We start from the raw sequence: 57,671 nt of genomic DNA on the forward strand, positions 1-57,671 counted from the left end.
TTCGACGCGCTGGTCGTCGGCATATGCTTTTTCCAGACGGTCCCATGCCTCTTCACGGCGGGCCATCTCGCGCGAGATGACGGCTTCGCCACGGGCGTTTTCTGCGGCGCGCAGGTAGACTTCGACCTCGTCGCCAACAGCGATTTCAGGGGCTTCGCCGGGATTTGCGAATTCTTTCAGATCAACGCGGCCTTCCATTTTGTAGCCTACGTCGATGATGGCTTGGCCGGCTTCGATTGCCAGAACCTTGCCTTTGACAACAGAACCCTCTTCGGGTGTGTCCATTTCGAAGCTTTCGTTCAGGAGGGCTTCGAATTCCTCCATGGATGCGTTAGCCATGTGGCGTTGTTTTCCTTTACATAACGTTTTTGCTGGCCGAGCGGTTGTCTCCGCCGGTCTTGTTTCATGGTGCCTTCAGGCGTGATCCGGGGCGCATCTGACTACACAAACACAAAGGGCCGAGGTAACCCGGCCCTGCTCAGATACGTCATCCGGACGTTGACCGCCCTTGTTCAGACAGCGCGCGTATAGGCTGATTTCCAACAATGTGCAAGCACAAAGCCTGACAATAAAGGCGTATCACCGCTTCATTGGGTCCGACTTGCTTACCAGCGCCGCCAAACTGTTTACCTACTCCACTGGTCTGCATAGAAATGCTTGCCGCGCCGAACGCGGCAAATTTCTAGAATAGCTGCAAATCCTTGGAACCACTCTGGATTTCCGCAAAGTTCGGCATGTTCTGAATAGCCGCGGGGGCAGGTGCCGCTCCGGGAAGCGGTACAGTCGGTTTGGCCGCCGCCTTTCCAAAGGCCGGTTTCTCCAGCTCTCCACGTATGTCGCGCAGGAGCGTTTTGTGATCCGGCATTGATTTGAGTATCTGGGCAAGGTCCACCTTCGCGCCCTTCCACCATTGGAACCAAATCGGCTTTTTCAAAGGCCGCACCCGATCACGAATTCCAGTGCCATAGCCTGTATCGTAAACCTGTTTGCTCAACAGAACCGTCTGATAAACGCGGTGATCAAAGAGCGTGGCAAACTCCACATCGTGCTGCATGGGCAGGCGATGCTGCCACAACTCCAGGTTCTCGGCCAGCCGATCCGGAATCTTCATCTCAGTCCGCGCGTCGATCCAATACTGGTCATCTGTACGGTTACCCAATCGATAATGCAGACAGATGAAATCCAGAACCTCGCTGTATAGCTTGTCCATCTGCCGATTGTATCTGTCTCGCAGCGCGGGCTCGATGTCGCGGGTGGGCAAATGCTCGGCAAACCAGCGCACAGCGTGGTCTATCATGTGGATCGCTGTACTCTCCAAGGGTTCGATAAACCCGCCCGACAGACCGATCGCGACGCAGTTCTTGACCCAAGCGTTACGAACACGCCCGACGCGCATCGGGATAACGCGCGGCGTCAAACCTTTGCCGCTATCCCCCAACCATTCCAGGTATTCGTCCGCCGCCTGATCATCCGTCCGATGCGCCGAGGAATAGACATAGCCAGTGCCCACACGGTTGAACAATGGCACCCTCCATGTCCAACCCGCACCCAGAGCGGTGGACCGTGTCAGGCTTTCGATCTTTTCCGGGTTCGGATGCTCGACCTGCAGCGCCATGGCGCGGTCGTTGGGCAGGTAGTCCGAATAATCCATAAACGGCTCACCCAGAGCCTGATTGATGATCAACCCACGGAATCCGGTGCAGTCCACGACCATCTCAATGTCATGACGGCCTTTACGCTCGAGCATCAGATGGCTGACATTGCCCTGCTCATCCAGCTCGACCGACTGAACTTCATCCTGAATATGTTCTACACCGCGCTTTGTGCAGACCTTGGTCAGCATCCCGGCAAATTTCACCGCGTCCAGATGATACGCATAGCCAAACCGCTGTTCAAACTCCGGAGCCCCCAACGGCCGCGCGCCTTTACACAGGCGGCCCAGATCGTCATGCGGCGAAATCGATTGGGTGAAATCCCGGTCCCCGTTGCCAAAACGCAGGAAATACTCGGCGGCCTCCAACCCTTCGAGCATCTGGCCGTGCGCAAAGGGGTTCACATAGTCAATGCGTTTGCCCTTGGCATCCTTGTTCCAGTTGCAGAATTTCACACCAAGCTTGAAAGATGCGTTGGTTTCACGGAAAAAATCCCGCTCGGAAATGCCTGCTTGACGAAGTGTAACCGGCATACGCGGCACGGTCGCCTCTCCGACACCCACCGTCGAGATATTCGGGCTTTCGATCAGGCAGATATGCGGCCGATCCTTTGGCGCAGAAGTGCGCGAAAACACCATCTCAAGGATCAGCGCGGTCATCCAACCAGCGGTACCGCCGCCCACGATAGTGATTTTTCGCAAACGATTGTTCATGAAGCTCTCCCCCTCAATATTGCAGGGGACTATACCAGCATTGCGACACCTAGCTAGACCCTATGCCCTAGTGGTTTTCAGACCAACCGGACCATGAGCCGAAGTGCAACACACTCCACAACCTATGCGCGAAATCGCAGGGGGATTGCGGATTTATCGGGCCTAAGGCAGCTTCTTTTGGATGTGTTCAACCGCCTGAGCCAGAGCGTCTTCGATGCTTAGATCTGAGGTATCCAGCAATACTGCGTCGTCTGCTGGCTTCATGGGCGCGGTGCTGCGTTCGGCATCCCGCGCATCCCGTTCGCGGACATCGGCCAGCACCTGCTCAGGCGAGACATCCGAGCCTTTGTCGCGTAGCTCCAGAAAGCGGCGCTCGGCCCGAACTTCGGGGCTGGCGGTTACAAACAACTTCACATCGGCATCAGGGCAAATGACCGTCCCAATGTCGCGCCCGTCCAAAACCGCACCGCCAGTACGCCGCGCGAAGTTGCGCTGAAAGTCCACAAGGGCGGCACGCACCTCGGGAATAACTGCAACCTTGGAGGCGGCGTGGGCGATCTCAGCCGTGCGTAAATCACCCTGCTGCAGTTCCTCGGGCGTCAAAGCCAATGCAGCGGCCACCGGCTCTGCCCCTTCCAGTGTCCGACGACCGACAGCGCGATACAAAAGCCCTGTATCCAGATGCGCGAAACCGAAATGGGCAGAGACCCCTTTCGAGATCGTACCCTTTCCCGCAGCAGCAGGGCCGTCAATCGCGACTATGAACCTCATGTACGTGCGACCTTGGCGCCCAACGCAGCCATCAACGGCTCAAAAATTGGGAAGGAGGTTGCGATCGGGCTTCCGTCGTCGACAGATACCGGAGTTTTCGCGCCCATTCCCATCACCATGAAAGACATTGCAATCCGGTGATCCAAAAAGCTCTCGCAGGTGCCACCACCGGGGACGTTGCCGATGCCCAGCCCGTCGACCGACCACCAATCCTCGCCCTCGTCCACCGTCACACCGTTTGCGCGTAGACCACGGGCCATTGCGTCGATCCGGTCGCTTTCCTTAACCCGCAGCTCTTTCACGCCGCCCATCATCGTGGTGCCGGTGGCGTTGGCTGCGACCACGGACAGCACCGGATATTCGTCAATCATCGAGGCCGCACGTTCCGGCGGCACGTTGATGCCCTTCATGTCGGGCGAGTATTTCGCGCGCAGGTCAGCAACCGGCTCGCCGCCCTCTTCGCGTTCGTTTTCATATGTCAGGTCCGCGCCCATCTCGCGCAGCGTGGTGAACAGCCCTGCGCGGGTCGGGTTCAGGCCGATGCCGGGCACCAGCACATCCGATCCCGGCGTGATCAGCGCCGCGCAGACCGGAAAGGCCGCACTGGACGGGTCGCGCGGCACAGCAATCACCTGCGGTTTCAGCTCGGGCCGACCGGTCAGAGTGATCACCCGGCCTTCATCCGTATCCTCAACGGCGATCTCAGCCCCGAACCCGGCCAGCATCCGTTCAGAATGGTCGCGCGTGGCTTCTTTCTCGATCACAACAGTTTTGCCGGGTGCATTCAGACCGGCCAACAGAACGGCGGATTTCACCTGCGCTGACGGAACGGGAACCCCATACCGCACGGGCACGGGTTCTGCCGCACCTACAATCGTCATCGGCAGACGACCACCAGACCGCCCAACCGCTTGCGCGCCAAACAGCGCCAGCGGGTCCGTCACTCGTGCCATTGGTCGTTTGTTCAGACTCGCGTCGCCGGTAAATGTCGCCGAGATCGGAGAGGTCGCCATCGCGCCCATGATCAAGCGCACCCCGGTCCCCGAGTTGCCGCAGTCGATCACCTGATCGGGTTCGGCAAAGCCACCGACACCTACGCCATGTACAGTCCATTCGCCGTTACCGTGATCCTTAACCTCAGCACCAAAAGCGCGCATGGCCTTGGCGGTGTCCAAAACGTCCTCGCCTTCCAGAAGGCCCGAAATCTTCGTCTCTCCCAACGCCATAGCGCCAAGGATCAGCGACCGGTGCGAGATCGACTTGTCGCCGGGCACCTCTGCAGTGCCGGTCAGCGGGCCGCAGGGATGCGAGGTCATCGGGATGGGCGTGCCGTGTCCGGACATGGGGGCTCCTGTTTTCGCTATCAGTGCCCAAGCCGATTAGCGAATTGGGGCCAGTTGGTCCAGCCGCAATCAGTCTTTGCGTCGGAAGGTCAGATAGTGTGGCGTCCGGCCTTCACGCAATGCTTTCTGTTCATAGCGTGTCGAGATCCAGTCACCCCAAGGTTCGCGCCAATCTGCAGGACGCTCTGCCAGCCACTCAAACCCCGCGCGCGGAACCTCCTCGAGCGTTTGACGAACATAGTCGGGAATATCCGTTGCCACACGGAAGATTGAACCCGGTTTAAGCACACGCGCCAACGGTTCGAGATGTTCCTGAGTCACAAAGCGACGACGGTGGTGCCGTGTTTTAGGCCACGGGTCGGGGTACAGCAGGAACGCGCGCGAGATACTGGCCTCGGGCAGCACATCGAACAGATCACGGGCATCGCCTGGATGAACGGCAAGGTTTTCCACGCCAGCCTTGCGAATCTTGCCCAACAGCATCGCAACGCCGTTTATGTAAGGCTCTGCCCCGATAATCCCGATATCCGGGTTGTTAGCGGCCTGATGCACCAGATGTTCGCCCCCGCCAAATCCAACTTCAAGCCAGACATCCCGCCCACCAAACAGCGCCTGCAAGTCCAACGGGTGGCGTTCGGGGTTGCTTTCCCAGTCAACCGCACCGGGGGACAACGCATCGAGGTCTTCGCTCAGATACGTCTTTTGACTGGGCTTCAGGGTCTTGCCCTTGAAACGGCCATAAAAGTTCCTGCGGGGGCGTTGGGGTGTCTCGGTGCTCATGGGCGGAGCCCATACTGCGCGAAGCATGTTGTTGCAAGAGGCAGGAGTGGGGGCCAGCCCCCACACCCCCGAAGTATTTTCAAACAGAAGAAGAGCGCGCCCGTCAGGGCGCACCTTTGGATTATGGTCACACAGCCGACTTCAGGGCGTCCGCCAGATCGGTGCGTTCCCAGCTGAAACCGCCATCGGCATCGGGCTCGCGGCCAAAGTGTCCGTAAGCCGCCGTGCGCTGGTAGATCGGCTTGTTCAACTGCAGATGCTGGCGAATGCCGCGCGGGGTGAGGTCCATGACCTGCCCGACGGCCTTCTCGATCTCGGCATCCGCGATCTGGCCGGTGCCGTGGGTATCGGCGTAGATCGATAGCGGTTTTGAGACACCAATCGCATAGCTCAACTGGATGGTGCAGCGGTCCGCCATGCCAGCGGCCACCACGTTCTTGGCCAGATACCGCGCGGCGTAGGCGGCTGAGCGGTCAACTTTGGTTGGGTCTTTGCCCGAAAACGCACCGCCACCGTGTGGCGCGGCACCGCCGTAGGTGTCCACGATAATCTTACGGCCCGTCAAACCCGCGTCACCGTCAGGCCCGCCGATCACGAACTTGCCGGTTGGGTTTACGTGCCATTCTGTCTCAGCCGACAGCCAGCCTTCGGGCAGGGTTTCAGTAATGTAGGGCTCAACAATCGCGCGGATATCGTCCGAGCTCAGGGACTCATCCAGATGTTGCGTGGACAAGACGATCGAGCTGACGCCCACAGGCTTGCCATCGCGGTACACCACGGAAAGTTGCGATTTCGCGTCCGGGCCCAGCGCGGGTTCCGAGCCGTTCTTACGCACCTCGGCCAGACGGCGCAGGATCGCGTGGGAATACTGGATCGGAGCGGGCATCAACGCAGGCGTCTCAGTCGTGGCGTAGCCGAACATGATACCCTGATCACCGGCACCTTCGTCCTTGTTGTCCGAGGCGTCAACGCCCTGTGCGATATGGGCGGATTGTTCGTGCAGCAGGTTCGTCACTTCGACGGTTTCGTGGTGGAACTTGTCCTGCTCGTAACCGATATCCTTAATGCAGGCGCGCGCAATCTCGTCGATGCGGCCCATATAGTCATGCAGCTTGTCCTGATCAGACAGACCTACTTCGCCACCGATGACGACGCGGTCGGTCGTGGCAAACGTCTCGCACGCGACGCGCGCTTCGGGTTCTTCGTTCAAAAAGGCGTCTAGGACGGCATCCGAAATCCGGTCGCAGACCTTATCCGGGTGCCCTTCGGATACGGATTCCGAAGTGAAAGTGTAGTTCTGTCGGGACATGAATGTGCTCCATTAAGATTTCCCCATCACGCCAGGAAGCCGTTGTGACGGGCACCCAAGGGGATACGCCCGCAAAAAGACAGGGTCAATCGGTATTTAAACGTTGCGATAGCGGGCGTTGCGCCAAAGCAGCGCGAAAGAAACAACCAGCAGCAAGAATACCGGAACGTCCCCCATCCTTGAATAAACTGTGGGTGCCAGAGGGCTGGGCAGCTTCGCATCAATGAACCCGGCCTCTCCCAGCGGGATCGATTTGGTAACACGTCCCAGAGGGTCAATCATCGCCGACACTCCGGTATTGGCGGACCGCATCATGGGCAGACCTTGCTCAACGGCGCGCATCTGCGCTTGCGCGAGATGTTGATAGGGACCGGACCGCGTTCCAAACCAGGCATCGTTGGTTATCTGTAGCAGAAAATCAGCCCTACCCGGAGCGGACAGCACATCCTGTGTGAAGACAGCTTCGTAGCAGATCAAGGGCAAGGCTTTACCCAGTGCTCCTGCATCCATAAGCGCAGCCCCCGGCCCAGCGCTGAACCCGTTTCCAGTGGTCGCCGCCATTCCATAAATGCCGAACCGCGCCATGAGATTACCAAGGGGCACGTATTCCCCGAACGGGGCCAGATGATGCTTGTCGTACAGCCCTTGCTGCTGGCCATCCTCATTCAGGTAAATCATCGAGTTGTAGATACGCGGACCATCGCCCCGCTGAATTCCCAGAAACACCGGAGTTCCCTGTGCCGCATCCGCGACAATATCCAGATAGGGCTGCGCACTGCCCAACCATGCAGGCACCGAGGTCTCGGGCCAGACAATCAGGTCTGGTCTCGGCGGCGCGGCCGTGAATTCGATCTGACGCGCGAAAAACAGAGGCGCGTAGTCCGGGTCCCATTTCTGGTGCTGCGGCGCATTCGGCTGCACAAGGCGCACAACGTGATCCGTTTCGATGACTTCTGGCCGAAGCGCAGCGTAGCCGAGGGCGAGGCCGACCGATCCTGCGGTTAGGCACACAGGCACCGCAAATGACCCCCGTTGCGCCAACGCAGCCCCCATAGGAAGTGTCGCCAACAGCGTCAGCACCCCCAGCCCGTAAGGTCCGACAAGTGACAATACCTGAATAAACGGCGTATCGACCCAAACCTGCGCCAACCCAGCCCAGGGAAATCCAGTCAGAACATAGCCACGGGCGAATTCCGCAAGAGATATCGCAATGGCCAGAAAGATGGTCTGACCAATTGCGCCCTGCCCCGAACGGCGCGTCAGCCAAAAGGCCAGCGCCCAAAACAGCGCGAGCCCTCCCGCCATGAATACAAGCGCGAACGGGGCCATCCAGCCGTGTCGTTCGGCGTCTACGAAGAATGGCTCAGTGATCCAGCTTAGGGCATGGGCGAAGTATCCGGTCGCAAAAGCCCAACCCAGCCAAGCCGCCCGCGCCCGTGTTTCCGTTGCCAAAAACAGTGAGCCCAGAGCAAGCAACGCAGCGATGGGCGCGATCCAAACCCCGTAAGGAGCAAGCCCAAACGCCGCGATCGCGCCCAATACAGCCGCTGATGACAACCTCAACAAATTGGGCAAACCCTGTGCAGGGTTCATGCAACGAGGTCCGGCAACATGACACGCAGGCGTTTGATCCTGCGCGGATCGGCATCAATAACCTCGAACTCGGGTCCTTCGGGGTGCAAGACGACTTCTCCACGCGCGGGAACACGGCCGGACAGCATAAAGACCAGCCCGCCCAACGTGTCGATATCTTCTTCGTCCACATCCTCGTGACTGGTCAGCGAGCGCCCGATCTCGGCTTCAAATTCTTCAAGCGGGACGCGGGCCTGAACCACATAACAACCGGGCTTTTCCTGAACCCAAAGCTGGCTTTCGTCGGCGTCATGCTCGTCAGCGATCTCACCGACCACCTGTTCGATCAGGTCCTCAATCGTCAGCAATCCGTCAACGCCGCCATATTCATCGATCACCAGCGCCATGTGACGCCGTTCCGTCTGCATCTTGGTCAGCAGAACGCCAATGGGCATAGACGGGGGCACGAACAACAACGTTCGCAGCATCGACACCAGATCAAAGTCAGAGGACGTTCCGTTGAACCCGTGTGTCAACGCAAAATCCTTGAGATGCACAAACCCAAGCGGGGTATCCAGTGTGCCCTCATAAACCGGAATGCGCGACAGGCCGCTTTCGCGAAAAACCTGCGCCAGTTCGTCTTTGGTTATGGTCGAGGATACCGAAATGATCTCGGCGGTAGGGATGGCCACGTCTTCGACGCGCATGCGCCGCAGGTTGATCATGCCACGCGGTTGGCTCTTGTCGGTTTCGTGCCCATTGGCCGCAGCCGCTTCTTCGACGTTCTGTGTCGAGAACGCGTCCACTATTCGAGAAAAGAAACCCGTTTTCTCTTTTATGTCATTGTCGCCGTCCTTTGGTTGCGCGCCCTGCGCCGCCATAGAACTGCCGTCTGTATCGCCCATTTTCCCATTCCAAATGATCGGCCCAAATTGGCCCGTATTAAACTATATATGGGTTATCAATACCCAGTTTGCCAAGTATCTCGACCTCGACACCCTCCATCAAAGTGGCGTCGGGGTCACGAATGTGATCGTATCCCAGCAAATGCAATGTTCCGTGAACCAGCAAATGTGTCACGTGATCGTCCATATTTTTACCCGCTTCGGCAGCTTCACGTGCGCAGGTATCATAGGATATCGCGATGTCGCCCAGCGCTATTTCGCCAGTGAAATCCGGGCTTGGAAACGCCGGTTCCTGCCCGGCGATCTCAGCGGCCAGGTCATCGGCTGGCCAGCTTAGAACATTGGTCGGCGTCGGTTTCTCGCGAAATCCGGCGTTCAACTCGGCGATGCGGGCGTCGTCACAGGCCAGCACACTGACCTCGCACAGCTCAGCATCCAGCTTGAAATGGTCCAGCACCGCCTTGATTATGCGCATGGCCAAGGGTTCCAGCCCCTGCCATCGGGCATCTTCAACCGATAGTTCAAGATTCATTCTGTCACTTCCAAAGTCCCTGAGGCCGGGCCTCAGAAACTATCCGGTTTCACGGCCCGAGTCCGCCTCATACGCTTCGATGATCGCAGCGACAAGCGGGTGCCGCACAACGTCCTTCGAGGTGAAATAGTTGAAGCTGATGTTAGGGATCGTCTTCAGCAAACGCTCGGCATCGGCCAGACCAGACTGGACCCCGCGCGGTAGATCAACCTGCGAGCGGTCCCCCGTGATCACCATCCGGCTGCCTTCACCCAGTCGGGTCAGGAACATTTTCATCTGCATGGTCGTGGCATTCTGCGCCTCGTCCAGAACAACGAAAGCATTCGCCAGCGTTCGGCCACGCATAAAGGCAAGAGGCGCAATTTCGATTCGCTTTTCTTCGATCAACTTGGCCAGTTGCTTGCCGGGAAGAAAGTCGTTCAGCGCATCGTAAAGCGGCTGCATGTACGGATCGACCTTGTCTTTCATGTCGCCGGGCAGGTAGCCCAGTTTCTCACCCGCCTCGACCGCAGGTCGGCTGAGTATGATGCGATCAACGTGGCCGCCAATGAACATCGACACGCCGACGGCGACGGCCAAATAGGTCTTACCTGTCCCTGCCGGGCCGATTCCAAAAGCCAGCTCGTTGTTGAACAGGGATTGCACATAAGCCTTTTGCGCATCCGTACGCGGCTCAACCAGCTTTTTGCGGGTCTTGATCTCAACCGTGCCACCTTTGAACATTTCAAGCTGGTCACCATCGCGACTACCGGTGCCTTTTTCAGAACCACCCATGCGGAGTTCGCGGTCAACGTCGGCCGCTTCGACCTCACGACCACCCTCCAGACGGGTGTAGAGGGCTTGAAGAACCTCAATCGCCTGTTTCTGGGCATCTTCCTCACCCATCACGACCAACTGGTTTCCGCGGCGCACGATCTGAACCGATAATTTATGCTCAATATCGGTCAGGTTGCGGTCATATTCGCCGCATAAATCAATCAGCAACCGGTTGTCTGGAAATTCAACAAACGCCTCACGCTGGGGCATTTCATTTTGCGGTGGGGTAAGGGCACCGATGGCCAATCCGTTCTCCTGTCTTGGCGTTTCATCCTGAGCGTAGACAACATTTCTTGGTGGGTGCAAGCCACAGTTTCAAATTTTCCTAAACTGTTGGCAAAACCGCCGATCGACCACTGAACCAGATCGGATTTCAAACTTGGCAAAACAGGCTGTGAAGCGACCTTAGAAACGGTAATTCAATCCGAATCTCAATCCGCGATACCGCGGCGTCGACCGCGTCGAAAACCCGTTGTCAAACACAACATCCTTTGCATCAAACTGAACATACTCATACTCTCCGGTAATCGACCAGTTTTCGTTCAGATTGTGTTCGGCACCGATGCTTGCCGAAAAGCCATTGCGCGAGTCGTTGTTCTCGAAGAATTGTGGAGTTGTGCCCACGGACAAGCTGTTGGTGGTTTTGACGTTGCCGTTCACATACCCGACCGACAGGAAATACAGCACCGTGCCACTTTTATTCGTCAGGCCATTGCGAAACCGAATCGAAAACACGTCCGAAATCTCTGACCCTCCGGTGACAGTGACGCCGCTTACCTGTGTCGCGACATCGTCACCCAAAGAACCAAGGTCAAACCCAAGTTCAAAACCGTAGACATAATCCCGACCCTGCTTGGCAGGCAGAACGCCCCGCCAACCGGCCCGAATGCCGCCATACGAACCGCTCAGGTCCAGCTCACCAATGGCAAAAGTATCGGACGGAGTAGTAAGTCCGAACCTGTCGGTTCCGCCGGTCGCAAATCCGCCGGTCACGCCCAGATAAAACGCGCTGACATCGCTGCCAAATCGCTTGGGGCTGACGATGGCAGGGTCCGAAACCCCCGCGTCCAGATTGCCTGCAACCGTGGCGCTGGAAAATGCGAACATGGAACCCATGAAGACAAGAACCAGCTTTATGTTCGACTTGAATACTTGCGTCAGGACTTTCACTCGCACACTCCATAGCCCCACGCCCGATCTGCGGGGCGATACAAAAAAAGTATTTGGGGCCGCCAGAGCCGTAGCCCCCTAATAAGTATGACTTTTCTCGGAACATAGTTCCAAGTGATAAATCAAGGGTAAATTTAGGAGCGCGATTCAACTATGACGCAACGGCGTTTGTGAAACCCTATTAAAGCAACTCGCCCGCAAGCGAGTTGGAACCGGAATCGGTGATACGCACGTCCCGTAGTTCTCCGACTTCAACATCGGCATCAGAGACGTGAACCGAATGAAGATACTCGGATTTTCCGACCATCTGGCCTGGTAGTCGGCCCGCCTTTTCAAACAAAACGCTGACTTTACGACCCACCATCGAATCCTGGATTTCGCGCTGGTGCCGCGTGATCATGGCCTGAAGGCGCTGTAGGCGGTCATCCGCCACCTCAGGATCAACCTGAGACCGCTCGGCCGCAGGCGTTCCGGGGCGCGTGGAATACTTGAACGAATACGCATAGCCGTATTTGACCTGTTCAACCAAATCCAGCGTGGCCTGAAAATCCTCGTCCGTCTCCTCTGGGAAGCCGACGATGAAGTCGCCAGACATCATGATATCGGGCCGCGCTTCGCGGATACGCTCGATCAGGCGCAGGTAACTTTCCGCCGTATGGCTGCGGTTCATCCGTTTGAGGATACGGTCCGAACCTGACTGAACCGGAAGGTGCAAATACGGCATCAGCTTGTCACAGGTTCCATGTGCCTCAATCAGATCATCGGCCATGTCGTTTGGATGCGATGTGGTGAAGCGGATGCGCTCCAGCCCGTCGACCTTGTTCAGTTCCCAGATCAAACCCGCCAGTGTCATATCGCCATTCGGCCCGGCCCCGTGATAGGCGTTCACGTTCTGGCCCAGCAGCGTGATCTCGCGCACGCCGCGCTCAACCAGATCCTGCGCCTCGCGAATGATGCGATCGGCAGGGCGACTGACCTCGGCCCCACGCGTGTAAGGCACCACGCAGAACGCACAGAACTTGTCGCAGCCCTCCTGTACGGTCAGAAACGCTGTTGGGCCGCGCTTGGCCTTGGGGCGGTTCTTGAGTTTCTCGAACTTGTCTTCCTCGGGAAAATCCGTGTCCAGCGCTTTGACGCCTTCGCGGGTCTTGGCCTCCATCTCGGGCAGGCGGTGATAGCTTTGCGGACCGACAACCAGATCGACCAAAGGCTGACGGCGGATAATCTCCTCGCCCTCGGCCTGCGCCACACAGCCAGCCACACCAATCTTGAGGTCCGGTTTTTCGGCCTTCAAACCCTTGAACCTGCCCAGTTCGGAATAGACCTTTTCCGCAGCTTTTTCCCGGATGTGGCAGGTATTCAGCAGAATCATATCCGCGTCTTCAGGTGTCTTTGTTTCGACATAGCCCTGACCGCCCATCGTCTCGGCCATACGCTCGCTGTCGTAGACGTTCATCTGACAACCATAGGTCTTGATGTACAGCTTTTTAGGTTCCGACATGGGCCTGGCCTTTGCGTTCGCGGGATCGGCGTCATCTATACCCAACGAACGCCGCTTGCAATGCCCGCGCGATTACCCGATTTTGGCCGGAAATTCCAGCAATGCGAAACCAGGCAGGCAATGCAGTACGACACTCTCTCCTCTTTCCTGCGAACCGGTACGGCAGCCTTGGCAAAGGGACCCGTCGCGCTGATTTTTGCCGAAGACACCGCCGAGATTGACGGCACCATCCGCCACCACCTGAACTTGGGCTTCAAATCCTTGATCGCCTTCATGCCGCAGGAATTCAAAGTGGACCCGGACCTTGAGGACCGCATCCACCGCGTCACCCTGACCTGTGCGCCCCGCGCCGCGGTATTTGAAACGATTAACAGGATAATCGAGGCAGCCCCCGGCGTCTGGATGTATTACTGCTACAACGCCGAGTACCTGTTTTTTCCGTTCTGTGAAACGCGGACGATCGGTGAATTGCTGGCCTTTCACTCGGAAGAACGCAGGAACTCCATGCTGACCCATGTTGTCGACCTGTATGCGGAAGACCTGACAGCCTCTCCTCACGGTGTTTGCCCAGAACGCGCGTTGCTGGACAGCACCGGATACTACGCCCACACCCGTCACGATGCCGAGGGCCAGCCACTGGAGCGTCAGCTTGATATGTCCGGCGGTCTGCGCTGGAGGTTTGAAGATCATATCCCCTACGAGCGGCGCCGTATCGACCGGATCGCACTGTTCCGCGCGCAAAAGGGGCTTGAACTTCGGCCTGACCACACGTTCAACGAACCGGAATACAACACCTATTCGTGCCCTTGGCACCACAACCTGACTGCGGCTGTTTGTTCGTTTCGCGCGGCTAAGGCTTTGAAGAAAAACTCTGGCTCCACCTTTGATATTCGCTGTTTTCGTTGGCAGAACTCTGTCCCGTTCCAGTGGTCGTCCCGTCAACTTCTGGACTTGGGGCTGATGGAGACCGGACAGTGGTTCTGATCAACCCCGAACCGGCCGCTCAAGCAGCATGGGAAACCAGTCTTCTCTAAGCCGCTGACCTTCCATCATGTCATGCCCCGGAAACGGAGGCGAGGTTCGTCCGGCCCGCTCGACATACCGCGCGTCATCGCCGACCAGACGCAGCGAGAACGCACGGCGGCGGCTGTCCGACTGATTTCCGCGCGCGCCATGCAGCGTGCGAAAATTGAACGCCACCGCGTCCCCGGGCTGCATCTCATATTCTACGACGTTCATACCTTCGGCATCCGGGTCCGGGACCGGGATGTATTGACCTTCATCCGGGAAAAACCCCTCCTCAGACACCCAGCGGGTCGGCAAAACCTCTTTCTTCCACCGATGCGACCCCGCCACGCAGCGCAGCGTCGCCCGAGACACCGGGTCCAGCGGAGACCAGAAGCTGATCGTTTGCTGCCCATCAACAAAGTAATACGGCCCGTCCTGATGCCACGGTGTTGCCATCGACGTACCGGGCTCTTTGACCAGAACGTGATCGTGGAACATTTGCACGGATTGCGACTGCATCAGGTCAGCCGCGACCTCGGCCGCTGGTGAGTTTTGGACCACGTCCTGAAACTGTTCGATCCGGGACCAGTTGCAATAGTCGTCAAAGAAAAGGCCGGTCTCACCTTTCTTTTTGTTGTTAGACGCATATGGGCCGGGATCGGCCATATTCGCTTCGACGCCTTGGCGTAGGGTATCAACAAAATCTGCAAACAGCCCTTTGATCAGAACAACGCCGTCCTGCTGATAGGTGTCGATCATTTCCTGCGTAACCAAAGGGTGTGACATGGCGGTCTCCGTGAGGGTGATGCGCTGATCTGCACATGGCTCGCCCCTCTGTTCAAATCATATCTTTCAAAGATAGACTTAACTTCATGTTATATATCTCTTTGCGCCAATACGAATATGTCTGCGCCATCGGCAGACACGGCAGCCTGTCGGCTGCCGCCCAACACTTGAACGTTTCGCAACCTGCCCTTTCGAACGCATTGACTCGGGTCGAGGAACAGTTGGGGTACCCGCTATTCAGCCGCAAACGCGGTGCAGCTATGGCCCTGACCCCTCAGGGGCGCAGCTTTATTGAAGATGCCGAAGCACTGTTGGCCGGGGCCGCTCGACTCGAAAACGCACGTGGCACTGATTCTGCAAAAGGACGGCTTTGCCTGGGTTGCTTCGGTGATCTTGCCCCGTTTTTGCTGGCAAAGGCTCTGCGTCACCTGCGGAACGGCCTGCCAGAAATTTCCGTAAGCTATCTGGTGGATGATTTTGAGGGGCTGATTTCAGGACTCGTCAGCGGACAGATCGATCTGGCGCTGACGTATGGGCTGACGCTGGACGCCTCTTTTACTGCGACGACCTTGTTCACACGCACCCCAAACGCTGTGATGTCACCGGCTCACCCCTTGTCGGGGCGCAAGAAAGTGTCACTGCAAGATGTGGCGGCCTTCCCTCTGATCCTATCGGACGAGGGGCTTTCGGCGCAGCATTTCTTGGGCCTGTTTCAGCGGATCGGTCAACGGCCAACAATCGCGCACCGAGCAGCCTCACTTGAAATCCAACGCAGCTTCGCAGCCAACAACGAAGGGATAGCCCTCAGCTACGCAAACATTCCCGCCCTGACCAGTTATGACGGCATGCCGCTGGTCAGCCTGCCCGTATCCGATCAGATCGCGGCGGAACCCGTCGTACTGGCAAGACATGGCACTGGGCCGATGGACCCTCACACGGAAAAGGCCGAGCGTTTGCTGACTGAGCCAATAACGTAAGGTTATTTCTTCCGAAGGCGGATCACCACGTCAACGGACGCGATTTCAACCCCTTCGGGTGCTTCGGGCAGGCGATGAATCACCAATTCTTCTGATGGCGCATCGCTCAACCGACCCTCATCCTCCCAGAAAAAGTGAGGATGGTCATGCGTATTGGTATCGAAATAGCTTTTCGAGCCGTCCACCGTGATTTCCTGCAAAACCCCCGCATCGCAGAACGCGCGCAGTGTGTTGTAAACCGTCGCCAAGGAAACGGCGTCACCGTTCTTTTTGGCCGATTCAAAAAGGCTTTCCGCCGTCACATGCCGATGACGGCCATCCCCCACCAGCAATTCGGCCAAAGCCACACGCTGACGCGTCGGGCGCAGTCCGGCGTGAACCAACCAATTCGTAGCGATGCTTTGGCTTTCAGGTGTCATGAATCCGATACCATTTCGTTGCTGAGGTATATATAAGTGCGCTGGTCAGGTAATTTCAAATGAAATTCATTCGCAAAGAATAGTCTGAACACAACATGATATGGGCCACCGCTCTTGCAGGACCTTGCATGCGGGTGCTAGACGAGGCCAGATTAAACGAACAGACCCCTGGCAGGAGAGGCGGCAGAATGGCCCAATTCCCGAGCAGCTTTGATAAGGACGATCTGCTGAAATGCGCCCGTGGCGAACTATTTGGCCCCGGTAACGCGCAGTTGCCTGCACCACCGATGCTGATGATGGATCGGATCACCGACATCTCGGCCGATGGCGGCGCGCATGGCAAGGGCCACGTTCTGGCCGAATTCGATATCACTCCGGATTTGTGGTTCTTTGACTGCCACTTCCCCGGAAACCCGATCATGCCCGGATGTCTGGGCTTGGACGGTCTGTGGCAGCTGACCGGCTTCAACCTCGGTTGGCGCGGCTGGCAGGGGCGCGGCATGGCTGTGGGCGTGGGCGAGGTCAAACTGACCGGCATGGTACGCCCGGACCGCAAGATGCTGACCTATAAAATTGACTTCAAGAAAGCGATCCAGACTCGTCGCCTGACAATGGGCGTGGCGGATGGAATCGTCGAAGCGGACGGTGAAATGATCTACGACGTCAAAGATATGAAAGTCGTATTGTCTGAAGCCTAAGCCTGACCGGGCCGAAATAAGGAGCACGCACATGCGTCGAGTAGTTGTCACCGGTTTGGGGGTCGTGTCCTCCATCGGGAACAATGCCCAAGAGGTTCTGGCCTCTCTCAAAGCTGGCAAGTCCGGCATCGAGGCCAATGACCAGATGGTTGAACACGGCTTTCGCAGCCAGATCGCCGGGTCACTCAAAATCGACGTGTCCGAGCACGTCGACAAGCGCACGCTGCGCTTCATGGGCCCAGGTGCGGCCTATGCCCATATCGCCATGAATCAGGCGATCGCCGATTCCGGTCTGACCGAAGAACAGGTCGTTAACCCGCGCACAGGTCTTGTCGCAGGCTCAGGCGGGCCATCGACCAGCGCAATGCTGACTGCGCATCAGACAGTGCTGAAAAACGGCGCGACCAAGCGGATCGGGCCGTTCGCCGTACCCAAATGCATGTGCTCGACCATTTCAGCCAACCTTGCGACGGCGTTCAAGATCAAGGGAATCAACTACTCGATCACGTCGGCCTGTTCGACCTCTTTGCATTGCATCGGGAACGCGGCAGAACAGATCATGCTGGCCAAGCAGGACGTCATGTTCGCAGGCGGCGGCGAAGAACTGGACTGGACCCTTTCCTGCCTGTTCGACGCGATGGGCGCGATGTCGTCGAAATACAACGACACGCCCGAGAAAGCCTCGCGCGCGTTCGATCAGAATCGCGATGGTTTCGTGATCTCGGGCGGCGGCGGTATCGTCGTGCTGGAAGATCTGGATCACGCTCTGGCCCGTGGCGCAAAGATTTACGCCGAGGTCACAGGCTATGCTGCAACGTCTGATGGTCACGATATGGTTGCCCCGTCTGGCGAAGGCGGTGAACGCGCCATGCGTCTGGCCTTGGGCACCCTGCCCGAGGGTCGGAAGGTCGGCTATATAAACGCCCACGGAACATCGACCCCGGTCGGAGACGTAGGCGAGGTCGAAGCCGTGCGGCGAATCTTTGGCGAAGGCAACGTGCCTCCGATTTCCTCGACCAAGTCGATGACGGGCCACGCGCAGGGGGCGGCAGGCGCGCTCGAGGCTATTTTCTGCCTGCTGATGTTGCACCACGACTTCATTACGCCGTCGATCAATGTCGACACTCTTGCCGAAGGCATCCTGCCCGGTGAAATTGCAACTCAAGTTGTTGAAAATGCAGGTTTGGACAGTGTCATGACCAACAGCTTCGGCTTTGGCGGCACGAACGGGTCCATGGTTCTGTCCAAGTATAACGGGTGAAAGTGATGTCGGATCTTCTTAAGGGCAAACGCGGCCTAGTTATGGGCGTGGCGAATGACCGCTCGATTGCGTGGGGTATTGCCAAAGCCATGCATGAGGCCGGCGCAGAGCTTGCCTTTACCTATCAGGGCGAAGCATTCGGCAAGCGGCTAGAGCCGCTGGCCCAAAGCCTCGGCAGTGATTTCATGGTAGATGCGGATGTCACCGATGACGCCTCGCTGGATCGAGCGTTTGCGGAATTGGGCGAACGCTGGCCGACGATTGATTTCGTGGTTCATGCCATTGCCTATTCGGACAAATCCGAACTGACGGGCCGGTTTCTGAACACCACACGGGCGAATTTCAAACACTCGATGGATGTGTCGGCCTATTCGTTCATCGAGGTCGCGCGCCGCGCCTATCCGTTGATGAAAGACAATGGCGGCACATTGCTGACGCTGACGTATCAAGGCTCGAACCGAGTGGTTCCGAATTATAACGTCATGGGTGTGGCCAAAGCCGCGCTGGAATCTGCAACGCGCTATCTGGCGAATGATCTTGGCCCCGAGGGTATCCGTGTCAACGCTATCTCGCCCGGCCCGATGAAGACACTGGCTGGTGCTGCCATTGGTGGCGCGCGCAAGACCTACAAGTTCTGCGACCAAAACGCGCCGATGCGCTCGAACGCGACGCTTGAGGCTGTGGGCGGCACTGCTGTCTATCTGGCGTCAGATGCGGGCGCATGTACGTCGGGCGAAATCGTTCGGGTCGACGGAGGCTTCCACGTTCTGGGAATGCCGCAGCCTGACTTCATGTGACCTGATCTCTCCCTGCCGGTGCCAAGATTTGACCATCTTTCACCGGCAGTGATAGCGGCATGAGCAAAGCCGAACACATAGTTGCAAGCAGCCCACGCGTCTCTCGCTCCCGCCGAAAGCCGGGTTTTTTGGGGCTTCGTGGTCGCGTTACGTTGCTGACCCTAACAACGCTGTTGATGCTGTTTGTATTCTACACGCAACCGCATGTTCGCGCCGCTTTTGTGTCCTGGACCAGCCTGCTGACAGGCTGATCCCCGTTGTCCCCTGAGACGGATTCAGTTGATGGCGACGACCTCAATATCAAAAATCAGATCCTGACCCGCCAGCGGGTGGTTTGCGTCCAGCGTTACCGTCGCTTCGTCCGCCTCGACCACGGTCACCGGCAAAACCTGCCCGTCAGGAGCCTGCATCTGCAGTTGCGAACCCGGTTCCAGCGGAATGTCGTCCGGGATGCCTTCGCGCGGAATGCTTTGACGCATCGCGGGATTGATCGGGCCATAGGCATCCGCACAAGCGATCTCGACCCGCTTTTTCTCGCCCACAGCCAAACCGGGCATAGCGCTATCGAGACCGGGAATAATCTGACCCGAGCCGACGACGAATTCCAACGGGTCACGCCCATCCGAGCTGTCAAAGACTTTGCCGTCCAACAACGTCCCGGTGTAGTGAATGCGAACCGTGTCGCCTTGCTTGATTGCGGTCATATTGGCCTCCGGCCTGAAAAAGGAATGAGCGGCCAACCCTAGGGTGTGACACGGCATTGTAAACCCTTCGCTCATTTGCCAACCTGCGCCGGACGAATGGAGGGGATCACATGCCGATCAAAACCTGCGTTTTCGACGCCTATGGAACGCTGTTCGACGTCGCGGCGGCCGCACGTCAGGCTGCTGCCGAACCCGGCTTTGAAGCATTGCAGCAGAAATGGCCGGAACTGGCCAATTATTGGCGATTGAAACAGTTGCAATACACGTGGTTGCGCGCAGTTGCCGATGCCCACGCAGATTTCTGGGATGTCACGCAAGACGGGTTGGATTGGGCGCTGGAGGCAACCGGCTTGGACGGAGACGGGGCGCTGCGACAGCGACTCTTGGACTTGTACTGGCAATTACAGGCATACCCCGAAGTCCCCGAGATGCTGCGCGCGCTGAAAGCCGGAGGGTTGCAAACCGCCATCCTATCCAACGGCTCCCCTCCAATGCTGAACGGCGCAGTAAAGTCCGCAGGCATCGGGGACGTGCTGGACGATGTCCTGTCGGTCGAAAGCGTCGGCGTCTTTAAACCCCACGCAAGCGTTTACGATCTTGTACAGGGCAGGTTCGGCGGCGAGCGGGACGAAATCCTGTTCGTCAGCTCTAACGGGTGGGACGCAGCCGGGGCATCCGGCTACGGCTTTACCACCGCATGGGTTAACCGAGCGGGTGAGCCGATGGACCGCTTACCATGGAAGCCCGCACATGTTCTGACCGACCTAACGACGATCCCCCAACTGGCTGGACTTGAATGACTTTTTTCACCACGACGGACGGCAGAAGCATCTATTTCAGCGACAAGGGCTCGGGCCAGCCGGTGCTATGTCTGGCGGGCCTGACCCGTTGCAGCCGGGACTTTTCGTTCCTGGCACCGCATCTGACGGGTATGCGGATGATCACCATGGACTACCGCGGTCGTGGCAACTCGGACCGCGACCCCGACTATATGAATTACAATATCTTTCGCGAATCCCATGACGCGATCGAATTGCTGGACCACCTCGGCCTCGACAAGGTGTCGGTGATCGGAACGTCCCGGGGCGGCTTGATCGCAATGGCGCTGGCCGCCAGCCACCCCGAGCGTCTGTCAGCCGTGGTTCTCAACGATGTCGGACCGGTTCTGGAACTGTCCGGCATCGCCAAGATCTTGGACTACGTTGGCAAACAGCCCGTGTCCAAAACCTATGACGAGGCCGCAAAGGTCCTGCAGAAGTTTATGGAGCCGACTTTCCCCGGCGTCCCTTTGGAGCGTTGGCGGCAACAGGCCGAAATCCAGTACGAACAGACGGGCGACGGGCTTGCGATGCGGTATGACCCTGCGCTGCGCACCGCATTACTTGAACAGGCGGCGACGGGGGCCGTTCCGGATATGTGGATGTTTTTCGAGGCGCTTCGTGACACGCCAACCGGCGTGATACGGGGCGAGAATTCGGACATACTTGGCAAGGATACGCTGACGGAAATGCACAAGCGCCACCCCGGTCTTATCTCGGCAGAGATACCGGATCGTGGGCACGCCCCGTTTCTGGACGAACCGCAATCGCTTAACCTCATTCACAAGGTACTGGACGCTGTATGAGCTCGCTTGACCTGATCGAAGCCGCAGCCGAGCGGTTAAAAGGCCACGTTCGGGAAACGCCGATCCTGACCTCACCGTTTCTGGATGAAATCGCGGGGCGTCGTGTTCTGGTGAAACCGGAATGTCTGCAACACACTGGCAGCTTCAAGTTTCGCGGGGCGTGGTCGGCGATTTCAGCCCTCAGCGAAGCGGATCGCAGGCGCGGTGTGATTGCCTATTCCTCGGGGAACCATGCGCAGGGTGTTGCCCATGCCGCTGCTTTGCACGGCACGTCGTCGGTCATTGTCATGCCGTCGGATGCGCCGCAGTTGAAGATCAACAATACCCGCGCGTTGGGCGGTGAGGTGGTCCTTTACGATCGCGCAAATGAAAGCCGGGAAGACATTGGCGAGGCGCTTGCATCCGAACGTGGCCTGACCCTGATCCGCCCCTATGATGAGCCGCAGGTGATTGCCGGACAAGGCACAACCGGCCTTGAAATCGCACGGCAAGCCGCGACCTTGGGCGTTGAACAAGCCGATGTTCTGGTGTGCTGCGGCGGCGGTGGGCTGACATCAGGTATCGCGCTGGCGCTTGAAGGGCATGCCCCAGGCCTGCGCGCCCGACCGTGCGAGCCCGGGGGGTTCGACGATGTGAAACGCTCTCTGGCGACCGGGCGCATACAGAACAACGCCGCGTCGTCGGGAAATATCTGCGATGCGATCCTGACACCGCAGCCGGGCCAAATCACCTTTCCGATCTTGAAACGGCTGTGCGGACCGGGGTTTTCCGTCACCGAAGAAGAAGCAATGCAGGCCATGGCGCTTGCTTTTCTGCGCCTCAAGATTGTGTTGGAACCGGGCGGTGCGGTATCATTGGCCGCAGCCCTTTTCCGTAGCGATGAAATCAAGGGCGACGCGGTGATAGTTGTTGCATCGGGGGGCAATACGGACCCCGAAGTCTTTGGGAAAGCACTGGAATTCCTGACCTGACAGCGGATACCAGATAAGTCAGGTTGTGAATTCCACGTGTGACGAATGGGGATTAAGTCATGCAAATAGCAACGCTTGGGGACGTCAATATTCACTACCGTGTCGACGGTGACCCGAACGGCGCGCCTGTGGTTTTCGCCAATTCTCTGGGTACCGACCTGCGCCTGTGGGATGCCATGCTGCCGCATTTGCCGCCGGGTCTTCGGATCATCCGGTATGACAAACGCGGGCATGGCCTGTCGTCCTGCCCGCCCGCGCCTTATTCGATGGGGGCACTGATCCGCGACGCCGAAGCCCTGCTGGACCTTCTTGAGGTTCGGGATTGTGTCTTTGTCGGCCTGTCTATCGGTGGTTTGATTGCGCAGGGGCTTGCCGTGAAGCGCATGGATCAGGTTCGCGCCTTGGTCCTGTCGAACACGGCTGCAAAGATCGGTACGCCCTCAATCTGGCAGGACCGGATGAACGCGGTGCGTGAGGGCGGGATCGAAGCGCTGGCTGATGCCACGATGGAGCGGTGGTTTTCAAAGCCGTTTCAAGCGTCCCCGGACCACTTGCTTTGGCGAAACATGATGGTGCGCCAGCCTGCGGACGGCTATCTGGGCTGCTGTGCCGCCATCTCGGGAACTGATTTCTACACGCCAACAAGCGGCCTGAGATTGCCAACGCTTGGCATTGCGGGCAGTGAAGACGGCTCGACCCCGCCCGATCTGGTACGCGAAACCATCGACCTGATCCCCGGCTCACGGTTCGAGCTGATGCGGAGGGCTGGCCATCTTCCTTGTGTCGAACAACCTGTCGAATACGCGGCCCTGCTTCAGAGGTTCATGGCCGACATAGGACATATTTAGAAGTATTTTGAAGGAGCAGTATTTTGGCGGATTTCCTGTTGGTCCATGGCTCGTGCCATGGTGCGTGGTGCTGGCGCGACGTAATCCCGGCGCTGGAACATCTGGGCCACTCGGCGCGCGCGATCGACTTGCCCAGCCACGGCTCGGACCCGACCCCGATCTCAGAGGTGACGCTGGAAAGTTGCCGCGACGCCGTTCTGTCCGCCAGTTCACCACAGACCATTATCGTCGGGCATTCCTGGGGCGGCTATCCGATCAGTGCAGCAGCCGAGGCTGACCCGAATGGCATGAAGGCGCTGGTTTATCTGTGCGCCTATGTGCCCCGAGATGGCCTGTCGATGATCGAGATGCGCCGGAACTCGCCTAGGCAGACGATCAGCGACGCGGTCGAGAAATCCGCAGATGGCTTGTCCTATTCCGTCAAGCCGGATCGCGTTCAGGCGCTGTTTTATCACGACTGCCCTGCTTCCACCGTGCCATACGCGCTGGCGCGCCTGTGTCCGCAGGCCATCGCACCGCAAGATACGCCCTTGCCTCTGGGCGACCGCTACGCCCGCGTACCCAAGGCGTATATCTGCGCTTCGGATGATCGAACAATTCCAGCCGAGTATCAGGAAGAAATGAGCCGCGCCGTGCCTGCCAATATGCGGCACACAATCGCAAGCTCGCACTCTCCGTTCTTTTCGCACCCGCGCAAACTGTCCGAAATCCTGCACCAGATCGTCGACACTTTGCCAGACACCCCGTGACATCGTTCTTTTCGGGTGTTTTCTAAATCACCCGACTATGGTTAGGGTTCCGGCATAGTGTCATATATCCGGTTTCCATGCGCCTGCCCTTTTTCTTTGTCCTGATGACAGTCATGATCGACGCAATGGGCATCGGTCTGGTTCTTCCAATCATGCCCGAACTGATCGTCGAGGTTCAGGGCGGAACGCTGGCAAGTGCAGCAATCTGGGGTGGAATCCTGAGCACGGCTTTTGCAGCAATGCAATTCGTGTTTGGGCCCATTCTCGGGAATCTCTCGGATGCTTACGGTCGCCGAATTGTTCTGCTGGTATCCCTGTTTGTCATGTCCCTTGACTATGTCGTCATGGCGCTTGCGGGCAGTATCTGGCTATTGCTGGCAGGGCGTATCGTCGGAGGCGTCACTGCCGCAACACACGCCACGGCAGCAGCATTTATGGCTGACGTGTCCAAACCCCATGAAAAGGCCGCGAATTTTGGCCTTCTCGGAGCAGCATTTGGTGTAGGTTTCGTTCTGGGTCCCGTGGTCGGAGGGTTGCTGAGCGAATATGGCACCCGCGCGCCCTTCTGGGCTGCTGCGCTCCTCTCAGCGCTGACATTTGCAATCGGCCTTTTTGTCATGCCGGAAACTGTGACGGACAAAACCCGACGATCCTTTAGCTTGCGCAGGGCCAACCCGGTCAACTCGCTTCGCGCCATTGCTGCGCTGCCGGGCATACGGCCAATGCTGTGGGTCTATTTCCTGTATTCCGTTTCGATTTATGTCTACCCGGCAATCTGGGCCTATTTCACCACCGAGCGGTTCGGCTGGTCACCGCAAATGATCGGACTGTCGCTGGGTGTCTATGGGATTGGGATGGCGGCTGTTCAAGGCGGGTTGATCCGCCCGGCGACCCGGTATCTGGGCGAGCGCGTTACGATCATCTACGGCATGGTATTTGAGATCGGCAGTTTTGTCGTTCTGGCGTTCCTCACGAACGGTTTTATCGCACTGATGCTGATCCCCGTCACGGCATTGGGTGCCGTCGTAACCCCGGCGTTGCAAGCCTTGACCTCTCGCGCCACACCGGATTCGCAGCAAGGAGAACTACAGGGCGTTCTAACGTCGTTACATGCCTTGTCGATGGTCATATCACCTCTGCTGATGACCAGCGTCTTTGCGCATTTTGCCCGACCTGAAACAGCGTTTTACCTGCCGGGCGCACCTTTTCTGCTGGCGATGGTGCTAATGATCATTGGGTTTGCACTGTTTTTGAGGTCGCGACCCGTTACCCCATGAAAAACTTTCCAAATTTCTTGGGGAGAGTGCACGCCGCGATTTGGCCTGTTCGGAAAGTCTGTCGGCCTCACTCCATACCGGGGAATGAACGGGCACGTCCGCAGACATACAAATGAATAGTTAATATAGGATTTTGTTTGTATGAGCGAAATCCACCTTCCGACTATGCTGTTTGAAAGCTCCAACGAGCTTGATCATCCAGCGGCTGGGCGGTCCTCCAGGCAAACGCCTGCGACGATCACAACGGGCGCTTGATGAGGTAGCGGCAGCACGAGGGGAGGTGCGCTTGTCGAACTAGGTGCAGAAAAGATCCCAACAAAAGCGGCATGATCTATCGCTTGGGACGAGAATGCTCGGCACGGTTTTCCTGGCAGCCGGAGACTGCTTTAACAACCGTTCCGAACTAGCCTCAAGCTTTGTTTGTCGCCGCAAGCTGTTGAGCGGACAACGCCATTTCCAGGAGTTCACAAGGCTCGTCGAAATCGGCCGAAAAACCGCAGACATGTTAGGCAACGGAGGAGAAAGATGATTACACGAAAACTATTGGCTGCAGCGGCGTGCTCGGTCACCGCGACTTGGGCGGTGGCGGGCGAAATAGAATTGCCCACCCAAATCACCTGGACGGCTTACGGCACTGGGTCCGCAGGCTACAACCAATCCGTCGCCATCGGCGCTGCGATGCAAGAAGCACTGGGCGTCAACCTTCGGGTTTTGCCGGGCAAAAACGACATCGCGCGGACCGAACCTCTGCGGCAGGGCAAAGTACAGTTTTCTGCCAACGGCGTTGGTGGTTCGTTCATGGCGCAGGAAGGCGTGTTCCAGTTCGGTGCAGAAAACTGGGGGCCGCAGCCGGTTCGTATTTTGGCGGCCAACAATGGCGGAACATTTGGCCTGACCCTCGCGGTCGCGGCTGAGGCCTGTGAAAAGGCAGGCAATCCCGGATGCGAAGGCTTTGAATATTCGGACCTCAAAGGGATGCGCGTGGCCTGGATCAAAGGTGCCCCCGCATTGAACGTCAACAACGAAGCATATCTGGCGTATGGCGGTCTCACCTGGGATGATGTCGAGATTGTTGAATTCGGCGGATACGGTGACTCTTGGGTTGGTATGATTGACGGAACGGTCGATGCAGCCTTTGCGACCACGACCTCGGGCCGGGTTTACGAAGCAGTTTCGTCGCCGCGCGGCGTGTACTGGCCTCCGATTGACCCGAACAATTCCGAAGGATTGGATCGGATGCTGGCCATTGCGCCGTTCTTCTCGCCAATCACGGCAACGGCCGGGGGCAACATTGATGACACCGACGGGGTCCAAACTGCAGGATACGCTTATCCGGTTCTCATGACATATGTCGATCAGGACGAAGCTCTGACATACAACATGACCAAGGCGCTTCACGAACTGTACGACAAATACACCGGCAACGCGCCCAGCGTCGACGGATGGGCGATCGACAAGCAGAACTTCACATGGGTCGCTCCCTACCACGAAGGCGCAATCCGCTATTATCAGGAACTGGGCCTTTGGACCGACGAAGCGCAGGCCCACAATGACAAGCTGATTGAACGCCAGTCGTTGCTGCAACAAGCCTGGGAAGAGCTGAAGGCCGAAGGGCCGGACAACTGGCAAGAAGCCTGGGAGCAAAAGCGCCGCGACGCCCTGGAAGCCGGTGGCTTTGAGGTGGTTTTCTAAAGGTCGCGAACCCGAAAACACTTGATTGTGCGGGCCCCTCAGCCCGCACATTCCAATACCGATACCAACACAATACTTGCGAGAGCCAATGACGCAGCAACCTGAAAGCACGCGCGGCAGCGCCGCAATCGAAGCCGAACTTGCCGAGGAACGTCGGACATTTTCAGGGCTGGCGCGCTGGCTCATCATCCTTTTCACGCTCACTGCAATCGGGCTTGCCGTAAACAAGCTGTTCAATCTGCGGCTGGGCGGTACATCGCTTTTGGAGGGGACATACCTCTATGCATTGGCCGGGCTGTTTCTCAGCCTCTCATTCATCATCTTCCGAGCGGGCAACACCCTGTCGGCACGCGTTCCGTGGTACGATTGGATACTTGCCGCCCTTGCATTTTGTATTTCCGGATTTTTTGCTGTGACAGCAGGAACCAGCCTGGATTCAGGCTGGGAATACGCCGCGCCGGACAAGGCGGTCTGGGCCTCGATTTTACTATACTTGCTGATCCTCGAAGCAACACGGCGGGCTGGTGGGTTCGTGATCTTTATCATCGTGCTGTTCTTTTCGCTGTATCCGACCTTTGCGGATCAGATACCCGATCCGCTTAACGGCTTTGCCCAGCCGTTCCGGGACGTGGTTCCTTATTTCATGATTTCGTCCGAGGCGTCGTTCGGTATTCCGATGCGAGCCTTCGGCAATCTGGTCATCGGATTCATCCTGTTTGGCGCCGTATTGCAGTTCACCGGCGGCGGTAAATTCTTCAACAACCTCGCTCTCGCTTTGGTCGGCGGCTTCCGGGGTGGTGCCGCCAAGGTCTCAATCTTTGCATCCGGCTTCATGGGGTCGATGTCCGGTTCTGTTATCTCGAACGTCCTGACCACGGGTGCCGTATCCATCCCAGCAATGAAGAAAACCGGGTTTGCACCGCGATTTGCGGCCGCGACCGAGGCGTGCGCTTCGACCGGCGGAGTTGTCATGCCGCCGATCATGGGGGCGACGGCCTTTGTGATCGCCTCGTGGCTGGGCATGCCCTATGTCGAGATCATGCTGGCGGCTGCGATCCCGTCGCTGTTGTATTTCTTCGGCCTGTTCGTCCAGATCGACGCGTATTCTGCAAGGCACGGCCTCAAAGGCATGAGCCAGAGCGAACGCCCCCGCGTTGGTCAGACCCTGCGCGAGGGCTGGTTGTACATCTCGGTTTTTGCGCTGCTGATTTTCCTGATGGTTGCCTTTCGCTGGGAAACCACGGCCCCCTTCTTCGCGGTCGTCCTTTTGCTTGTCGTCAACCAGTTCAAGAAAAACGACCGCGTTTCGCTAGAAGGCTTTCTCAACATCATCGTCTCGGTTGGGCGCACCCTTTCTGAACTGGTGGCCGTTTTGCTGGGCATTGGCATGATCGTCGGCGCGTTTCAGGCAACCGGACTGACCGGACCGTTGGCCAATGAACTTGTGCATATGGCGGGCAGTTCGGTCACCATGCTGCTGATCATGGGTGCCCTGACCAGCTTTGTCTTTGGCATGGGTATGACCGTCACGGCCTGTTACATCTTTCTGGCCGTCGTCCTGGCCCCTGCGCTGGTTCAGGCGGGACTTAACGAACTCTCGGTGCATCTGTTCATTCTGTATTGGGGCATGGTGAGTTACATAACCCCGCCGGTGGCATTGGGTGCATTCGCGGCTGCGTCGATGGCAGGTGCCAATGCTTTCCGCACAGGGATCGAGGCGATGAAACTGGGCGGAGTAATCTACTTTGTGCCCTTCTTCTTTGTCTTGAACCCCGCGCTGATCGGGCAAGGCTCGACGGTTGAAGTGGCGGTGGTTTTGATCTGCGCCCTGATAGGAATCTGGTTTATTTCTGCGGCATTGCAGGGGTATCTGGCCTTTGCAGGCTCACTCGGAACCGGTCCTTTCAGTCTGGTGTCCCGGGTCGTTTTGTTCGTGTCAGGGTTCCTGATTGCCTCCCCGGCTGGCGGGTTGGCGGGCCTTAGCCACATGGCCCTGACCCTAGCAGGGGTAGGTCTGGCCATTATTCCCGTAACCTTTGTCTGGATGTCGCGCACGCGCGTCCAACCTTGATGGCGCATAGAAGCAGCAAAAGTTGACGGCAAAGCACATGTAAATGACGATTTCCGTCTTGCAGAGCGCACCCGACCGCGCCACCGTGATCCAAACGGAGCGAGGGAAATCATGCAGACCATCAAAGCCGCCGTATGCCGGGCGTTCAATGAACCTCTGGTAATCGAAGACGTTCAACTCGCGCCACCAGGGACAGGCGAGGTCGAAGTGACCCTGGATGCGGTAGCAATCTGTCATTCCGATATCTCCTACGCAAGCGGAGCTTGGGGCGGCTTCCTCCCTGCCGTTTACGGGCACGAGGCCGCCGGGATCATCTCTGCGGTGGGCGACGCGACCGAAGGGTTCAAAGTGGGGGACGCCGTTGTCGTCACGCTGATCCGGGCGTGCGGGTCCTGCCCGTCCTGCGCCGGAGGCCAGCCGACGATATGCGAAACGCCATACGACACGGTCAAGGGGCCGTTGCGCGCAGCAGATGGCGGCCCGTTGGAGCAAGCAATGGCCTGCGGAGCCTTTGCCGAGAAGGTGGTGGTCAGCCACCGGCAGATTGTCAAAATCCCGGAAAACATGCCCAAAGACGTGGCCAGCCTGCTGTCCTGCGGGGTGATTACAGGGGTCGGTGCCGCAGTGAATGCCGCCGGTCTGCGCGCCGGTCAGGACGTTGTAGTCATCGGCGCGGGTGGGGTCGGTCTGAACGCCATTCAGGGGGCTCGCATCGCCGGTGCTCGTCGAATTGTTGCAGTCGACATGACCGAAGAAAAACTTGCAATCGCGAAAGAGTTCGGCGCAACCCACGGCGTTTTGGCGACATCCAAGGCTCCGTGGAAAGACGCATACGAAGCGCTGGGTGGGCGTGGTGCCGACGCCGTTCTGATCACAGTTGGCGCGATCCCGGCATACGATCAGGCCGTGCGGTATCTGGGGCGCGGAGGCAAGGCCATCATGATCGGCATGCCCCATTCCGGGGATACAGCCAGCTATGAACCCGTCATTCTGGCCGCTTTGGGTCAGGGTTTGATCGGGTCCAAGATGGGCGACGTGGTCATTCAGCGTGATATACCGTGGATGATAGACCTGTATGAACAGGGCCGGTTGAAACTGGACGAGCTGATCTCGGGCCGCTGGTCTCTGGAGCAGATCAACGAAGCGATCGCAGACACCAAAACCGGATCGGCCAAACGCAATGTCATTGTGTTCGACAGGGTCTGACACAACGCGGGGAGAACCGGGATGAAGCTGCAGGACCTCGACATCATCATCACCGCACCGCCTGCTCCGGGTTGGGGCGGGCGGTACTGGATACTGGTGAAGGTTACGACCGATACCGGGATCACCGGTTGGGGGGAATGCTATGCCTCATCGGTCGGCCCCGAGGCGATGCAACACGTCATCCGCGACGTGTTTGAACGGCACATGATGGGCGAAAACCCCGAGAACATCGAACTGATGTTCCGCCGCGCCTATTCCAGCGGGTTTACCCAGCGCCCGGACCTGACCGTAATGGGCGCGTTTTCGGGTCTTGAAATCGCGTGCTGGGACATCCTTGGCAAAGACCGGGATCGCCCTGTCTACGCCTTGCTGGGTGGGCTGATGAACCCTCGCATCCGGGCCTACACGTATCTTTACCCCCTGCCCCAGCATAACCTGACCGATTTCTGGACTGCACCGGATCAGGCCGCAGAATGCGCAGCCGAAATGGTCCGGCGCGGATTCACGGCCGTGAAATTTGACCCTGCTGGCCCCTACACAATTCGCGGCGGCCACATGCCTGCGATGACCGACATTTCGATGTCCGTCGCATTTTGCAAAGCGATCCGCGAAGCTGTGGGAGATAAGGCAGACCTGCTATTTGGCACTCATGGCCAATTCAACACGGCAGGCGCGATCCGCTTGGGTCAGGCTTTGGAACCCTATTCCCCGCTTTGGTTCGAGGAACCGACCCCGCCCGACATGATCGAGGACATGGCCCGCGTTGCCCGCAACGTCCGCATCCCCGTCGCGACCGGAGAGCGTATGACGACAAAGGCCGAATTCGGCGCTGTTTTGCGGGCGGGTGCGGCTGAGATTTTGCAACCTGCGCTCGGTCGCGCAGGAGGCATTTGGGAGATGAAGAAGGTCGCGGCCATTGCCGAAATCTTCAATGCGCAGATGGCCCCGCACTTATATGCAGGACCGGTTGAATGGGCCGCCAACATCCAACTGGCGGCGTCGATCCCGAACCTATTGCTGTTGGAAACCATCGAAACGCCTTTTCACGATAGCCTGATCAAAGGCGCGCTTCGCGTCGAGGACGGGTTCGTATCAGCCCCAACCGCGCCCGGTCTGGGGATTGAAGTGGACGAAGACTTGGCTCGTGCGCACCCTTTCACGGGCGATGGGCTGCACCTGCAAATGCAGGAAGAACCCTGCGACTATGTCAACGGAAACGCGTTTCAGGGCGGTGCGCCAGCCTCCGAGGGGTGACAATCGCCTACGATCTGGGCCATATTGGACCAACCCCCAGTTGCGAACAGGCTGCGCGTGACAGTAACGGAAAAAGAAATTCAGGACACAGACGAAGCGCTGTCGGACATGAAAGACAGTGCGGCACGAGCAGCGGCTTTCCTCAAGGCGCTGGCGCATGAAGGCCGCCTGATGATCCTCTGCCATCTGGGTGAGGGCGAAAAGTCCGTGAGCGAACTTGAAAGGCTGCTGGATACACGGCAGGCGGCGGTCAGCCAGATGCTTGCGAGACTGCGCAGTGAGGGTCTGGTTTCGACCCGCCGGGAGGGGAAAACGATTTACTATTCCCTTCAGGACGGCAACACAGCCCAAATGATCGGGTTGCTTTACGACCTGTTCTGCAAACCTGAAAGCTGATCTGGCTAGTTCGATACGTATCCCGCGATGACCTGCAACAGCTTGAACGCTGTCGCCGCGTCGTTTTCGACAACGGCCAGAAATTCTTCTTCACCGATCCGCAGGCAGGACAGCTCCGTTTCCGCGATCATGCTTAGGGCGCGGGGTTCTTTTCGGATTAGCCCCAATTCACCGACCAAAGCGCCAGCGCCAACCGTTGCAATCAGTTGATCCGGCCCGCCCGCCTGAGGCAGATACAGCCCGGCCTCTCCTTCCAGCACAACATACGCACCATCTGTCGGCTGATCGTCTTTCAAGAATACAACTTCGCCCGGTTTGGCATCGAACCAGCGCGCACCAAATGCCAAGAGCCGCAACTGACGCCGATCCAGACCGGAAAACAACGGCGTCTGTTCTAGCGCCCGCAACTTGCGCGCAAGGTCTGCCGAGGCTGCACTGTCTTCCTCCACGTCCGCGGGTCCTTCATCCGAAACAACCCGACCTTGCCTGATTTCGACATACATGTCGAATACGTCAGGATTGTCGAACTGGTCGCTCAGATAGACAACGGTGGTATCGGGCAGCAGCGAACGCAGGTTCTTATAGACTGCAACCTGCGTTGCCATGTCATAGCTTGCCAGCGCGTTTTCCAGAATAAGAATGTCCGGCTTCTTGATCGTCGCACGCGTAAAGGCCAACGGCTCGGCAAACACTGCGGGCAAGTTCTGGCCGCCCAAGGCAACCGGGACGTCATAGATCAGCTCGACCACCAAGGGACGCGCACCGTTTTGATCCAACACATCGACGATCAGCTTGCGCACCTCGTCCGACCGCGCCCCACCGATCTGGCTGACCTTGCCGAACAGAGCATTCTCCATCACCGTCAGGCCCGGCGCGAACGCCTCGGCATCCAGAGGGGCAAACACGTCATGGAGCGTTTCCAGAAGTTTGTGGGAGTGACTGTGCCGCAACTCGAGGATGCGGTTCTTCAGCTCATCCGTGAACGCGGGTCCGATCTGCTCGGCAGATATGACAACCGGAACAGCCAGCAGGTTGGCAAGCTGATCGTCGTCCAGCCCCGATACACCTTCGTCGCGGGTTCGCTCCAGCAATTCCACCGCGTTTTCGTAGGTCTGAACCTCAAGACCCAGCTTGCGGAACAAGGGATGATCGGTCCCGTCCAGACCAAAGATCTGGCGCAGCATATCGACCACGTCGCGGGTCAGGTTGACCAGCGTTTCATCCAGCCCCAACTCGCGCAGTTGGCCCAAAAAGACGGGCTGGCGTGCCAACAGTTCTTGCGTAACGGGCACACGCGGCGTGGCGAACAGTAGGTTTTCGGCAACTGGCAAAGCGGCATTATAGGCGTCGCGGTCAAAAACCAGCGCCTGCTGCTCAAGACCAGCATCGCGCACGGCCTGTTGGACGACCGGGCGCAGCTCGACCAGTTTTTGGGCCAGTTCGCGATGTTCCTCAACGTCAAATGCTTGCTCTGCCCCGCGCTGGAACAGGGCCGCGCCGGACCCCATGCCGTCAATCAGTTGCAGCCACCAGTCACGCAGCGCATCCTCGCTCTCAACTCCGGCCAGAGACGGGTCCAGCCATTCGGTCTGGAACGGGTCACGACTGTTGCCAGCCCTTTGCGTTTCGGCAAATCCGGGATCATCCGTTTTGTCCGACAGCGGTTTGAACCGCATGGGCATCATGACGTTGTCGCCCAGCGTTCCCTGAAACATGACCGGCCGGGACGAGGCGTAACCGATCCGGGTTGCCACGACGCTTTGATGCAAGCCAGACAGGTTGTGCCCCCCGATACCGACGCGACCTGCACTGGGAAGGATTTCACGCGTCAGCAGCTCTGCGATCGCACGGCGGTCTTCCTCACTGGGGGCGGCGATGCCGATGGTTTTGCCCCCCGGGAAGGTCAGATTCAGATCGTCCAGAACCTGATTGCCATCCATGTCCCGCACCGAAACATGGTCCAGAACAACATCGGCATTCAAATGCGGACGTTCTTTTGGGTCGTCCTCGAACAGCTTTTCGTCCAGCATGCCGGGCGGGGCAAAACGATCTATCACGACGTCCCAGCGCAGCGACATATCCTGCGTCTGGTTGTAATAGGTCAGCAACTCTTTCCAGGGTGAGCTGAGATCCTTGTACGCCGCAAGTGCCGCAACCAGAGCACCCAGTGAAACCGACCCTTGCAGCACCAACAAGCCACCGACCAGATAAAACATGAACGGCGTCAGTTGAGAGATGAAGTTGTTTATGAACTTCATAAAGAACTTCTTCTGGTAAATCTCGAACCGGATACCGAACAAACGGCCCAATTGATCCGAGATCATGGCGCGGCGATACCGCCAGCCGCCATTGGCCCGCAGCGTCGACGCCCCCGCCGCGTTTTCACCGATCTGGGCTGCAAGAACGCGCACTTCCTGAATGCGGCGTTTGTTGAGCAGGTTGATCTGGCGCTGAAGTTTGGGGATCAGCCACGCCTGAACCGGAATCAAGGCAACGGCAGCCAGCCCGAACCAGACGCTTTGCAGGAACAGGAAGGACAGGATTGTGATCATCTGCCCCGCTTGCAGCACAGGCTGGCTGATCGCATCGCCCATCAAGCCGCCCATCGGCTCGCTTTCGGCGGTGATCATGGACACCATCTCGCCCTGGCTGACCCGCTCGAAATAGGGCTGCGGGAAACGAAGCGCGCGGCTGATCAACTGATACCGAAACCGCCGCAGCATACGTTCGCTGAGCACGCCTTTCATGGTGTTGATGCGCATCTTCATCAAGCCATGCGCAAGCACCGCCGCCAGAAACGCGAAACACAGGATGATCAGAAAGTTCGTCTGCGGCAAACTAAAGCCAAAAACATCAACAACCGGACTGGATGCACCAATAGCATCGTTGATGATACGCTTCGGCAATTCCAGCGTCAGGTAGAGCAGCGGAAACAGCGTCGAGGTCACGGCCAGCAGAACAAGCTGGTCGCGTTTTGAATACTTCCAAATGAACCGGAAAATCGTACGTTCTATAGAACCTGCCCCTGTTGCGGATCATTGATCCGATCCTGACGAATGCGTCGCAAATCCAACGCCTGAATTTTACCGCAATCGCGACTGAATACGCAAATAGTTTCCAATTTGATCAGATAATCGCCGAGTGTGAACAAGTTCATTTGCGCAACAACACTTTACCACATACTGTTGGTAACAGGACGATATCGGGAGGTTTAAGTTGCCTGCCAATTTAGGCGCTGTGTTTTTGATGCTCTGCTTGTTGCAGATCAAACACATGTTTGCGGACTACTATCTCCAGACGCCCAAGATGCTGGCGGGGCGTGGCGAGTACTTTCACATGGGACGCGCCCAGCATGCCGCAGTGCATGTTGTGGGGTCTGTTTTGGTGTTCATGATCTTCGGTGCGCCGTGGTCCTTCATCCTGATAATCGCTGCGTTGGAATGGGTCGTTCATTTCAATATCGACTTTGCGAAGGCAAGTTACTCGGACAAGAAACAGCTCATGCCGACTCAAGCGGCGTTCTGGCGCGCTGCCGGGTTGGATCAGTGCCTGCATAACCTGACTTACGTGGCGATGGTTTGGGCCTGGGTGAAATTCGCGGCATAGAAAGCTGGTTCTGCCACAGGATTGGCCGCCAACTTTGCCTAAGTTGACGACCCCCTACTCTGCTCACTCGCTCCAGCTCAACCGCGCTAGCCCAGAACCGAAAAACTGCTTTCTTCGTTGATCGGTCGCTTGCGTGAGTAGAACCCAACATCAATCGAGCGTTTGATATACGGCAGTTCAAACTGCAGAGGCTGGGCATCATGATCCGCGCCTCCCTCGCAATAGTCGATCAAAGCCGCCATCATCTTACCTGCAATCGGCGCGTTCTTGTATTGGTTCCCGCTGGTGCCGCAGGCCATGTAGAACCCCGGTAGGCTAGACTTGTCATAGATCGGAATCCAGTCGGTGGACGCATCGTACAGGTCCACGACGCCGCGCGTTTTCGACGGAATCCCAAGGCTGGGCACGCGCTGCGCGTAACGCATGGCCTGTGTCGTCCATTGATCCGTAAAGTCGTGGTTATAGTGAACGTCGTCCTCGCACCACTGATGCGGATCGCATTCGGGGTCTTCCGAGCCGATCAGGATATGATTGCCATGCTCGGGCCGACAATAGAGGGCGATATCGCTGTCAGAGACGATTGTACCGTCATGTTCAAAATCGAACCCTTCGGGTGACGGGACATGCACAACCTCCTGCCGCAAGGGGCGGGTTTCAATCGTCATGTCGTCCAGCACACCCGCCATCTTATTCACGATCGCCGAACCTGGCCCGGCAACGTTTACAACAACCTTGGCGCGGATTTCCTCGCCCGAGGCCAGTTTGACGCCCGCAACACGTCCGTCTTCGACCAGTATCTCGACAACCTCGCCCCCTGTGCGTACCTCGGCCCCGTGTTGCTTGGCCGCGTCCATCAGGTTCTGTGCCGACAGTGCCGGGTCAGTGACATAGCCCGCCTGAGGCCAGAACACCCCGCCCCGCATCTTTAACCCGTTCGGTTGCCCGAAGTCAGGGTCATCCATTCGGCGCGCGGGTGCGTAGCTTTCCAGCGAATACACCGGCAGGCGTTCGGTGATCTTGTCAGGCGACCACTCCTCGAAAGGACAGTCCAGATCGGCGCTGTTGGCCATGTGTTTTTCCAACATCCCGTTGGCGTCGGTTTTCATCACAAGACACCCGGTCTCGCGGAATTGCGCGAGGTTTGCGTCCTCGGGCAGCCCCAGATACGCGGCCCAATCGCGCCAATAGTGATACCCCTCCCACGCAAAGGCCGTTCCGTCGAAGGTTGAATAGTGCATCCGAATGATCGCACAGGACCCCGCGGTCGAGCCGTGGCCAACTTGACTGTTTCGATCCAGAGACAGGGTCTTCCAGCCCGCCTTTGCCATCTCGAATGCAATGGCGGCACCGATCACTCCGGTTCCGATGATGATTGCGTCTGGTTGGCTCATGCTGGGTCTCCTTTCCAGTAGCGCATGGAATAGGCGCTGAATTCTTCGATTTCTTCGGGTCGCGGTTCGACCCCGGTAAAGACGTACAGGTAATGCGGCACCATCGAGATCCGCACAGACATGGGTTCGTTCAGTTGCGCCAGATCGTAACCGATCTGCATATAGTACAGCACGCGGGCGCGGGTTTCGGCCTCGACCTCGGAATAGCCGTAGCGCGCAAACATTGCGTGCAACGCCTCAAGCCGCCGCGCGTCGGACTGATCCAGCGCACGCCGTACCTTGCCCGACTTGCGCGCCCAATCGCGCACCGCGAAATCCAGCGCTGTATCGAAAAGGGCCGTGTTCACCACGCAGCGATGCACATTGCACACCGCAGCCGTAACAGTCTTGGCAGGGGCTTCGGCCTGCGCGATCAGAGCAGCCGTGTTTGTGGCCTGCCACCGCTCGAGCAATGCGTCCATCAACTCCTGGCGCGACTTGAAATACCAATAGAAGGACGAGCGGGACACGGCCATCCGTTCGGCCAGATTCAGGACCTTTATCTGATCCACGCCATCGGAAATCAGAACGTCCATCGCCACGTTCAGCCAGTCATCGCGCGTGACCTTGATATTGCCGACCAGCGGTTCGGCTTTGGGGTCATCACGGTGGAGGATTGGTTTACTGCTCATTCAACTCTCGGGCGGCGCGCCGCCCTCCTCTGTGCGTCGGGCGATGAACTCGTGCAGATCACCCAGCCGATCCGCGTTCTGGACGGGGGATTGGAAATTGGCAAGGATGTCCTTCCAAACCCCGGTGGCGCGATGGTTGGCATCGACCGACCCGCGTTCGGTCCAAGTTCCGAAATTGGCATAGTCGTGCAGGTGGGGTTCGTAGAATTCGGTGTTGTAGCGCTCCATCGTCTGACTGGTTGCAAAGAAGTGGCCGCTTGGCTCGACCTCGCGCAGCGCAGTGTCGAACCCGATCTCAGCCGGACCCGCCTGCGCCCCTGCGCACAGTTCGGCCACCATATTCAGAACCTCGGCGTCACAGACCAGCTTTTCAAACGAAACGGTCAAGCCGCCTTCCAGCCACCCGGCTGAATGGATGATTACGGTCGCGCCCGCCATCAGGCAGCCCCAAAGACCAAACTGGTTTTCATTGGCCGCCTGCACGTCATTGCTGTTCGAGGCAGACCCCGCCGCCGACCGCCAAGGCAGACCCAGATGTCGCGCCAACTGCCCAGCCGCCAGAGACGCCTGAAAATGCGAGGGCGTACCGAAGGCAGGCGCGCCGGACTTCATATCGACATTGCTCGTGAACGTTCCATGGCAGACGGGCGCACCGGGGTTCACCAATTGGGTCAGCGCAATAGCTGACAAGGCTTCGGCATGGGACAATGTAATTGCCCCCGCCACGGTAATCGGTGCCATCGCCCCCATCAGCGTAAAGGGCGTGACAATCGACATCTGTCCGTGGCGAGCAAAATCAATCAGCCCCTGCGCCATTGGAATGTCCAGCGTCCGCGGGCTGTTGGTGTTGATGATCGTATAGCAATGCGGATTCGCGCGGAATGCCTCATCCGACAATCCGCGGGCGGTCGAGAGCATTTCAAAGCAATCCATCACCTGCGGCGTCCCGCGAGAGAAAAAGAACGGAAACTTGTCCGTCAACTCCATCTGCGCCTGCGTGGTGAAATAGTGCCGCAAATGGGTTGGCACGTCCTGTGGTTCAACCTGGGGTGAGATCATCTGGAACACATCGAAATGATGGGTGAGCTTCAGAAACTCCAGATAATCCTGCCCGGTTGCCGGACGGCGTCCGCGCTCAAGATCGGTCGCATTGGGGGCGCCTGCTCCGGGTTGAAAGACCAGGCTGCCCAGTTCCAAGGCAAAATCCCGGTGGCGTGCCCCTGCGCGACAGGCAATGGATTTAGGTGCCGAAGCGACTGCGGCCTCGATAATGTCGCGCCCGATGAAGACCATCTCGGTCTGCTCATCGACTCTGGCACCCGCCGCGGCGAAAACCCTCCTCGCCTCGGGCAGCAAAACCTTGATGCCCAACTCCTGCAGCATGCGCAGGGCAGTTTCATGCATGTCGGCGATTTGCTCTGGCGGAAAGACCTCCATCTGCGGGAAAGGATTCCTGAGCTGACGGTAGTTCACGTCACGCTTTGCTGCGGGTGGGGTTTCTGCGCCCCGCCCCCTCCGTCGCCTGCCGCGTTGCGAGGTTTGTGAGATCATCGTCAGCCTCGCATCGCCTTGCCTTGCGGATCATAGGGCGACGCGGCGATCACCCGCGCGGGGCGCTCGACACCGACCACATGAACCGACAGGTTAGTCCCCGGATTAGCTTTGTCACGATTAACCAATCCCATCGCCAGAGACTTGCCGGTGTAGTGGCCATATCCACCCGACGTCACGAACCCGACCCGTTCACCATTTGCCCAGATGGGTTCATAGCCGCTGGCGTCCGCATCCAGCGCATCAACCTCCAGCGTGACTTGAACCTGCGCAGGGCCGTTGCCCTCGCGCTCGACCAGAGCCGCCTGCTTACCGACAAATTCCTTGTCCCAGTCGATCCAGCGATCCATGCCCGTCATGCCCGGCGTGTATAGCTGCGTGAACTCTGCCGACCAGATGCCAAAGCTCTTTTCAAGGCGGGTCGACAGCATCGCGTTGAAGCCACATTCGCGAATGCCTTCGTCTGCCCCGGCTTCAAGCAGCATCCGGCGCAGCTTGATGTGATCACCGTAGCGGCAGTTGATCTCATACCCCTTTTCACCGGTGACCGACATGCGAGCGACGCGGGCGCGCACCAGACCGATATCGAAATCCCCGCAACCCATGAATTTCAGGCCCGAGATGTCCTGTTCAGCCAGTTTCTCGACCACGGCCTGCGATTTCGGACCGACTACGGCGAACCCGCAATATTCCTCGCCCAGATCGCGAACGGTAACACCGTCGATCATGTGGTCATCAAACCACCGCATATGCCAGGCCCGCAGGTAATAGCTGCCCATGATCCACCACGTGCCATCGCCCCAGTTCAGCACGGTCAGATCACCCTTGAGCCGACCATTTTCGCCCAGCATCGGGGCCAGCTTTGCCCGTCCGGGCGCTGGCAGTTTCGAGGCCATCACCTTATCCAGCCAAACCTGTGCGTTGGGGCCGCTGACCTCGAACCGCGAGAAGCCTGAGATATCCAGCAGACCCGCGCCTTCACGGATCACCTTGCATTCCTCAGCAACGATGTCATGCGCGTTCGAGCGTTTCAGGGTCGGCGTTTCCTCGAACCCTTTGGGCGCGAAATAGAGCGGCACTTCCAAGTCCCAACTGACCCCCCATTTGCACCCTGCCTCGGCCATCGCATCATGGGCAGGGGCCATTTTCAGCGGACGGCCTGCGGGCAGTTGCTCGTTCGGATAGGTCATCACGAAGCGGCGGGAATAGAACTGGCCCGTCGTCTCGCGGATATACCGCTTGTTCTGGGCAAAGTCGCCAAAGCGGGCAACATCCATCGGCCACGCATCGGCCTCGGGCTCACCATGGATCATCCATTCGGCCAGCGTCTTGCCGACACCACCGCCTTGCAGGAACCCGGCCATCACTGCACAGGCAGACCAATAACCGCGCTTGCCCGGCACCGGCCCGACCAGAGGGTTGCCGTCCGGCGCAAAGGTAAACGCGCCGTTGACCCATGTCTTGATGCCCACATTCTGGATCGAGGGGTATCGCTCAAAGCCCAGCGTCAGCTCATTCTCGATCCGGTCAAGCTGCTCCTGAAACAGTTCTTCGCCGTAGTTCCATGGCGCGCCGTCCATGGCCCAGTGTTCGTGTTCCACCTCATAGATACCAACCAACACGCCCTTCTGGTCCTGCCGCATATAGGTGAACCCTTCGAGATCCACGGTCATCGGCATCTCAAACTCTGCCTGCGCGACCTCGGGTACGGTATCGGTGATCAGGTAGTGGTGTTTCAGCGGCGAAACAGGCAGTTCGACCCCCGCCATGCGACCCACTTGTTTGGCCCAAAGACCTGCCGCGTTGACCACGTGTTCACAGGTGATCGTGCCTTTGTCAGTGACGACCTGCCAGCCGTCTGCCGTCTGTGTCAGGCTTTCGACCTTGGTTTCTTCGTAGTATTCCGCACCGCGTTTTTTGGCTGCCGTTGCGTAGGCCTGCACGGTTCCGGTGGTATCGATATAGCCCTCACGATCCGCCCACATCGCGCCCAGCACGCCGTCGGTGGACATGATCGGGCAGCGCTTCTGCGCCTCCTCCGGGGACAGTAGCTCGCAATCGTCAATCCCGATGGACTGGAAGATGCGGTAGTTCGCTTGTAGCCATTCCCACCGTTCGGGCGTGCCGGCCAAAGTCAGACCTCCGGTCATGTGCAGACCGATATTTTGGCCGGATTCCTTTTCGATCTCACTTAGCAGGTCGATCGTATAGGCCTGCAAAGCTGCCATGTTCGGATCGGCATTCAGCGCGTGAATTCCCCCCGCCGCGTGCCACGAAGACCCCGACGCCAGACGACGCCGCTCCAGCATCACCACGTCCGACCAGCCAAACTTGGCCAGATGATACAGAACCGAGGCGCCCACAACACCGCCCCCGATGACCACAACACGATACTGAGATTTCATCCTGCACTCCCCTGCATGACTCGCAAGGGACGCTAGACGCACTGTTCACTTCTGTCTAGACATTTCTGTACAGTCCTGATCGTCGAAATCCGCCAAGCCAGATCGGTCCTTTAAAGCTGGGCGCTGGGCCGTGACGCTATCTTGTCAAACCAGGCCAGAGTTGCGGTGTTTTCCTGAGGAATTTTCATTTTGATCACGCGCGCGAAATCGACGAATACGAAGGTCGAGATATCGGCCAAAGTAAACACATCACCCGCAACAAAATCACTTTGGGCAAACCGGTCTTCCAGAATATCGAAAAACCGTGCGACCCGCGCTGTGCCGCGCTGTGCCAACTCGGGGATCTGTGCGTGGCTCACCGGTCCGGGTATGGCCCGGCCTTCAAACGCCGGATGGGTATTGCGCAGCGCCTCGGCAATCGGCGCGCCGCCCTGTTGCTCGACAATACTGTTCCACATCAGAACCAAGCCTTTTTCGTCCGGCGACCGCCCCATCAAGGGCGGTTCGGGAAAGCGCGCCTCAAGATAGGCCGCGATACCGAGATTCTCGGTCAGCGCGGTCCCCTCGTCGGTCACAAGAACTGGAATTGTGGCGTTTGGATTGACGGCGCGAAAATCCTCGCTCAGTTGCTCGCCCTTCGCGATAGAGATGTTGCGGGTCTCAATCTCAAGCCCTTTTTCGGCGATGAACATCCGGGCGCGGCGCGGGTTCGGCGCGGTAGAGCAATCATAAAACAGCATCAGAATATCCTTGTAGGCCAGTTAGCGGCGATAGATGAAACAGCGGCCTTCGACCGCTGCTGCCGGTAACGGCACTTCAGTCAGGGTTTCAAAATACATCCGATCGCTCGACACCATCAGCCCCCCTTCGGCCAAAAGCGGTTCGATCAGTGGGGACACAAGGCGCGCAAACGCATCATTCTTTTCCCGGTTGTGCCCGCCAAGGTCCGCATGAATCACGCTGGCCGTCGCGCCAAAGCGATCCAGCGCAGCAGGGAGCGTTTCCCGCACATCCCCCAAAATCACCAGATCTTCCGGCGGCGTTGAATCTGGATGCGAGGCAACGGCGCGTTCAAAAACATAGACCGGCCGATCCGCAATGTACTGGACCATATGGTGATAGGTGCGCCCATTGCCCAACCCCAGTTCAAACACCGGTCCCGGCATGCCTTTTGTCTGCGCGATGGCGTGATCCAGACATGCTCGTTGCGAGACCATACGGTCGATGAACAAATCCAGGCGGCTTTGGGTATCGGGCACGGGAAAATCTCTCCTTGGTATCTATCGGCGTAAAAGCTGGGGCCGACATCGCATTTGATGACAAATCCTCAAGGCTTTGTGTAGGCAAATTGGCCTCAGATTCACATTTCCGCGACATTTCGGCATAAGAACGGGTTTGACTAGTTGGGTCCAACCGCGCGAAACTGCGACAAAAAACACGGGGAGTTGATTAAGCCGATGCCGACTCACGGCCTAACGGGTGGAATACCCGCATGACTGCGTTGTTGTCTGTCCGAGACCTAAGCATCGGTTTCGGTGCGGGCGACTCTGTTGTCAAAGACGTCAACTTCGATGTGGAAGCTGGACAGACACTTGCGTTGGTCGGGGAATCAGGTTCGGGCAAAACGATCTCTTGCCGGGCCGCATTGCGCATCTTGCCCCGCACTGCCCAGATTCGCAGCGGCACAATTACCCTGAGTGATTCCAAAGGCGTAGAAGAACTGACCCAGATCAGTGAACGCCGGATGAGGGATATCCGCGGCAACCGCATTTCGATGATCTTTCAGGAGCCGATGCGCTCGCTGTCGCCTCTGCACAAAATCGGTAACCAGGTCAGCGAAGTCCTTTGGCTGCATCGCGGCGCGTCCGAGGCCCAGGCGCGCAAGGAAGTTCTGACGCAATTTGAACGGGTCGGGTTCCCCGATCCCCAACGCGCCTATGATTCTTATCCCTTCGAGCTATCCGGAGGCATGCGGCAGCGCGCAATGATCGCAATGGCAATGGTTTCCAAGCCAGAACTGCTGATTGCCGACGAACCCACGACTGCTTTGGACGTGACAACTCAGGCGCAGGTTCTGGGGCTGATCAAAGAGCTTCAGCGCGAAACCGGAATGGCGCTGATCCTTGTAACGCACGATCTGGGCGTGGTTGCGAATATGGCTGAACAGGTCGTTGTCATGCACAAAGGCCGCGTTATGGAATCCGGGGCTGCCGCGCCGATCCTGACCTCTCCGGCACATCCTTACACACAGCAGTTGTTCAACGCCGCGCCGGAAATACCGGACAAGGACGCAGTTGGCATCCCAATGCCTGACGAAGACCTGATCCTGCAACTGAAGGGCGTGTCCAAGACCTATACGATGCGATCCAGCAAAGGGTGGCAGGGCGAACGGCTGATACATGCCTGCCGCGGCGTGGACCTGAACCTCGCGCGTGGCAAGACTCTGGCCGTCGTCGGTGAAAGCGGCTCTGGCAAAACGACTGCGGCCCGCATTGCCCTTGGCGCAGAGCCACCTGACCCGGGCGGCGAGGTTCTTTTCCGCACCTCCCCGGACGAGAACCCGATAACCGTTCACCAGATGTCTCGCGCCCAGCGCACCGCTTTTCAACGCAAGGCGCAGATGGTGTTTCAGGATCCCTACAGCTCGCTCAGTCCGCGGATGCGTATTCAGGACGCCATGACTGAACCGCTTGAGATACACAAAATCGGCTCACCTGCCGAGCAGCGAGACAAGGCCGCCGAGATGTTGCAACGCGTCGGCCTAAACGCCGACATGCTGAAACGTTACCCGCACGCGTTTTCCGGCGGCCAGCGTCAGCGCCTATCCATTGCGCGTGCGATGATGCTGGACCCGCAACTGATTGTCTGCGACGAGCCGACCTCGGCGTTGGACGTGTCCGTGCAGGAACAAATCCTGACATTGCTTGAAAATCTTCAAGACAGTCTGAACCTGTCCTATTTCTTCATCTCTCACGATCTTGCGGTCGTGGCGCGTATCGCTGACGAAGTTGCGGTGATGCGCCGGGGTCTGGTGGTTGAACAAGCCCCGCCCGAGACCCTGTTCTACAATCCCCGCCACCCTTACACCAAGGCGCTGATTGCCGCTCAGCCGGAACCCGACATCAACCGGCCCATCGACCTGAATTTGGTTGCTTTGGGCGCAGGTTCACCAGACAGTTGGGATGACGCCTTCCGATTTACCGACTCCGTGATACCCTCGCTGGTAGAGATGGAGCCCGGCCATAAGGTACGATGCCATGTTTAAGACCACTCGCCCCCTGCTAATGGCAGCCGCATTGTCGGCTTTTTGGACCCTGCCCGGAATGGCCGGAACTCCGACACCCGTTGAAGGCGTATTTTGGAAAACCGAGGTCGATGCCGGCAATCTACCTCCGATCGAAGAACGGCTTCCGTCGGAACCCCTGGTCGTCGATCTTGCCGCCAAAGGGCGTGATTTCGGCACACCCGGAGGCACGCTGCGCACGATGGTCACGCGATCCAAGGACATCCGCCAGATGGTCGTTTACGGATATGCCCGGCTGGTTGGCTTTGATGAGAATTATGAGATTGTGCCGGACCTGCTCGAGTCATTTGAAAACGAAGGCAATCGAAAGTTCACGCTGCATCTGCGCGAAGGGCACAAGTGGTCGGATGGTTCACCCTTTACCTCCGAAGACTTCCGGTACTGGTGGGAGGACGTTGCAAACAATGAGCTTCTCAGCCCGTCCGGTCCGCCTGATTTCCTGATTGTCGAAGGTAACACGCCGAAGGTCTCTTTCCCTGACGAAACCACTGTTGTGTTTGAATGGGACGACCCAAACCCCAACTTCCTGCAGTCGCTGGCACAGGCGCGGCCGCCGTTCATCTACCGGCCGTCGGAATTCCTGAAGCAGTACCATGAAAAGTTTGCAGATGCGGATGAACTGGCATTTCAGGTCGAGGATGCCCGTGTCAAAAGCTGGGCCGCGCTGCACAACAAGCTGGACAACCTTTATAAGTTCGACAATCACAAATTGCCCACGTTGCAGCCTTGGCTGAATGCCAGCTCTGGTAAAAAGATCCGGCACAATTTCGTGCGCAACCCCTACTATCACCGTATCGACAGCAAGGGCGTGCAACTGCCCTATATCGACGTCGTCGAGATGGAGATCGTCGCCCCCGGTCTGGTGGCCGCCAAGACAAACGCAGGGGAAACCGATTTGCAGGGGCGTGGTCTGGCCTTCCGGGACGCCTCGATCCTGAAAAAGGGTGAAAAGGGTGGCGACTACAAAACCCTGCTTTGGAAAACAGGGGTCGCATCACAGATCGCAATATATCCCAACCTAAATTTTGCCGATGATGCGTGGCGTGAGGTTCTGCGCGACGTGCGCGTGCGTCGCGCCCTGTCATTGGCCATCGACCGAAAGACGATCAATCAGGCGCTCTATTTCAAGCTGGCGCAGCCCGGTGCCATGTCCGTTTTGCCCGCGTCACCGTTTTATGACGAAGAGAACGCAAAGGCTTGGGCGCAGTTTGATGTCGAACTCGCCAATGCCCTGCTGGATGAGGCTGGCCTGACCGAGCGTGACAAGAACGGAATCCGCCTGTTGCCCGATGGACGCCCGATGGAGCTGATCATCGAAACCGCAGGCGAACGGCAAGAGGTTGAGAACGCGCTTCAGATCGTCACTGACACATGGCGCGAGATCGGCGTCGCTCTGGTAATGCGCCCCTTGGACAGGGACATCCTGCGCAACCGGGTGTTTGCCGGCAACACGATGGCATCGGTCTGGTTTGGTTGGGATGACGGAATTCCGCAAAACCACACCTCACCTGCATACTTGGCCCCAACCGATCAGGTGTTTCTGGCATGGCCGAAATGGGGGCAGCACTATCAGACCGGAGGCGAAGCCGGTGAGCCACCAGACATGCCCGAAGCGCAGCGCCTGATGGAGCTTGCTCATGACTGGGAGATCGCCACAACCGACGAACAGCGGCAAACCGCGTGGAGCGAAATGTTGAAGATTCACGCAGATCAGTTGTACGCGATCGGTATTCTGAATGGCGCACCCCAGCCCATTGTCGTTTCAAACCGTCTGCGCAATGTGCCGGAACAGGCAATGTGGGCATGGGAACCCGGCGCGCATTTTGGTATTCATCGTCCCGACGAGTTTTTCTTCGCCGACTGACAGGAGCAGCTAAATGGTAATGCTGCGCTATGCGGTGTATCGCTTTTTCACGATGCTGCTGACGCTTTTGGTGGTGTCGGTGCTGGTCTTCGTGATCATCAACCTGCCGCCCGGCGACTATCTCAGCAACCAGATCGCAGAGCTTCAGGCATCGGGTCAATCTGCCGGAGTCGCCAAGGCCGAGTTCCTGCGCACAGAATACGCGCTGGACCGCCCCATGTGGGAGCAGTACCTGATCTGGATAGGCTTCTGGCCCGGCCCTCATGGGTTTGAAGGGCTGTTGCAGGGTAATTACGGCTGGTCCTTCGAGTTTGACCGCCCCGTGGCCGAAATCGTAGGCGACACCTTGTGGTTGACCGTGGTGGTCAACCTTGCCGCCATTCTGTTCGTCTACGCGGTCGCCTTGCCGCTTGGTGTCATTGCCGCTGCGCGGTCCCGGACGTGGATCGACTATACCTCGGCCTTTGTTGGTTACCTTGGACTGGCAACGCCGAACTTCCTGCTGGCTCTGATCCTGTTCTATTACGGCCACCGCTACTTCAACCTGCCAATCGGTGGCCTGATGGATCCCTCGTTTGAGGGCCAACCGATGAGCTGGGATAAGATGAAGTCCATTCTGGTTCACCTGATTGTCCCGACATTCGTGATCGGCACGTCCGGCGCGTCCGCCATGATGCAACGCCTGCGCGCCAATATGCTGGATGAATTGGGCAAGCCTTACGTGGAAACGGCCATCGCCAAGGGGATGTCTCCGTCGCGGATGCTGACGAAATACCCGCTGCGCGTGGCCTTCAACCCCTTCGTGGCGGATATCGGTAACCTGCTGCCGTCGATGGTGTCCGGCTCGGTTCTGGTTTCGGTCGTTCTGGGTCTGCAAACCATCGGCCCCACCCTTTTGACCGCGCTGAAAACGCAGGACCAGTTCCTATCTGCCTTTATCCTGATGTTCGTGGCGCTGCTGACCCTGATCGGGACCATGATCTCTGATATCCTGCTGGTCATGCTGGACCCGCGCATTCGCTATGAGGGGCGCGAGGCATGACCAAACGATCTGACGGCCGCTATGTCGACGACGCTCCATTCGATCCGGATGCCGCCCTGCAACAGCTTGAGCGCGCGGACTTGGACGCCCCCAACTGGGTTTTGGTCTGGCGCAAGTTCAGAACGCACAAGCTGGGTCTGATCTCTGGCATCTTCCTGTTGCTGTGCTACCTGATGCTGCCGTTTGCGGGGTTCATCGCCCCATATGGCCCGAATGAGCGCAACGACGAACACCTTTACGCCCCACCTCAAAGCATCAACTGGTTCCACGACGGAAAATTCATCGGTCCTCATGTGTATCCAATCGTCGCCGAGGCGGACCTTGAGACATTCCAGTGGAAGTTCATTCCCGATACGGAAGACCCGCGGCCAATCCGGTTCTTTTGCGAAGCAAGTGAATACAAGCTGGCAGGGCTGATCCGAACGGATACGCACCTGTTCTGCCCGCCCGAGGGCGCAACCCTGTTCCTGTGGGGCTCTGACCGTCTGGGCCGCGACGTGTTCAGCCGAATTCTATACGGCGCGCAACTCTCGCTTACAGTTGGCCTGATCGGTATCTCTGTTTCCTTCTTCCTTGGCATCCTGTTCGGGTCCATGGCCGGGTATTTTGGCGGCAAGATCGACTGGGTTATCAACCGTGTGATTGAAATTCTGCGCTCTCTCCCGGAACTTCCGCTTTGGCTGGCGCTGTCGGCTGCGGTGCCGTCGAATTGGAGCCCGGTTGCGGTGTTCTTCATCATCTCGATCATTCTCGGGATACTCGACTGGCCCGGTCTTGCGCGATCCGTGCGCGCCAAGTTCCTGTCCCTGCGGGAAGAGGAATATGTCCGCGCCGCCGAGATGATGGGCGCAAGCTCGGGCCGGGTGATCCGCAAACACCTGCTGCCGAATTTCATGTCGCACCTGATCGCTTCGGCCACCTTGTCCATCCCGGCCATGATCCTTGGGGAAACGGCACTCAGCTTCCTTGGCCTTGGGCTTAGGGCTCCTGCTGTCAGTTGGGGCGTGATGCTGAATGACGCGCAGAACTTGGCCTCAATCGAGATATATCCGTGGACGGCTATCCCGATGCTGCCGATCATTGTAGTGGTTCTGGCCTTCAACTTCCTTGGCGACGGGCTGCGGGACAGTCTGGACCCCTATCAGCAATGACCCTGATCTCTGCCCTACCCGCATCAGGTGGCTATCTGACAACGGGATCAGGTGCGCGGCCCAGTGTCTATGCGGTGTCAGAACTGGCAACCGCCAGTTTCGCCGCTGTGGGTCAGGAACTGGCCCGCTTGATCGCAGCACTGAACCTTGCCCCCGGCGCGCCAGAGGTTTCGGTCGATCACCGGCTGGCCTCTCTCTGGTACGGGTTTTCCTTCAAGCCGGACGGTTGGGAAATGCCAAGCCTCTGGGACGCCATCGCCGGGGATTATCAGGCCGCAGATGGGTGGATCAGGCTACATACCAACCTGCCCCGTCACCGGGCGGCGGCATTGAAAGTTCTAGGTGCCAAACCAGAGCGCGAGGCCGTATCGCAGGCCGTGAAAACTTGGGCGATTTCTGATCTCGAAACTGCGATCGTCGCAGAGGGCGGCGTGGCCGCCGCGATGCGCAGCCGCTCGGACTGGTTGGATCATCCGCAGGGGCGCGCCGTCTCGCGTGATCCCTTGATCGGGTGGACCAATCCCCGCCCGATTACCTTGCGCGACAGGCAACAGGCCACGGCAGAGCGCCCGCTGACGGGCCTCCGCGTCCTTGATCTGACTCGCGTGCTGGCCGGGCCAGTATCCACGCGCACCTTGGCCGGGTTCGGGGCCGAGGTATTGCGCATCGACCCACCGGGCTGGGACGAACCCGGTGTGATTCCCGATATCTCTTTGGGCAAACGCTGTGCCTATCTGGATATGAAAACACCCAAGGGCATCGAAAAGTTGCAGTCTCTGCTGTCGCAGGCCGATGTGTTTGTTCACGGTTACCGGCCCGGCGCTTTGGACGCGCTTGGCCTGACACAGGCAAAGCGAGATGAACTGGCCCCGAACCGCGTCGAAGTCACCCTGAACGCCTATGGCTGGCAGGGACCGTGGGCCAACCGGCGTGGTTTTGACAGCCTTGTACAGATGAGCAGTGGCATCGCCGATGCAGGGCGTGTTTGGGCCAAAGCCGACAAGCCGACGCCCCTGCCTGTTCAGGCGCTGGATCACGCAACGGGCTACCTGATGGCCGCAGCCGTTCTGTCTGCGCTGGCCGAGGCCGCATCGGGCGGATCTGTCATGCAGGCCCGGCTGTCGCTGGCCCGCACAGCCGAGTTGCTGGCAAGCCTCGCCAAGTCCGAAACCACTGAAGAAATAGAACAGGCCCAGCCTGCCGATTTCTCTGACAGACCTGAGGACTCGGGCTGGGGCAAAGGCTATCGCCTGAAGCCCGCCCTCCGCGTGGGCAAGGCAGACATGTATTGGCCCTTGCCTGCGTCCAAGCTGGGCTCGTCCCAACCCAACTGGTCAACGTCTAAGTCATAACGCACCCGCCGCGCGGCACGCGCGGCCCGGCCCAACGCTTTGGGCAGCGTCTCGTCAGAGACGCAACTCAAAGGGGTGGGAGCCGCCCCTAGCGATCATCACCACCCGGACCGATATCGTCGAGGTAATCCTCGTCAATTGCGGCCTGCACCGCGCCGGTAACAGCCTCGCGCTGTTTTGGTGTCAGGTCCTCTGCCGCCTTTTCATCGGCCAGACGAACCGTAACCTCGCGGTGAGCAAAGCGAATGCCTTCGCGGGCGAACAGCTCTCGGATTTCCTGATAGACCTTCTTGCGCACAAGCCACTGGTCACCCGGCTTGGTCATGAACTTGACCCGGATGATCATCGCGGAATCCTGCATTTCGATCACACCCTGAGATTTCAGCGGCTGGATGAAATTGTCACCAATCACCGGGTCACTCAGCAGTTCCTGACCCAGTTTCTTGATCAGCTTGCGCACCTTCTCGACATCGGTGTCATACGTCACACGCAGCGGCAGCTTCATGATCACCCAATCGCGGGAGTAGTTTGTCAGAACCTTGATCTCTCCAAAGGGAATCGTGTTCAGCGCACCCAAGTGGTGGCGCAGTTGGAAGGACCGAACCGAGATCTTCTCAACCGTCCCCTTCACATCGCCAATGTCGATATATTCACCCTTGCGGAACGCATCATCCATCAGGAAGAACGCGCCCGAGAAGATATCCCGCACCAGCGTTTGCGAGCCGAAGCCAACCGCCAGACCAACGACACCAGCACCCGCAAACAGCGGACTGACATTGATCCCCAACTCCATCAGCACGATCAAGACGATTGTGACGACAACCACGGCAAGGATCGCGCCGCGGAACAGTGGCAACAGAGTGGCCAGACGGCTTTGCCCACCTTCGCCGCCTTCGTCACCCAGCTCGGCTTCGCCGCCGCCCTCGTCAATCTCCTCGGCAATCTTGCTGTCGATCCACACACGGAAGAAATGGAACAGGATATATCCGATGAACAGGATGACCATCACGTCGAGGGCACGTTCGATGGGCAGGTCTTCACTCCAGCTTGCATCCGGGTTCCAGATCACCACCAGTGCGTACAGACCAACGACAAAGGCCAGAATACCTGCAACGCGCCGGGCCAGATCCTCATACGTTACGATCGAATGCTTGCGCTGCTCTGCAAGCGGCGTGTCGATGGTCTCAATGTCTTGATCTTCCTCCGCTTCGGCATTGATTTCTTCCATCTGTCGATTGCGGTCGAAATACCGCTCCAGCAGATAGTTCATCGCGCCATAGGCAATGACAACCGACATGAAGATCGCGTAGCTGCTTGCAACAATGGGGATCGAGTTTTCGTTTTCGAGCACCAGATCGACTGCCAGCTTGAACCAGCTGAACACCATGTAGACGATCAGAACCGGTGCCCACGCAAATGAAATGAACCGCAGAATCCAGGACACCTGATCAGGCGAACGCCCCCCGCGAATGGCGTTGGAAATTGCCCGTGCGTTGAACAGGATCATCAGAATATTGCCCAGCGCCCCGACCATTGTCAGACTGCCGTAGACCATCGCATAGACGTTGTAGTTCAGTCCGAAATCCGCGACCCAAGTCGAGAACAAGACCACGGTGATGTCATAAGTCGCCAATGCCGAGGCCCAGACATACAACCGTTTGGCGTCGCGGTCCGAAAACGGTGGCAGGCGGTACTGGCTCAGATACGGCGACAGCACCATGCGCCACAGGTCCGACACTGTTCGAGACAGGAAGAATGCCGTGAAGATCGCCGTGACCGTAAACTGGATCGAGATATCTTCGGCCTCGCCGAAGAACAGATACCCAACGATCAGCGCCATCAGCATCGCAAAAACCGTGGCTCCGATCCCCATCAGGAAGCGGAACACCAGAAACGGCATCTTTTCACGATACCCCTGCGGGTTTTCTTTGGATCGCGCGACAACGATCCCTTTGGCGATGCGCTTGCCGTAAATCTCTATGGACAACCATCGACCCAGCAAAAGGAACAGGATGTTCCAGAACAGAACCTCGACATAGGTTTGAATCCGACCGTCGGGGCTGGTTTGCCGCAGGATGTATTGAACTTCAAATATTGAGTAGGGCAGCGCCTCAAGCCGCGACGCCATCGACTCGCGGAACTTGGAAAACCGCTCTTGCGCTTTCATAAGCTGCGACCCTTCGGACATCGGGTCGTGCGGCGCGGCGCCATCTACAGCGCTCTGTGCCCCCCCTGACGAGACAATCTGACCGGCGCTATCGATCACGATTACGCTTGCTCCGGCCTCGGTCGCCGAACGAATGGCTGCGGCCAGATCGCTTTCGTCGCTCGCATCAGCGCTTGTGTCCGCGCCAGAACTGTACCCTGGAATAAGCGAGGTCTGCGCCAGCGCCTCGGTGGGAAAAGCCAGCGATATCACCCAGATTATCAGGGCGGCAACTGCGAAAAGTCTAATTTTCATCGAGTGTTCTATCCCGTTCGGCGTTTAAAGGGCAGATTACAGAAGCGCGTAGCTGTGTTCAAATCATCAAACATTCGCTTCCCAATATCGTGTCCTCCCGTGTTCCCGGCGCAATGAGTATCATTGAAGTGTTTTCAACCGGGAAAAAACTGAATATGAGCAAACGAGCAAGGTGCGCAAAGGGTGCGGATTTTGCGTTTGATTTAGAACAGGGAACCTCTGGAAAAACTGTTGTAACATGTAGCCAAATCGCAATGGTTTTCGGTTTTGGCTCGTCACGACCGAGTTTTTGCAAGCGGGCGTAAAACATATACGATACAGGTGCTAGCGCGCGGAGTTGCACCGAGACACAAATACAGGCGAAAGCATGAGCCTAGGAAGACAAAACGATACAATCGGCCGTGCGCCCCGCATCCTGTTCTACAGCCACGATACGTTCGGACTGGGCCATTTGCGCAGGTCTCGCGCCTTGGCCTCGGCGATCACGCAGGCCGATCCTAGCGCCTCGGCACTGATCCTGACGGGATCGCCTGTTGCGGGGCGATTTACATTTCCACGCCGCGTGGACCATGTCCGCCTGCCCGGGGTAACGAAACGGGCCGACGGGTCTTATGCCTCACAGACGATGGGCATGGGCATTGAAGAGGTGACGGAATTGCGGGCCGGTTTGATTCAGACTGCGGTCCAGCAGTTTGAACCCGATGTTCTGATTGTCGACAAAGAGCCCACCGGGTTTCGCGGTGAACTGCTGCCAACGCTTGAAACGCTGTACCAGACCAAAGACACGCGTTTGGTATTGGGGCTGCGCGACGTTCTGGATGAACCCGAAGTTCTCGCTGCCGAGTGGGACCGGAAAGAAGCCGTTACAGCGACCGAAAAGTACTATGACGAAATCTGGGTTTACGGCTTGCGGTCGATCTATGACCCCACCAGTGGTTTGCCGCTTAGCCCGGCCGCACAATCTCGTATCCATTGGACGGGCTATCTGCGTCGCGATCTGGGGCCCGTGGGCGAACCGCCCGAACAGCCCTATATCCTGATCACGCCGGGTGGCGGTGGCGACGGCAAGGCGATGGTTAACCTTGTCCTGTCCGCCTACGAACAGGACCCAGACCTTTCGCCGCGGGCCGTGCTGGTCTATGGCCCCTTCCTGTCCGGCGAATTGCGCGAGGACTTTGAAACCCGCGTCGCCGCCCTGAATGGCCGCGTGACAGCCGTGGGCTTTGAATCCCAGATCGAAACGCTGTTTGCGGGCGCTGCCGGCGTGGTCTGCATGGGCGGCTACAACACCTTCTGCGAGGTCCTGTCTTTCGACAAACGCGCGGTCATTGTTCCGCGCACGACACCAAGGCTGGAACAGTGGATTCGCGCCTCACGTGCCGAGGGTCTGGGGCTGGTTCGCATGCTGGACGAAAGCCGGGACGGGCTGACAACGGACGCGATGGTTCAGGCGATCCGCGCCCTGCCTCATCAGCCGCTGCCCTCTCAGGCAATTCAGGACGGGCTGCTGGATGGGCTGGACTATGTCACCAGCCGGATTGACGCCCTGCTGGGTGGTGAGCGGGAACGGGCCACCGGATGACGTCCAAGCCTCCGAAACTAGCGGTGCTGGTCAAAGGGTGGCCGCGCCTGTCCGAGACGTTCATCGCGCAAGAACTGGTTGCCTTGCAGGATGCAGGTCATCGCTTTGACATCTGGTCCCTAAGGCATCCGACAGATGTGAAACGTCACCCGCTGCATGATCGGTTCAAGGGTCAGGTGAAGTACTTGCCCGAATACCTTTACCAAGAGCCTGATCGCGTCTGGGCCGCCCGGCGCGTGGCCCAAGGCTTGCCCGGCTACGCCGAAGCCTATCGGGTCTGGCGCGCTGATCTGCGCCGCGACCCGACGCATAACCGCATTCGACGCTTTGGGCAGGCATGCGTTCTGGCCGCCGAACTGCCGCAGGCCACGCGGGTGATGTATGCCCATTTCATGCATACGCCGTCATCCGTCGCCCGCTATGCAGCCATCATGCGCGGCCTGCCCTGGAGCTTTTCTGCGCACGCCAAGGACATTTGGACATCCCCCGATTGGGAAAAGTCCGAAAAGCTGCAGGCCAGCACGCACGGTGCCGCGTTTGGCGCAACCTGTACCGCAGTCGGCGCGGAACACCTGCGCAGTCTGGCCGACGATCCAAAGCGGGTCGATCTGATCTATCACGGGTTGGACCTGACACGCTTCCCGCACCCGCCAGATCGCAAACCCCGCGCCTCGGGTGATCCGTTTCATATGCTGTCCGTTGGTCGGTTGGTTGAAAAGAAAGGGTTCGACCGCCTGATCGACGCGTTCGCCATGCTGCCAGACGAACTGAACTGGCGCTGGACGCATATCGGCGGCGGGACTTTGGGAAAGGTCCTGCAGGAACGCGCCCGGGCCGCCGGGGTCGCACTTCGGATCACGTGGAAAGGCGCGTGCGACCAACCAGAAGTCATCGCCGCGATGCGCGAGGCCGACTTGTTTGTGCTGCCCAGCCGCGTCGCGTCGGACGGCGACCGGGACGGCTTGCCCAACGTGCTGATGGAGGCCGCGTCCCAGCGCCTGCCGATCCTGTCCACACCCGTCTCAGCGATCCCGGAATTCATCGAAACCGGTCGGCACGGCGTTTTATCAGACGATGATCCTGCCGCCCTTGCCGCAGCCATGATCCAGATGGCCGACAATCCCGACGGAACCGCAGCGATGGCAAACGCCGCCTATGACAGGCTCATCGCCGAGTTTCGGATGGATCCGGGCATCGCGCGTCTTTCCGAACGGCTCAGCGCCCTAGGCGCGGGCCCGGACTGATGGCGCGCGTCGCCTTTTACACTCCGATGAAATCACCGGACAGCCCGGTGCCGTCTGGTGATCGTGAAATGGCACGCAACCTGATGCAGGCAATTGGCGCGCAAGGTGACACGGTTGATCTGGTGTCGCGCCTGCGCATCTACGACAAGACCGGCGACGCCAAAGTCCAAGAGGAATTGCGCGCTCAAGCCGAGACAGAGGCGCAAAGGTTGATTGCAGAGTTGCCTGCGGATACAGCGCTTTGGGTGACCTATCACAACTATTACAAGGCGCCGGACCTGCTGGGTCCCCGCGTGTGCAAAGCCCGCAACATCCCCTATGTGCAATTGGAAAGCACCCGCGCCACAAGCCGGTTGAAAGGCCGGTGGGCCGGGTTCGCGCAAGCTGCGCACGATGCATGCGACGCCGCGCAGGTGATTTATTATCACACGGCCAACGACCTCATTACGCTGGAACGGGAAAAGTTTGGAGCGCAACGCCTGGTGGAACTGCCTCCGTTCCTGCCACTTTCAGTGCTACCGACCCCATCGACCTGCACAGGGCCGATGCTGACCGTTGGAATGATGCGGCACGGCGATAAGCTGGCCTCATATGAGATTTTGGCGCAATCATTGGGTCATTTGCAGGGCGATTGGACTCTCAAAATCGCAGGCGACGGTCCGGCCCGCGCAGCGGTCGAGGCGTTGATGGCCCCCTTCGGATCAAAGGTGCACTTTCTAGGCCAGCTAGATCGGGACGCGCTGCAGGCGCATTACCAAACCGCGTCCCTGCTGGTTTGGCCCGGCGTGAATGAGGCGTATGGAATGATTTATCTGGAAGCACAGGCCAATGGGGTGCCGGTGGTGGCGCAGGACCGGCCGGGCGTTCGTGATGTTTTGGCTCCGGGTGATTATCCGTCGCCGGACGCAGGCCCATCTGCGCTGGCTGCGCGTATTCAAAACGTGCTGAATGACAAGCCGCTGCGCCTTTCGATCGGACGTATATCGCGTGAACGAATGGCCGCGCGACACCTTATGCCCGCGGCCACGGACAGGTTCTGGAAGGCCGCACGCCCATTGATTGAGAGACGCCAATGACCCGCCTTGCACTGCTGCGCCATGGACATACGGAATGGAACCGCGCCGGTCGCATACAGGGGCGCAGCGACATCCAACTGGACGAAGATGCGCGTCAGGACTTGTCGACCTATCGCCTACCGCAACCGTGGGACACGGCGGCCATTTGGTCCAGCCCACTTGCGCGGGCCCGAGAAACGGCCCAACTGGTATCGGGGCAGGACCCAATGATGTCCGCTGCGCTGACCGAAATGAACTGGGGTGACTGGGAAGGCCTGCGCGGTGTCGACCTGATCGCGGATACAGGCAGCGGCTACCGCCATATCGAGGATTGGGGATGGGGTTTTCGACCTCCGAACGGGGAAAGCCCTGCGGAAGTAAGGTTGCGTTTGCGCCCATGGCTGGACTCACTGCGTGGTGATACCGTTGCGGTCTGTCATATCGGTATTATGCGGGTCATTCTGGCGATGGCCTGGGGGTGGGATTTTAGCGGCGTCCCCCCCTTCAAAATCAAGCGCAACCGCCTGTATATCGTTGATATGGATACAATGCGCCCTGACACCGAGCCCGTCCGCCTGATCCGGGCAGAGGTTCCCGAATGAAAGTGATGATCGTCGTCACCCATCTGCTGGGGACAGGGCACCTGAGCCGCGCGCTCACGCTGGGGCGGGCCTTTGTGCAAGATGGTCATCAGGTTCTTCTGGTGTCCGGCGGAATGCCAGCACCGCAACTGGATAGCGCCGGGATAACGCTGCTTGGGTTGCCACCCTTACGGTCAGACGGTACGGATTTCACGCGGCTGCTGACGCAAACAGGCGACGTTGCGGATGATGCCTATATGCAGGCGCGCAAACGGGCTCTGGTAGAGGCAGTGCGATCCTTCGCCCCGGATATTCTGATCACCGAGCTTTACCCCTTTGGACGCAGGTCCTTGACGGATGAGTTCACCGCAGCGCTTGACGCGGCACAGGAACTGCCCGTCAAACCCGTTATTTTGGGGTCTGTGCGGGATATACTCGCCCCGCCATCCAAGCCCTCAAAGGCCGAACGCACCGAGCAGATCGTGCTGGACAGCTACGACGGTATTTTGGTTCATTCCGACCGGAAGGTCGTCCCGTTGGACCTAAGCTGGCCGGTCTCGGAACAGCTTGAAAAACGGCTATTCTACACGGGCTTTGTTGCGCCCAAAG

At 58.4% G+C, this 57,671-nt stretch carries 51 protein-coding genes and 1 riboswitch (2 of these 52 cut by a window edge); of the genes, 28 read left to right on the forward strand and 23 right to left on the reverse strand.

The features are described 5' to 3' along the window. The 12 genes from rpsA to miaB all read right to left on the reverse strand — a co-directional run. On the reverse strand, positions 1 to 339 hold the start of the coding sequence (rpsA, locus tag ACR0B7_RS04170) for a 30S ribosomal protein S1 (RefSeq protein WP_170377709.1). 1,338 nt of this gene lie to the left of the window's left edge; the window shows 339 of its 1,677 coding nt (coding positions 1-339); it begins with the start codon at positions 337 to 339; the stop codon falls past the left edge of the window. A 343-nt stretch (positions 340 to 682) separates the two neighbouring features. Next, positions 683 to 2,365 (reverse strand): tryptophan halogenase family protein, encoded by a 1,683-nt coding sequence (locus ACR0B7_RS04175; protein ID WP_170484423.1) that lies wholly within the window; start codon positions 2,363 to 2,365, stop codon positions 683 to 685. A 162-nt stretch (positions 2,366 to 2,527) separates the two neighbouring features. After that, positions 2,528 to 3,136, reverse strand: coding sequence for a (d)CMP kinase (gene cmk, locus ACR0B7_RS04180; protein WP_170484421.1), 609 nt, complete (start codon positions 3,134 to 3,136; stop codon positions 2,528 to 2,530). Further along, a complete protein-coding gene (aroA, locus tag ACR0B7_RS04185; RefSeq protein ID WP_170484419.1) occupies positions 3,133 to 4,479 on the reverse strand; it encodes a 3-phosphoshikimate 1-carboxyvinyltransferase in 1,347 nt (448 codons plus the stop codon). Before aroA ends, cmk begins: the two co-directional genes overlap by 4 nt. Positions 4,480 to 4,548: 69 nt before the next feature. Further along, positions 4,549 to 5,259 (reverse strand): tRNA (guanine(46)-N(7))-methyltransferase TrmB, encoded by a 711-nt coding sequence (trmB, locus tag ACR0B7_RS04190; RefSeq protein ID WP_170389599.1) that lies wholly within the window; start codon positions 5,257 to 5,259, stop codon positions 4,549 to 4,551. A 127-nt stretch (positions 5,260 to 5,386) separates the two neighbouring features. Then, positions 5,387 to 6,568 (reverse strand): methionine adenosyltransferase, encoded by a 1,182-nt coding sequence (gene metK / locus ACR0B7_RS04195; protein WP_170389596.1) that lies wholly within the window; start codon positions 6,566 to 6,568, stop codon positions 5,387 to 5,389. Between the two features lie 5 nt (positions 6,569 to 6,573). Next, a riboswitch (SAM-SAH riboswitch) is annotated at positions 6,574 to 6,622 on the reverse strand. A gap of 42 nt (positions 6,623 to 6,664) precedes the next feature. Then, the gene (gene lnt / locus ACR0B7_RS04200; protein ID WP_170484415.1) at positions 6,665 to 8,161 is read right to left on the reverse strand and encodes an apolipoprotein N-acyltransferase; all 1,497 of its coding nucleotides are present in this window, start codon (positions 8,159 to 8,161) and stop codon (positions 6,665 to 6,667) included. Beyond that, complete coding sequence (locus tag ACR0B7_RS04205) at positions 8,158 to 9,045, reverse strand: hemolysin family protein (RefSeq protein ID WP_170484413.1); 888 nt, start codon at positions 9,043 to 9,045, stop codon at positions 8,158 to 8,160. The genes lnt and ACR0B7_RS04205 overlap by 4 nt, the downstream gene beginning before the upstream one ends. Positions 9,046 to 9,082: 37 nt before the next feature. After that, complete coding sequence (ybeY, locus tag ACR0B7_RS04210) at positions 9,083 to 9,577, reverse strand: rRNA maturation RNase YbeY (protein WP_170484411.1); 495 nt, start codon at positions 9,575 to 9,577, stop codon at positions 9,083 to 9,085. 39 nt (positions 9,578 to 9,616) lie between these two features. After that, complete coding sequence (locus ACR0B7_RS04215; protein ID WP_170484409.1) at positions 9,617 to 10,639, reverse strand: PhoH family protein; 1,023 nt, start codon at positions 10,637 to 10,639, stop codon at positions 9,617 to 9,619. A 159-nt stretch (positions 10,640 to 10,798) separates the two neighbouring features. Next, positions 10,799 to 11,563 (reverse strand): outer membrane protein, encoded by a 765-nt coding sequence (locus tag ACR0B7_RS04220; protein ID WP_480680959.1) that lies wholly within the window; start codon positions 11,561 to 11,563, stop codon positions 10,799 to 10,801. A 181-nt stretch (positions 11,564 to 11,744) separates the two neighbouring features. Beyond that, positions 11,745 to 13,064, reverse strand: a complete 1,320-nt coding sequence (gene miaB / locus ACR0B7_RS04225) for a tRNA (N6-isopentenyl adenosine(37)-C2)-methylthiotransferase MiaB (protein ID WP_170484407.1) — start codon at positions 13,062 to 13,064, stop codon at positions 11,745 to 11,747. Positions 13,065 to 13,184: 120 nt separating this feature from the next. Here miaB and ACR0B7_RS04230 point away from each other — a divergent pair, with 120 nt between their 5' ends. Then, the gene (locus tag ACR0B7_RS04230; RefSeq protein WP_170570006.1) at positions 13,185 to 14,048 is read left to right on the forward strand and encodes a hypothetical protein; all 864 of its coding nucleotides are present in this window, start codon (positions 13,185 to 13,187) and stop codon (positions 14,046 to 14,048) included. Here ACR0B7_RS04230 and ACR0B7_RS04235 read toward each other — a convergent pair whose 3' ends face one another. Then, complete coding sequence (locus ACR0B7_RS04235) at positions 14,049 to 14,858, reverse strand: phytanoyl-CoA dioxygenase family protein (RefSeq protein WP_170484402.1); 810 nt, start codon at positions 14,856 to 14,858, stop codon at positions 14,049 to 14,051. A gap of 86 nt (positions 14,859 to 14,944) precedes the next feature. On the opposite strand from ACR0B7_RS04235, the gene ACR0B7_RS04240 reads away from it, so the two are divergent. Further along, positions 14,945 to 15,835, forward strand: a complete 891-nt coding sequence (locus ACR0B7_RS04240; RefSeq protein WP_480680962.1) for a LysR family transcriptional regulator — start codon at positions 14,945 to 14,947, stop codon at positions 15,833 to 15,835. 2 nt (positions 15,836 to 15,837) lie between these two features. Here the strand turns inward: ACR0B7_RS04240 and irrA are convergent, their stop codons facing one another. Further along, positions 15,838 to 16,254, reverse strand: a complete 417-nt coding sequence (irrA, locus tag ACR0B7_RS04245) for an iron response transcriptional regulator IrrA (RefSeq protein WP_170414104.1) — start codon at positions 16,252 to 16,254, stop codon at positions 15,838 to 15,840. Positions 16,255 to 16,442: 188 nt separating this feature from the next. On the opposite strand from irrA, the gene fabA reads away from it, so the two are divergent. From fabA to ACR0B7_RS04265, 4 genes are read left to right on the forward strand one after another with little or no spacing between them, the layout of a single operon-like run. Next, positions 16,443 to 16,952, forward strand: a complete 510-nt coding sequence (fabA, locus tag ACR0B7_RS04250) for a bifunctional 3-hydroxydecanoyl-ACP dehydratase/trans-2-decenoyl-ACP isomerase (protein ID WP_170326986.1) — start codon at positions 16,443 to 16,445, stop codon at positions 16,950 to 16,952. A gap of 31 nt (positions 16,953 to 16,983) precedes the next feature. Then, positions 16,984 to 18,213: a beta-ketoacyl-ACP synthase I gene (fabB, locus tag ACR0B7_RS04255; protein ID WP_480680964.1), complete on the forward strand. Its 1,230-nt coding sequence runs from the start codon at positions 16,984 to 16,986 to the stop codon at positions 18,211 to 18,213. A 5-nt stretch (positions 18,214 to 18,218) separates the two neighbouring features. Further along, a complete protein-coding gene (locus tag ACR0B7_RS04260; protein WP_170484396.1) occupies positions 18,219 to 19,010 on the forward strand; it encodes an enoyl-ACP reductase FabI in 792 nt (263 codons plus the stop codon). Between the two features lie 59 nt (positions 19,011 to 19,069). Further along, positions 19,070 to 19,261, forward strand: coding sequence for a hypothetical protein (locus ACR0B7_RS04265; protein ID WP_170484394.1), 192 nt, complete (start codon positions 19,070 to 19,072; stop codon positions 19,259 to 19,261). Positions 19,262 to 19,285: 24 nt separating this feature from the next. On the opposite strand, the gene ACR0B7_RS04270 is transcribed toward ACR0B7_RS04265, so the two are convergent. Then, complete coding sequence (locus ACR0B7_RS04270; protein WP_170484392.1) at positions 19,286 to 19,714, reverse strand: FKBP-type peptidyl-prolyl cis-trans isomerase; 429 nt, start codon at positions 19,712 to 19,714, stop codon at positions 19,286 to 19,288. A gap of 110 nt (positions 19,715 to 19,824) precedes the next feature. Here ACR0B7_RS04270 and ACR0B7_RS04275 point away from each other — a divergent pair, with 110 nt between their 5' ends. The 11 genes from ACR0B7_RS04275 to ACR0B7_RS04325 all read left to right on the forward strand — a co-directional run bounded on the left by ACR0B7_RS04275 (position 19,825) and on the right by ACR0B7_RS04325 (position 31,802). Then, entirely contained in the window at positions 19,825 to 20,514 is a 690-nt protein-coding gene (locus tag ACR0B7_RS04275) for a haloacid dehalogenase type II (protein WP_170484390.1), read from the forward strand. Next, complete coding sequence (locus ACR0B7_RS04280) at positions 20,511 to 21,338, forward strand: alpha/beta fold hydrolase (protein ID WP_170484388.1); 828 nt, start codon at positions 20,511 to 20,513, stop codon at positions 21,336 to 21,338. Before ACR0B7_RS04275 ends, ACR0B7_RS04280 begins: the two co-directional genes overlap by 4 nt. Beyond that, the gene (locus ACR0B7_RS04285) at positions 21,335 to 22,309 is read left to right on the forward strand and encodes a threonine/serine dehydratase family protein (protein ID WP_170484386.1); all 975 of its coding nucleotides are present in this window, start codon (positions 21,335 to 21,337) and stop codon (positions 22,307 to 22,309) included. The genes ACR0B7_RS04280 and ACR0B7_RS04285 overlap by 4 nt, the downstream gene beginning before the upstream one ends. Positions 22,310 to 22,368: 59 nt before the next feature. Beyond that, positions 22,369 to 23,157 (forward strand): 3-oxoadipate enol-lactonase, encoded by a 789-nt coding sequence (gene pcaD, locus ACR0B7_RS04290; RefSeq protein ID WP_170484384.1) that lies wholly within the window; start codon positions 22,369 to 22,371, stop codon positions 23,155 to 23,157. A 23-nt stretch (positions 23,158 to 23,180) separates the two neighbouring features. After that, positions 23,181 to 23,906 (forward strand): alpha/beta fold hydrolase, encoded by a 726-nt coding sequence (locus ACR0B7_RS04295; RefSeq protein ID WP_170484382.1) that lies wholly within the window; start codon positions 23,181 to 23,183, stop codon positions 23,904 to 23,906. A 77-nt stretch (positions 23,907 to 23,983) separates the two neighbouring features. Beyond that, entirely contained in the window at positions 23,984 to 25,183 is a 1,200-nt protein-coding gene (locus tag ACR0B7_RS04300) for a TCR/Tet family MFS transporter (RefSeq protein ID WP_170484380.1), read from the forward strand. A 525-nt stretch (positions 25,184 to 25,708) separates the two neighbouring features. Continuing rightward, positions 25,709 to 26,875 carry a TAXI family TRAP transporter solute-binding subunit gene (locus ACR0B7_RS04305; RefSeq protein ID WP_170576699.1) on the forward strand — a complete coding sequence of 389 codons (1,167 nt, stop codon included), beginning with the start codon at positions 25,709 to 25,711 and terminating at the stop codon, positions 26,873 to 26,875. A gap of 88 nt (positions 26,876 to 26,963) precedes the next feature. Beyond that, positions 26,964 to 28,946 carry a TRAP transporter fused permease subunit gene (locus tag ACR0B7_RS04310; RefSeq protein ID WP_170484376.1) on the forward strand — a complete coding sequence of 661 codons (1,983 nt, stop codon included), beginning with the start codon at positions 26,964 to 26,966 and terminating at the stop codon, positions 28,944 to 28,946. 111 nt (positions 28,947 to 29,057) lie between these two features. Next, positions 29,058 to 30,152, forward strand: coding sequence for a Zn-dependent alcohol dehydrogenase (locus ACR0B7_RS04315; RefSeq protein ID WP_170484373.1), 1,095 nt, complete (start codon positions 29,058 to 29,060; stop codon positions 30,150 to 30,152). Positions 30,153 to 30,173: 21 nt separating this feature from the next. Next, positions 30,174 to 31,406: a mandelate racemase/muconate lactonizing enzyme family protein gene (locus ACR0B7_RS04320; RefSeq protein ID WP_170576700.1), complete on the forward strand. Its 1,233-nt coding sequence runs from the start codon at positions 30,174 to 30,176 to the stop codon at positions 31,404 to 31,406. 108 nt (positions 31,407 to 31,514) lie between these two features. Beyond that, on the forward strand, positions 31,515 to 31,802 hold the full coding sequence (locus ACR0B7_RS04325; protein WP_170484842.1) for a metalloregulator ArsR/SmtB family transcription factor: 288 nt from the start codon (positions 31,515 to 31,517) through the stop codon (positions 31,800 to 31,802). A 5-nt stretch (positions 31,803 to 31,807) separates the two neighbouring features. On the opposite strand, the gene ACR0B7_RS04330 is transcribed toward ACR0B7_RS04325, so the two are convergent. Beyond that, positions 31,808 to 34,804, reverse strand: a complete 2,997-nt coding sequence (locus tag ACR0B7_RS04330) for an ABC transporter transmembrane domain-containing protein (RefSeq protein WP_170576706.1) — start codon at positions 34,802 to 34,804, stop codon at positions 31,808 to 31,810. Positions 34,805 to 35,048: 244 nt separating this feature from the next. Between ACR0B7_RS04330 and ACR0B7_RS04335 the strand changes: the two genes are divergently transcribed. Further along, on the forward strand, positions 35,049 to 35,408 hold the full coding sequence (locus tag ACR0B7_RS04335) for a DUF3307 domain-containing protein (RefSeq protein WP_170389627.1): 360 nt from the start codon (positions 35,049 to 35,051) through the stop codon (positions 35,406 to 35,408). An 86-nt stretch (positions 35,409 to 35,494) separates the two neighbouring features. Here the strand turns inward: ACR0B7_RS04335 and ACR0B7_RS04340 are convergent, their stop codons facing one another. From ACR0B7_RS04340 to ACR0B7_RS04365, 6 genes are all read right to left on the reverse strand, one after another. Continuing rightward, the gene (locus ACR0B7_RS04340; protein ID WP_170484369.1) at positions 35,495 to 36,799 is read right to left on the reverse strand and encodes an FAD-dependent oxidoreductase; all 1,305 of its coding nucleotides are present in this window, start codon (positions 36,797 to 36,799) and stop codon (positions 35,495 to 35,497) included. Continuing rightward, on the reverse strand, positions 36,796 to 37,470 hold the full coding sequence (locus tag ACR0B7_RS04345; protein WP_170389509.1) for a TetR/AcrR family transcriptional regulator: 675 nt from the start codon (positions 37,468 to 37,470) through the stop codon (positions 36,796 to 36,798). Before ACR0B7_RS04345 ends, ACR0B7_RS04340 begins: the two co-directional genes overlap by 4 nt. Then, entirely contained in the window at positions 37,471 to 39,021 is a 1,551-nt protein-coding gene (locus ACR0B7_RS04350; RefSeq protein WP_170484367.1) for a trimethylamine methyltransferase family protein, read from the reverse strand. A 2-nt stretch (positions 39,022 to 39,023) separates the two neighbouring features. Continuing rightward, positions 39,024 to 41,426: a GcvT family protein gene (locus tag ACR0B7_RS04355; RefSeq protein WP_170569991.1), complete on the reverse strand. Its 2,403-nt coding sequence runs from the start codon at positions 41,424 to 41,426 to the stop codon at positions 39,024 to 39,026. A gap of 110 nt (positions 41,427 to 41,536) precedes the next feature. Further along, complete coding sequence (locus tag ACR0B7_RS04360; protein ID WP_170484363.1) at positions 41,537 to 42,166, reverse strand: glutathione S-transferase; 630 nt, start codon at positions 42,164 to 42,166, stop codon at positions 41,537 to 41,539. A gap of 21 nt (positions 42,167 to 42,187) precedes the next feature. Then, on the reverse strand, positions 42,188 to 42,685 hold the full coding sequence (locus ACR0B7_RS04365) for a class I SAM-dependent methyltransferase (protein WP_170484360.1): 498 nt from the start codon (positions 42,683 to 42,685) through the stop codon (positions 42,188 to 42,190). A 233-nt stretch (positions 42,686 to 42,918) separates the two neighbouring features. Here ACR0B7_RS04365 and ACR0B7_RS04370 point away from each other — a divergent pair, with 233 nt between their 5' ends. The 5 genes from ACR0B7_RS04370 to ACR0B7_RS04390 are packed head-to-tail and all read left to right on the forward strand — an operon-like array spanning position 42,919 to position 50,139. Further along, the gene (locus ACR0B7_RS04370) at positions 42,919 to 44,691 is read left to right on the forward strand and encodes an ABC transporter ATP-binding protein (protein ID WP_170484358.1); all 1,773 of its coding nucleotides are present in this window, start codon (positions 42,919 to 42,921) and stop codon (positions 44,689 to 44,691) included. Then, complete coding sequence (locus ACR0B7_RS04375; protein ID WP_170484356.1) at positions 44,684 to 46,594, forward strand: ABC transporter substrate-binding protein; 1,911 nt, start codon at positions 44,684 to 44,686, stop codon at positions 46,592 to 46,594. Before ACR0B7_RS04370 ends, ACR0B7_RS04375 begins: the two co-directional genes overlap by 8 nt. Positions 46,595 to 46,607: 13 nt before the next feature. Then, positions 46,608 to 47,636 (forward strand): ABC transporter permease, encoded by a 1,029-nt coding sequence (locus ACR0B7_RS04380; protein ID WP_170414048.1) that lies wholly within the window; start codon positions 46,608 to 46,610, stop codon positions 47,634 to 47,636. After that, positions 47,633 to 48,787 carry an ABC transporter permease gene (locus ACR0B7_RS04385; protein WP_170389488.1) on the forward strand — a complete coding sequence of 385 codons (1,155 nt, stop codon included), beginning with the start codon at positions 47,633 to 47,635 and terminating at the stop codon, positions 48,785 to 48,787. Before ACR0B7_RS04380 ends, ACR0B7_RS04385 begins: the two co-directional genes overlap by 4 nt. Then, complete coding sequence (locus tag ACR0B7_RS04390) at positions 48,784 to 50,139, forward strand: CoA transferase (protein ID WP_170484354.1); 1,356 nt, start codon at positions 48,784 to 48,786, stop codon at positions 50,137 to 50,139. Before ACR0B7_RS04385 ends, ACR0B7_RS04390 begins: the two co-directional genes overlap by 4 nt. Positions 50,140 to 50,227: 88 nt before the next feature. Here the strand turns inward: ACR0B7_RS04390 and ACR0B7_RS04395 are convergent, their stop codons facing one another. Then, entirely contained in the window at positions 50,228 to 52,600 is a 2,373-nt protein-coding gene (locus tag ACR0B7_RS04395) for a mechanosensitive ion channel domain-containing protein (RefSeq protein ID WP_170484352.1), read from the reverse strand. Positions 52,601 to 52,967: 367 nt separating this feature from the next. Here ACR0B7_RS04395 and ACR0B7_RS04400 point away from each other — a divergent pair, with 367 nt between their 5' ends. The 5 genes in view from ACR0B7_RS04400 to ACR0B7_RS04420 are tightly spaced (each overlapping or abutting the next) and all read left to right on the forward strand, a layout consistent with a single transcriptional unit that may run on beyond the window. Further along, complete coding sequence (locus ACR0B7_RS04400; protein WP_170484350.1) at positions 52,968 to 54,182, forward strand: hypothetical protein; 1,215 nt, start codon at positions 52,968 to 52,970, stop codon at positions 54,180 to 54,182. Next, positions 54,179 to 55,426 (forward strand): glycosyltransferase family 4 protein, encoded by a 1,248-nt coding sequence (locus tag ACR0B7_RS04405; RefSeq protein ID WP_170484348.1) that lies wholly within the window; start codon positions 54,179 to 54,181, stop codon positions 55,424 to 55,426. The genes ACR0B7_RS04400 and ACR0B7_RS04405 overlap by 4 nt, the downstream gene beginning before the upstream one ends. Further along, entirely contained in the window at positions 55,426 to 56,502 is a 1,077-nt protein-coding gene (locus ACR0B7_RS04410; RefSeq protein ID WP_170484346.1) for a glycosyltransferase family 4 protein, read from the forward strand. The genes ACR0B7_RS04405 and ACR0B7_RS04410 overlap by 1 nt, the downstream gene beginning before the upstream one ends. Further along, entirely contained in the window at positions 56,499 to 57,083 is a 585-nt protein-coding gene (locus ACR0B7_RS04415; RefSeq protein ID WP_170484344.1) for a histidine phosphatase family protein, read from the forward strand. Before ACR0B7_RS04410 ends, ACR0B7_RS04415 begins: the two co-directional genes overlap by 4 nt. Beyond that, a protein-coding gene (locus ACR0B7_RS04420) for a glycosyltransferase (RefSeq protein ID WP_170484342.1) crosses the window boundary here: on the forward strand, positions 57,080 to 57,671 show its 5' portion. The gene runs 551 nt beyond the window's last position; only the first 592 of its 1,143 coding nucleotides appear in the window; the start codon lies at positions 57,080 to 57,082; its stop codon lies beyond the right edge, outside the window. Before ACR0B7_RS04415 ends, ACR0B7_RS04420 begins: the two co-directional genes overlap by 4 nt.

This window comes from Ruegeria sp. BB6 (genome assembly GCF_056539385.1).

What these genes read in the sequence shown, in the direction of transcription:
- ACR0B7_RS04175 (WP_170484423.1), bottom strand. Translation starts at nt 2,365, where the DNA reads ATGAACAATCGTTTGCGAAAAATCACTATCGTGGGCGGCGGTACCGCT.
- cmk (WP_170484421.1), bottom strand. Translation starts at nt 3,136, where the DNA reads ATGAGGTTCATAGTCGCGATTGACGGCCCTGCTGCTGCGGGAAAGGGT.
- aroA (WP_170484419.1), bottom strand. Translation starts at nt 4,479, where the DNA reads ATGTCCGGACACGGCACGCCCATCCCGATGACCTCGCATCCCTGCGGC.
- trmB (WP_170389599.1), bottom strand. Translation starts at nt 5,259, where the DNA reads ATGAGCACCGAGACACCCCAACGCCCCCGCAGGAACTTTTATGGCCGT.
- metK (WP_170389596.1), bottom strand. Translation starts at nt 6,568, where the DNA reads ATGTCCCGACAGAACTACACTTTCACTTCGGAATCCGTATCCGAAGGG.
- lnt (WP_170484415.1), bottom strand. Translation starts at nt 8,161, where the DNA reads ATGAACCCTGCACAGGGTTTGCCCAATTTGTTGAGGTTGTCATCAGCG.
- ACR0B7_RS04205 (WP_170484413.1), bottom strand. Translation starts at nt 9,045, where the DNA reads ATGGGCGATACAGACGGCAGTTCTATGGCGGCGCAGGGCGCGCAACCA.
- ybeY (WP_170484411.1), bottom strand. Translation starts at nt 9,577, where the DNA reads ATGAATCTTGAACTATCGGTTGAAGATGCCCGATGGCAGGGGCTGGAA.
- miaB (WP_170484407.1), bottom strand. Translation starts at nt 13,064, where the DNA reads ATGTCGGAACCTAAAAAGCTGTACATCAAGACCTATGGTTGTCAGATG.
- ACR0B7_RS04230 (WP_170570006.1), top strand. Translation starts at nt 13,185, where the DNA reads ATGCAGTACGACACTCTCTCCTCTTTCCTGCGAACCGGTACGGCAGCC.
- ACR0B7_RS04235 (WP_170484402.1), bottom strand. Translation starts at nt 14,858, where the DNA reads ATGTCACACCCTTTGGTTACGCAGGAAATGATCGACACCTATCAGCAG.
- ACR0B7_RS04240 (WP_480680962.1), top strand. Translation starts at nt 14,945, where the DNA reads ATGTTATATATCTCTTTGCGCCAATACGAATATGTCTGCGCCATCGGC.
- irrA (WP_170414104.1), bottom strand. Translation starts at nt 16,254, where the DNA reads ATGACACCTGAAAGCCAAAGCATCGCTACGAATTGGTTGGTTCACGCC.
- fabA (WP_170326986.1), top strand. Translation starts at nt 16,443, where the DNA reads ATGGCCCAATTCCCGAGCAGCTTTGATAAGGACGATCTGCTGAAATGC.
- fabB (WP_480680964.1), top strand. Translation starts at nt 16,984, where the DNA reads ATGCGTCGAGTAGTTGTCACCGGTTTGGGGGTCGTGTCCTCCATCGGG.
- ACR0B7_RS04260 (WP_170484396.1), top strand. Translation starts at nt 18,219, where the DNA reads ATGTCGGATCTTCTTAAGGGCAAACGCGGCCTAGTTATGGGCGTGGCG.
- ACR0B7_RS04265 (WP_170484394.1), top strand. Translation starts at nt 19,070, where the DNA reads ATGAGCAAAGCCGAACACATAGTTGCAAGCAGCCCACGCGTCTCTCGC.
- ACR0B7_RS04270 (WP_170484392.1), bottom strand. Translation starts at nt 19,714, where the DNA reads ATGACCGCAATCAAGCAAGGCGACACGGTTCGCATTCACTACACCGGG.
- ACR0B7_RS04275 (WP_170484390.1), top strand. Translation starts at nt 19,825, where the DNA reads ATGCCGATCAAAACCTGCGTTTTCGACGCCTATGGAACGCTGTTCGAC.
- ACR0B7_RS04280 (WP_170484388.1), top strand. Translation starts at nt 20,511, where the DNA reads ATGACTTTTTTCACCACGACGGACGGCAGAAGCATCTATTTCAGCGAC.
- ACR0B7_RS04285 (WP_170484386.1), top strand. Translation starts at nt 21,335, where the DNA reads ATGAGCTCGCTTGACCTGATCGAAGCCGCAGCCGAGCGGTTAAAAGGC.
- pcaD (WP_170484384.1), top strand. Translation starts at nt 22,369, where the DNA reads ATGCAAATAGCAACGCTTGGGGACGTCAATATTCACTACCGTGTCGAC.
- ACR0B7_RS04300 (WP_170484380.1), top strand. Translation starts at nt 23,984, where the DNA reads ATGCGCCTGCCCTTTTTCTTTGTCCTGATGACAGTCATGATCGACGCA.
- ACR0B7_RS04305 (WP_170576699.1), top strand. Translation starts at nt 25,709, where the DNA reads ATGATTACACGAAAACTATTGGCTGCAGCGGCGTGCTCGGTCACCGCG.
- ACR0B7_RS04310 (WP_170484376.1), top strand. Translation starts at nt 26,964, where the DNA reads ATGACGCAGCAACCTGAAAGCACGCGCGGCAGCGCCGCAATCGAAGCC.
- ACR0B7_RS04315 (WP_170484373.1), top strand. Translation starts at nt 29,058, where the DNA reads ATGCAGACCATCAAAGCCGCCGTATGCCGGGCGTTCAATGAACCTCTG.
- ACR0B7_RS04320 (WP_170576700.1), top strand. Translation starts at nt 30,174, where the DNA reads ATGAAGCTGCAGGACCTCGACATCATCATCACCGCACCGCCTGCTCCG.
- ACR0B7_RS04325 (WP_170484842.1), top strand. Translation starts at nt 31,515, where the DNA reads ATGAAAGACAGTGCGGCACGAGCAGCGGCTTTCCTCAAGGCGCTGGCG.
- ACR0B7_RS04335 (WP_170389627.1), top strand. Translation starts at nt 35,049, where the DNA reads ATGCTCTGCTTGTTGCAGATCAAACACATGTTTGCGGACTACTATCTC.
- ACR0B7_RS04340 (WP_170484369.1), bottom strand. Translation starts at nt 36,799, where the DNA reads ATGAGCCAACCAGACGCAATCATCATCGGAACCGGAGTGATCGGTGCC.
- ACR0B7_RS04345 (WP_170389509.1), bottom strand. Translation starts at nt 37,470, where the DNA reads ATGAGCAGTAAACCAATCCTCCACCGTGATGACCCCAAAGCCGAACCG.
- ACR0B7_RS04350 (WP_170484367.1), bottom strand. Translation starts at nt 39,021, where the DNA reads ATGATCTCACAAACCTCGCAACGCGGCAGGCGACGGAGGGGGCGGGGC.
- ACR0B7_RS04355 (WP_170569991.1), bottom strand. Translation starts at nt 41,426, where the DNA reads ATGAAATCTCAGTATCGTGTTGTGGTCATCGGGGGCGGTGTTGTGGGC.
- ACR0B7_RS04360 (WP_170484363.1), bottom strand. Translation starts at nt 42,166, where the DNA reads ATGCTGTTTTATGATTGCTCTACCGCGCCGAACCCGCGCCGCGCCCGG.
- ACR0B7_RS04370 (WP_170484358.1), top strand. Translation starts at nt 42,919, where the DNA reads ATGACTGCGTTGTTGTCTGTCCGAGACCTAAGCATCGGTTTCGGTGCG.
- ACR0B7_RS04375 (WP_170484356.1), top strand. Translation starts at nt 44,684, where the DNA reads ATGTTTAAGACCACTCGCCCCCTGCTAATGGCAGCCGCATTGTCGGCT.
- ACR0B7_RS04380 (WP_170414048.1), top strand. Translation starts at nt 46,608, where the DNA reads ATGGTAATGCTGCGCTATGCGGTGTATCGCTTTTTCACGATGCTGCTG.
- ACR0B7_RS04385 (WP_170389488.1), top strand. Translation starts at nt 47,633, where the DNA reads ATGACCAAACGATCTGACGGCCGCTATGTCGACGACGCTCCATTCGAT.
- ACR0B7_RS04390 (WP_170484354.1), top strand. Translation starts at nt 48,784, where the DNA reads ATGACCCTGATCTCTGCCCTACCCGCATCAGGTGGCTATCTGACAACG.
- ACR0B7_RS04395 (WP_170484352.1), bottom strand. Translation starts at nt 52,600, where the DNA reads ATGAAAATTAGACTTTTCGCAGTTGCCGCCCTGATAATCTGGGTGATA.
- ACR0B7_RS04400 (WP_170484350.1), top strand. Translation starts at nt 52,968, where the DNA reads ATGAGCCTAGGAAGACAAAACGATACAATCGGCCGTGCGCCCCGCATC.
- ACR0B7_RS04405 (WP_170484348.1), top strand. Translation starts at nt 54,179, where the DNA reads ATGACGTCCAAGCCTCCGAAACTAGCGGTGCTGGTCAAAGGGTGGCCG.
- ACR0B7_RS04410 (WP_170484346.1), top strand. Translation starts at nt 55,426, where the DNA reads ATGGCGCGCGTCGCCTTTTACACTCCGATGAAATCACCGGACAGCCCG.
- ACR0B7_RS04415 (WP_170484344.1), top strand. Translation starts at nt 56,499, where the DNA reads ATGACCCGCCTTGCACTGCTGCGCCATGGACATACGGAATGGAACCGC.